Origin of the sequence: Serratia sp. PGPR-27, from assembly GCF_022678525.1 — a bacterium.
GTDB classification, from domain to species: Bacteria; Pseudomonadota; Gammaproteobacteria; order Enterobacterales; family Enterobacteriaceae; genus Serratia; species Serratia nematodiphila.
On the sequence record NZ_JALBYS010000027.1, the window covers coordinates 1 to 55656 of the forward strand.

At 59.9% G+C, this 55656-nt stretch carries 54 protein-coding genes (1 of these 54 only partly in view); 29 read left to right on the top strand and 25 right to left on the bottom strand.

Going from position 1 to position 55656, the window contains the following annotated elements:
- From MMS95_RS15550 to MMS95_RS15560, 3 genes are all read right to left on the bottom strand, one after another.
- The coding region (locus tag MMS95_RS15550) for a LacI family DNA-binding transcriptional regulator (protein ID WP_242141910.1) at positions 1–521 on the bottom strand (521 nt) is incomplete at its 3' end.
- A 276-nt stretch (positions 522–797) separates the two neighbouring features.
- On the bottom strand, positions 798–2030 hold the full coding sequence (locus MMS95_RS15555) for a cysteine desulfurase-like protein (protein ID WP_049240079.1): 1233 nt from the start codon (positions 2028–2030) through the stop codon (positions 798–800).
- On the bottom strand, positions 2027–2605 hold the full coding sequence (locus tag MMS95_RS15560; RefSeq protein WP_021505695.1) for a 2OG-Fe dioxygenase family protein: 579 nt from the start codon (positions 2603–2605) through the stop codon (positions 2027–2029). Before MMS95_RS15560 ends, MMS95_RS15555 begins: the two co-directional genes overlap by 4 nt.
- A gap of 424 nt (positions 2606–3029) precedes the next feature.
- Between MMS95_RS15560 and MMS95_RS15565 the strand changes: the two genes are divergently transcribed.
- Complete coding sequence (locus MMS95_RS15565; protein WP_021505694.1) at positions 3030–3506, top strand: hypothetical protein; 477 nt, start codon at positions 3030–3032, stop codon at positions 3504–3506.
- 3 nt (positions 3507–3509) lie between these two features.
- Complete coding sequence (locus MMS95_RS15570) at positions 3510–4118, top strand: OmpA family protein (RefSeq protein WP_033632184.1); 609 nt, start codon at positions 3510–3512, stop codon at positions 4116–4118.
- A 180-nt stretch (positions 4119–4298) separates the two neighbouring features.
- On the opposite strand, the gene MMS95_RS15575 is transcribed toward MMS95_RS15570, so the two are convergent.
- The 3 genes from MMS95_RS15575 to MMS95_RS15585 form a co-directional block, all read right to left on the bottom strand.
- Complete coding sequence (locus MMS95_RS15575; protein ID WP_085337097.1) at positions 4299–4637, bottom strand: hypothetical protein; 339 nt, start codon at positions 4635–4637, stop codon at positions 4299–4301.
- 135 nt (positions 4638–4772) lie between these two features.
- The gene (locus tag MMS95_RS15580; protein ID WP_004931723.1) at positions 4773–5342 is read right to left on the bottom strand and encodes an HdeD family acid-resistance protein; all 570 of its coding nucleotides are present in this window, start codon (positions 5340–5342) and stop codon (positions 4773–4775) included.
- Between the two features lie 127 nt (positions 5343–5469).
- Positions 5470–6336 (bottom strand): LysR substrate-binding domain-containing protein, encoded by an 867-nt coding sequence (locus tag MMS95_RS15585; RefSeq protein ID WP_242141913.1) that lies wholly within the window; start codon positions 6334–6336, stop codon positions 5470–5472.
- Positions 6337–6525: 189 nt separating this feature from the next.
- On the opposite strand from MMS95_RS15585, the gene ycaC reads away from it, so the two are divergent.
- Complete coding sequence (gene ycaC, locus MMS95_RS15590; protein WP_033632185.1) at positions 6526–7155, top strand: isochorismate family cysteine hydrolase YcaC; 630 nt, start codon at positions 6526–6528, stop codon at positions 7153–7155.
- 188 nt (positions 7156–7343) lie between these two features.
- Positions 7344–8093, top strand: coding sequence for an amidase activator ActS (actS, locus tag MMS95_RS15595; protein ID WP_242141916.1), 750 nt, complete (start codon positions 7344–7346; stop codon positions 8091–8093).
- A 34-nt stretch (positions 8094–8127) separates the two neighbouring features.
- Here actS and MMS95_RS15600 read toward each other — a convergent pair whose 3' ends face one another.
- The gene (locus MMS95_RS15600; protein ID WP_242141918.1) at positions 8128–8985 is read right to left on the bottom strand and encodes an AraC family transcriptional regulator; all 858 of its coding nucleotides are present in this window, start codon (positions 8983–8985) and stop codon (positions 8128–8130) included.
- Between the two features lie 179 nt (positions 8986–9164).
- Between MMS95_RS15600 and MMS95_RS15605 the strand changes: the two genes are divergently transcribed.
- Positions 9165–10934 (top strand): ABC transporter ATP-binding protein/permease, encoded by a 1770-nt coding sequence (locus MMS95_RS15605; protein WP_033633586.1) that lies wholly within the window; start codon positions 9165–9167, stop codon positions 10932–10934.
- Between the two features lie 15 nt (positions 10935–10949).
- Here MMS95_RS15605 and betI read toward each other — a convergent pair whose 3' ends face one another.
- A complete protein-coding gene (betI, locus tag MMS95_RS15610) occupies positions 10950–11546 on the bottom strand; it encodes a transcriptional regulator BetI (protein WP_049240074.1) in 597 nt (198 codons plus the stop codon).
- Positions 11547–11704: 158 nt separating this feature from the next.
- Here betI and MMS95_RS15615 point away from each other — a divergent pair, with 158 nt between their 5' ends.
- A complete protein-coding gene (locus MMS95_RS15615) occupies positions 11705–13249 on the top strand; it encodes a BCCT family transporter (protein WP_171404314.1) in 1545 nt (514 codons plus the stop codon).
- A gap of 6 nt (positions 13250–13255) precedes the next feature.
- On the opposite strand, the gene MMS95_RS15620 is transcribed toward MMS95_RS15615, so the two are convergent.
- Positions 13256–13687 (bottom strand): glyoxalase/bleomycin resistance/dioxygenase family protein, encoded by a 432-nt coding sequence (locus MMS95_RS15620; protein WP_015378948.1) that lies wholly within the window; start codon positions 13685–13687, stop codon positions 13256–13258.
- A 158-nt stretch (positions 13688–13845) separates the two neighbouring features.
- Positions 13846–14763, bottom strand: coding sequence for a TIGR03571 family LLM class oxidoreductase (locus MMS95_RS15625; protein ID WP_004931740.1), 918 nt, complete (start codon positions 14761–14763; stop codon positions 13846–13848).
- Positions 14764–15432: 669 nt separating this feature from the next.
- On the opposite strand from MMS95_RS15625, the gene MMS95_RS15630 reads away from it, so the two are divergent.
- Together MMS95_RS15630 and MMS95_RS15635 are read left to right on the top strand one after the other, a co-directional pair.
- Positions 15433–16698 carry an MFS transporter gene (locus MMS95_RS15630; protein ID WP_015378944.1) on the top strand — a complete coding sequence of 422 codons (1266 nt, stop codon included), beginning with the start codon at positions 15433–15435 and terminating at the stop codon, positions 16696–16698.
- A 36-nt stretch (positions 16699–16734) separates the two neighbouring features.
- Positions 16735–17544 carry a MoaF C-terminal domain-containing protein gene (locus MMS95_RS15635; protein ID WP_015378943.1) on the top strand — a complete coding sequence of 270 codons (810 nt, stop codon included), beginning with the start codon at positions 16735–16737 and terminating at the stop codon, positions 17542–17544.
- Between the two features lies 1 nt (position 17545).
- On the opposite strand, the gene lldD is transcribed toward MMS95_RS15635, so the two are convergent.
- The 3 genes from lldD to MMS95_RS15650 form a co-directional block, all read right to left on the bottom strand.
- Entirely contained in the window at positions 17546–18685 is a 1140-nt protein-coding gene (lldD, locus tag MMS95_RS15640) for an FMN-dependent L-lactate dehydrogenase LldD (RefSeq protein WP_033632193.1), read from the bottom strand.
- 42 nt (positions 18686–18727) lie between these two features.
- Positions 18728–20311, bottom strand: a complete 1584-nt coding sequence (locus MMS95_RS15645) for an L-lactate permease (protein ID WP_242141920.1) — start codon at positions 20309–20311, stop codon at positions 18728–18730.
- 323 nt (positions 20312–20634) lie between these two features.
- A complete protein-coding gene (locus MMS95_RS15650; protein ID WP_021505685.1) occupies positions 20635–21555 on the bottom strand; it encodes a LysR family transcriptional regulator in 921 nt (306 codons plus the stop codon).
- A gap of 177 nt (positions 21556–21732) precedes the next feature.
- On the opposite strand from MMS95_RS15650, the gene MMS95_RS15655 reads away from it, so the two are divergent.
- The 3 genes from MMS95_RS15655 to MMS95_RS15665 all read left to right on the top strand — a co-directional run bounded on the left by MMS95_RS15655 (position 21733) and on the right by MMS95_RS15665 (position 24078).
- The gene (locus tag MMS95_RS15655) at positions 21733–23385 is read left to right on the top strand and encodes a multidrug ABC transporter permease/ATP-binding protein (protein ID WP_099982454.1); all 1653 of its coding nucleotides are present in this window, start codon (positions 21733–21735) and stop codon (positions 23383–23385) included.
- Positions 23386–23773: 388 nt separating this feature from the next.
- Positions 23774–23887, top strand: a complete 114-nt coding sequence (locus tag MMS95_RS15660) for a YmiA family putative membrane protein (protein WP_049232362.1) — start codon at positions 23774–23776, stop codon at positions 23885–23887.
- Between the two features lie 23 nt (positions 23888–23910).
- Positions 23911–24078, top strand: a complete 168-nt coding sequence (locus tag MMS95_RS15665) for a hypothetical protein (RefSeq protein ID WP_021505683.1) — start codon at positions 23911–23913, stop codon at positions 24076–24078.
- Here MMS95_RS15665 and MMS95_RS15670 read toward each other — a convergent pair.
- Positions 24071–25282: an MFS transporter gene (locus MMS95_RS15670; RefSeq protein ID WP_099982439.1), complete on the bottom strand. Its 1212-nt coding sequence runs from the start codon at positions 25280–25282 to the stop codon at positions 24071–24073. The two genes, MMS95_RS15665 and MMS95_RS15670, sit on opposite strands and share 8 nt — an antisense overlap.
- Positions 25283–25786: 504 nt before the next feature.
- Here MMS95_RS15670 and agaR point away from each other — a divergent pair.
- Genes agaR through agaF form a run of 6 tightly spaced genes read left to right on the top strand, consistent with a single transcriptional unit; the run spans position 25787 to position 30467 of the window.
- Complete coding sequence (gene agaR / locus MMS95_RS15675; RefSeq protein ID WP_004931804.1) at positions 25787–26560, top strand: transcriptional repressor AgaR; 774 nt, start codon at positions 25787–25789, stop codon at positions 26558–26560.
- 23 nt (positions 26561–26583) lie between these two features.
- On the top strand, positions 26584–27867 hold the full coding sequence (locus MMS95_RS15680; RefSeq protein WP_075684855.1) for a D-tagatose-bisphosphate aldolase, class II, non-catalytic subunit: 1284 nt from the start codon (positions 26584–26586) through the stop codon (positions 27865–27867).
- Between the two features lies 1 nt (position 27868).
- Complete coding sequence (agaV, locus tag MMS95_RS15685; protein ID WP_015378936.1) at positions 27869–28345, top strand: PTS N-acetylgalactosamine transporter subunit IIB; 477 nt, start codon at positions 27869–27871, stop codon at positions 28343–28345.
- A 14-nt stretch (positions 28346–28359) separates the two neighbouring features.
- Complete coding sequence (gene agaW / locus MMS95_RS15690) at positions 28360–29139, top strand: PTS N-acetylgalactosamine transporter subunit IIC (RefSeq protein WP_015378935.1); 780 nt, start codon at positions 28360–28362, stop codon at positions 29137–29139.
- Positions 29129–30022, top strand: a complete 894-nt coding sequence (locus MMS95_RS15695; protein WP_033632215.1) for a PTS system mannose/fructose/sorbose family transporter subunit IID — start codon at positions 29129–29131, stop codon at positions 30020–30022. The genes agaW and MMS95_RS15695 overlap by 11 nt, the downstream gene beginning before the upstream one ends.
- Before the next feature lie 10 nt (positions 30023–30032).
- Positions 30033–30467, top strand: a complete 435-nt coding sequence (agaF, locus tag MMS95_RS15700; protein ID WP_015378933.1) for a PTS galactosamine/N-acetylgalactosamine transporter subunit IIA — start codon at positions 30033–30035, stop codon at positions 30465–30467.
- Positions 30468–30503: 36 nt separating this feature from the next.
- Here the strand turns inward: agaF and MMS95_RS15705 are convergent, their stop codons facing one another.
- Positions 30504–32231, bottom strand: coding sequence for an ABC transporter ATP-binding protein/permease (locus MMS95_RS15705; protein WP_015378932.1), 1728 nt, complete (start codon positions 32229–32231; stop codon positions 30504–30506).
- 205 nt (positions 32232–32436) lie between these two features.
- Between MMS95_RS15705 and MMS95_RS15710 the strand changes: the two genes are divergently transcribed.
- Positions 32437–33144 (top strand): hypothetical protein, encoded by a 708-nt coding sequence (locus MMS95_RS15710; protein WP_021505679.1) that lies wholly within the window; start codon positions 32437–32439, stop codon positions 33142–33144.
- Positions 33145–33172: 28 nt separating this feature from the next.
- Here the strand turns inward: MMS95_RS15710 and MMS95_RS15715 are convergent, their stop codons facing one another.
- The gene (locus MMS95_RS15715) at positions 33173–33820 is read right to left on the bottom strand and encodes a DsbA family protein (RefSeq protein WP_021505678.1); all 648 of its coding nucleotides are present in this window, start codon (positions 33818–33820) and stop codon (positions 33173–33175) included.
- Positions 33821–33888: 68 nt separating this feature from the next.
- A complete protein-coding gene (locus MMS95_RS15720) occupies positions 33889–34773 on the bottom strand; it encodes an MBL fold metallo-hydrolase (RefSeq protein WP_044030591.1) in 885 nt (294 codons plus the stop codon).
- A gap of 108 nt (positions 34774–34881) precedes the next feature.
- Between MMS95_RS15720 and MMS95_RS15725 the strand changes: the two genes are divergently transcribed.
- Positions 34882–35790 (top strand): LysR family transcriptional regulator, encoded by a 909-nt coding sequence (locus MMS95_RS15725; protein ID WP_015378928.1) that lies wholly within the window; start codon positions 34882–34884, stop codon positions 35788–35790.
- A 27-nt stretch (positions 35791–35817) separates the two neighbouring features.
- Here MMS95_RS15725 and MMS95_RS15730 read toward each other — a convergent pair whose 3' ends face one another.
- The gene (locus MMS95_RS15730) at positions 35818–36741 is read right to left on the bottom strand and encodes a LysR family transcriptional regulator (protein ID WP_076741314.1); all 924 of its coding nucleotides are present in this window, start codon (positions 36739–36741) and stop codon (positions 35818–35820) included.
- A 133-nt stretch (positions 36742–36874) separates the two neighbouring features.
- Between MMS95_RS15730 and lysA the strand changes: the two genes are divergently transcribed.
- Positions 36875–38137, top strand: coding sequence for a diaminopimelate decarboxylase (gene lysA, locus MMS95_RS15735; protein ID WP_242141922.1), 1263 nt, complete (start codon positions 36875–36877; stop codon positions 38135–38137).
- A gap of 27 nt (positions 38138–38164) precedes the next feature.
- On the opposite strand, the gene MMS95_RS15740 is transcribed toward lysA, so the two are convergent.
- The 3 genes from MMS95_RS15740 to galR all read right to left on the bottom strand — a co-directional run bounded on the left by MMS95_RS15740 (position 38165) and on the right by galR (position 39996).
- A complete protein-coding gene (locus tag MMS95_RS15740; RefSeq protein WP_004931828.1) occupies positions 38165–38467 on the bottom strand; it encodes a helix-turn-helix domain-containing protein in 303 nt (100 codons plus the stop codon).
- Positions 38468–38472: 5 nt separating this feature from the next.
- Positions 38473–38817, bottom strand: coding sequence for a type II toxin-antitoxin system RelE/ParE family toxin (locus MMS95_RS15745; protein WP_160125901.1), 345 nt, complete (start codon positions 38815–38817; stop codon positions 38473–38475).
- 159 nt (positions 38818–38976) lie between these two features.
- Complete coding sequence (gene galR, locus MMS95_RS15750; RefSeq protein ID WP_004931832.1) at positions 38977–39996, bottom strand: HTH-type transcriptional regulator GalR; 1020 nt, start codon at positions 39994–39996, stop codon at positions 38977–38979.
- Between the two features lie 221 nt (positions 39997–40217).
- On the opposite strand from galR, the gene MMS95_RS15755 reads away from it, so the two are divergent.
- The 3 genes from MMS95_RS15755 to lplT all read left to right on the top strand — a co-directional run bounded on the left by MMS95_RS15755 (position 40218) and on the right by lplT (position 46160).
- Positions 40218–42476 (top strand): molybdopterin guanine dinucleotide-containing S/N-oxide reductase, encoded by a 2259-nt coding sequence (locus MMS95_RS15755; protein WP_242141924.1) that lies wholly within the window; start codon positions 40218–40220, stop codon positions 42474–42476.
- A gap of 346 nt (positions 42477–42822) precedes the next feature.
- Positions 42823–44976, top strand: coding sequence for a bifunctional acyl-ACP--phospholipid O-acyltransferase/long-chain-fatty-acid--ACP ligase (gene aas / locus MMS95_RS15760; protein WP_103086262.1), 2154 nt, complete (start codon positions 42823–42825; stop codon positions 44974–44976).
- Positions 44976–46160 (top strand): lysophospholipid transporter LplT, encoded by a 1185-nt coding sequence (gene lplT, locus MMS95_RS15765; protein ID WP_076741317.1) that lies wholly within the window; start codon positions 44976–44978, stop codon positions 46158–46160. The genes aas and lplT overlap by 1 nt, the downstream gene beginning before the upstream one ends.
- 33 nt (positions 46161–46193) lie before the next feature.
- Here the strand turns inward: lplT and MMS95_RS15770 are convergent, their stop codons facing one another.
- From MMS95_RS15770 to mutH, 4 genes are all read right to left on the bottom strand, one after another.
- Positions 46194–47234, bottom strand: coding sequence for an NADP(H)-dependent aldo-keto reductase (locus tag MMS95_RS15770; protein WP_015378923.1), 1041 nt, complete (start codon positions 47232–47234; stop codon positions 46194–46196).
- A gap of 205 nt (positions 47235–47439) precedes the next feature.
- The gene (locus MMS95_RS15775) at positions 47440–47658 is read right to left on the bottom strand and encodes a YgdI/YgdR family lipoprotein (protein WP_004931843.1); all 219 of its coding nucleotides are present in this window, start codon (positions 47656–47658) and stop codon (positions 47440–47442) included.
- Between the two features lie 154 nt (positions 47659–47812).
- On the bottom strand, positions 47813–48529 hold the full coding sequence (locus MMS95_RS15780; protein WP_004931845.1) for a TerC family protein: 717 nt from the start codon (positions 48527–48529) through the stop codon (positions 47813–47815).
- 100 nt (positions 48530–48629) lie between these two features.
- Complete coding sequence (gene mutH / locus MMS95_RS15785) at positions 48630–49316, bottom strand: DNA mismatch repair endonuclease MutH (RefSeq protein ID WP_004931848.1); 687 nt, start codon at positions 49314–49316, stop codon at positions 48630–48632.
- Positions 49317–50012: 696 nt separating this feature from the next.
- Here mutH and rppH point away from each other — a divergent pair.
- The 6 genes from rppH to MMS95_RS15815 all read left to right on the top strand — a co-directional run.
- The gene (gene rppH, locus MMS95_RS15790; RefSeq protein ID WP_004931849.1) at positions 50013–50540 is read left to right on the top strand and encodes an RNA pyrophosphohydrolase; all 528 of its coding nucleotides are present in this window, start codon (positions 50013–50015) and stop codon (positions 50538–50540) included.
- Between the two features lie 12 nt (positions 50541–50552).
- Complete coding sequence (gene ptsP, locus MMS95_RS15795) at positions 50553–52799, top strand: phosphoenolpyruvate--protein phosphotransferase (protein ID WP_048324798.1); 2247 nt, start codon at positions 50553–50555, stop codon at positions 52797–52799.
- Positions 52800–53020: 221 nt separating this feature from the next.
- Positions 53021–53893, top strand: coding sequence for a prolipoprotein diacylglyceryl transferase (gene lgt / locus MMS95_RS15800; RefSeq protein ID WP_019455719.1), 873 nt, complete (start codon positions 53021–53023; stop codon positions 53891–53893).
- Between the two features lie 7 nt (positions 53894–53900).
- Positions 53901–54695: a thymidylate synthase gene (gene thyA, locus MMS95_RS15805; protein ID WP_060560135.1), complete on the top strand. Its 795-nt coding sequence runs from the start codon at positions 53901–53903 to the stop codon at positions 54693–54695.
- Between the two features lie 174 nt (positions 54696–54869).
- On the top strand, positions 54870–55373 hold the full coding sequence (locus MMS95_RS15810) for a prepilin peptidase-dependent protein (RefSeq protein ID WP_048324802.1): 504 nt from the start codon (positions 54870–54872) through the stop codon (positions 55371–55373).
- On the top strand, positions 55367–55656 hold the 5' portion of the coding sequence (locus MMS95_RS15815; RefSeq protein WP_242141926.1) for a prepilin peptidase-dependent protein. 289 nt of this gene lie beyond the right edge of the window; the window shows 290 of its 579 coding nt (coding positions 1–290); its start codon is at positions 55367–55369; its stop codon lies beyond the right edge, outside the window. The genes MMS95_RS15810 and MMS95_RS15815 overlap by 7 nt, the downstream gene beginning before the upstream one ends.

Here is a 55656-nt window from a genome sequence, read left to right on the forward strand (position 1 = left end):
GATCTACACACAGAGGCCATCGTCGGCAGCGTCAGATGTGTATAAGAGACAGGATCTGCATTGCCTGACAGCCCCATGATTTCAGCAACGGGTATTTTTGCCGTCTTCAGGAATTTTTCCGCCCGCAGACTATGAACTGACTCGGTCAGCAGCAGCCCTTTGATCTTAAAAGCCAGGATCGCGGCAATTTGCTCCTCTTCGCGTTTGCTGTTGTAGTCATAATTGACGACCAGCGTCTGATAACCCTGTACAGACGTCACGGATTCAATGCCGGCGAGGACATCAGCAAATATCAGATTGTTAAAAGAAGGAACCAGAACGCCGATGAGGGGAGGGCTATTGGAATAGAGGGCGGGATTGTCAGGATCGGCCTGATAGCCGACTTCCTCGATCACGGCGGCGATGCGCGCAGCGGTTTCCGGTTTAACCCTGTCCGGCGTGCGCAGATAGCGGCTGACCGTCATTTTGGTGACACCAGCCAGTACAGCAATGTCATTTAACGTAATGCGCTGCGACTTCACCATTCATACTCATCTGATCCAGACCGTGTTTGTCATTATGCCCACTGCCGAGTCAAAAGAGAATGCACGCAATGTGCTGCCTCCGCCGTATCCGGTGACAACCGCACGATGCGCCGATTCCGGTCTCCGGCATTATATGTTCGTTATCTCCGCATTTCGTAACGCGGGGAAAGAAAGGCACGCATCTGTGCGCCGTGGACGCGGTGGAAGAAAAGACGGGCAGTTTGATACTTGATTCGGCCCGCTCAATAAGATGAACGGGCCGATATGGCCGGATTAACTGAGAATATCTTCGGCGATCACGTTGAACAGCGTATCGATCTCGCCCCGAGTGTTGTAGTGCATCATGCCGATGCGCAGCACGCCGCCGTCCTGCAACCCCAGCTGTTGCACCAAGCCCAACGCATAGAAATGCCCGCTGCCGGCGCAGATGTTGTGCTGCCCCAGGCGGCGGGCGATCGCGTCAGGCGTGTGGCCGCTGAAGGTCAGGGCGAAGGTCGGCGTGCGGCGCGCGCTGTCCGCCCGGGGGTTGCCATAAAGCCGCACGCCGTCGAGTTGTTGCAGCCTCTGCAGGAAGTGGCTGCACAACGCCTCTTCATGCCGGTGGTAGGCGGCGAAGCTCTCCTGCAAACGCTGCCTCAACGGCGCACCGGGCGTGCCCCACTGCGCCAGATACTCGATAGCGGCCGCGACGCCGGCCAGCGCTTCGAAGCTTTGCGTGCCGGTCTCGAAACGGCCGGGGCCGACGTCGGTGGCCGGCTCGACCTTGTAAGGGCGCAGGCGCTGCAACCACTGCGGCGCGATGTAGGCCATGCCGACGTGCGGGCCAAAGAACTTGTAGGCGGAGCACACCAGGAAGTCACAGCCCAGTGCCTGCACGTCAATCAGGTTGTGCGGCGCATAGTGCACGGCGTCGACATACACCTGCGCGCCGACCCGATGCGCGGCTTCGACGATGGTTTTGATATCGACGATGCTGCCGGTGACGTTGGAGGCGTAGCTGACCGCCACCAGACGGGTGTTGGCGTTGATGCGCTCGCACACTTTCGCGGCATCCAATGCGCAGTCGGCGCTCTCCAGCGGTATCTGATGCACCGCGGCCCCTTTGTCGGCGGCAGCCTGCTGCCAACTGGAGACGTTGGCGTAGTGATCCAGTGCGGTGACGATGACTTCATCGCCGGCCTGCCAGTCGCGGCTGATGATGCGGCTGAGATGGAAAGTCAGCGTGGTCATGTTCATGCCGAAGACGATGTTGTCGGGCGACGGCGCATTTAACAAGGCGCGCACCGATTCCCGCGCCTGGCCCATCACCTCGCCGGTGACCCGGCTCGAGAAATAGTGGCCGCCCAGGTTGGCGTTGTACCTTCCCAGGTAGTCGGTCATTTTTTCCAGCACGCCCCGTGAAACCTGCGCACCGCCGGGGCCGTCGAAAAAGATGGCCGGTTTGCCGTCGATCTGCTGTGACAGCGCGCTGAACTGGGCGCGGGCGAGCTCGGGGGTAAAGGTCATGCTTTCTCCCCCCGAGCGGTGAGGACAAAGAGATCCAAATGACCTTCTTCTTCCGGGCTCACGGCGTTGATCGGCGTGGCGTTGTGCCACAGTTTGCTGTCCGCCAGCAGCACGGCTTCACCGTCCGCCAGCGCTTTTTTAAAGAAAGGGTCGTGGTGGCTGTCGTCATACAGCATGATTTCACCGCCGACGATGTTGTGCCGATGAATGGCGATCATTGCGATATGGTCGAAACCGTCCTGGTGAATGCCTTCCGGCGCCACCTGGGTGTCTTTCTCGATGGCGACCACGCGCATCTGGTGGATCTCTATCTCGGCGCCTTCCGGCAGTTCGTTGCTTTCTGCAAACAGGTTGCACATCTCTGCCATGCCGGCGCTCTGCAACACGGCGCTGTCGATAGGTTCGAAGCGGCGAACCACATTGCCCTGGAAGTGGTTGATCTGATCCGACTGCATGAAGGTGCGCGGCCCCACTTCGGCGACGTTGGGGTTGAGGTATTTAACGACCGAATAACGGCGCAGGCGATATTTGCCGTCGGCGTGTTGCGTGTGGGGCAAGGAGGAGAACGATGGCATCAGCTGTTGGGTGGCTTGCGGGCTTAGTACAGTCATACTTATTACGTTTTCGTGTTTCTGTAACATAATCACCTCTAATAATAATAATTTCTGATGTTGTAGGGGGGGATTCGATTGAATTGTAGACGACTCTATAACCAACGCAATTTAGCGGTAGCGAGGTGTGACGGCGGTCGTAAAGTGGGGTGAACAGCGGAGAGGATGAGCGGAAGGGAATGCTGGTATGAAGCCGGTCATTCAGCAAAATAAGCGCTAACGGGGGAGAATTCATGCGTAAGCATAACGTGACCAAGGTTACGCTTTCAGGGATAACTCTCATGAATATGAGGTGCTTTACTATAATTCCGGGACAGAGTGACCGCAGTGGCATTGCCTGGTTGTTGAAAGAACAATCTTCAATTCCCCCTGAATAAGGACTCCGATCATGCAGCATGTCAGAAAATTCGTCATTTCCTGCCTGTTTGCTTCGATAATGCTTCCCGGCATGGCGTTCGCGGAGGATCCCCCCGTGACCCCGTTGGCTACCGGGATCGTCAGCAGCGGCGTAGCCGAAGCGCAAGTGACCGAGGCCGTGCGCCACGGTGAAATCCTGACCATCAAAGTGCGTTTCAAAGGGTTGAAAGACAACCTTAATGGACAAGGCTTGTATAGCAGTCTGGATAAAAGCAGTCTTGAGAAATCCTTCTACATTCTGGTGGGTAATAAAAAATACCTGCTGCTTACCGATAGCAATAATGTCCCACTGGCCTCTCCCAACGTGTCATTCAGCTCAAGCTCAGGCATTCCCTATGTCGCCACCTGGTTTGGCAGCTTCCCCGCGCCTCCACCTGATGTGAAAGAGGTGTACCTGACGATCGCCAACGTCGAGCCGCTCGGGCCGATAGCCATTACGGATCGTTGAGCGATGAACGGCCTCAGGAAAGCCGCCTGTGTGGGTGGGATGTTAGCCTTTGGGATGGTGTCATTGGGTTCATGGGCTGACAGCGGAGAGCCGGCATCCGTGGGGAAACCGGTGATACTCGATCTCAAGGCTACCCGGCTGGATTTGGTTGGTTTGCCTTCGGGGCTGAATGCCGGCGTCCTTGACTTGCAGAGTAAGGCAGCGGATTTGGCTAAACAATCCGCCGACATTTCCGTCAGAGACAGCAAAAATGCCGTCACGTTATCGATGCGCAGCGATGTGCTGTTCGCCTTCGACAGCGATGCGATTGCTGCTAAAGCGGAGCCTGCGCTGCAACAGGTGGCGCAATTTATCGCGGCCGAACCGGTAGGGAACGTGGTGATCGAGGGGCATACCGATGCGGTGGGCAGCGATAAATATAATCAGGATCTGTCGCTGCGACGCGCACGTGCGGTGGCTGTTTGGCTGATCGCACACGGGGTAGAAAAATCTCGTCTGAGTGAACGGGGAAAAGGGGAGGCTGAACCGGTGGCTTCCAACGACACGCCGACGGGCCGGGCCAAGAATCGGCGGGTTGACTTCGTGTTGCCGAAAACCGCTGCCGCCGGTTAACCCCGCGCCGGTGGACGTTTCCTTTGCCAGAGCCGCTTTTAAACGGGCTCCTCTCGCTGACTGCTCGCGGAGTTCAGGCTGTATGGCGTGGAGCCGGTGACGCTAATGATTGATGAACATGATCAAAAGCCCGTATCTCGCTTTCGGCTTTCGCTTTAGCGGCGCCGACAAAATGCGGGATCAGAACGTCTCGAAATACAGCTCACGCAACAGCCAGGATATTTCGTTATTGGTGCGGTTTAGGACGTCTATTCTGTGAACCCCTATCGCTTCTGCGCGCAGATCGAGCAGCAAGTTGCGAATCTGCCGGAATAACGGGGTTTGCGGGTTGGGTTTGGCCAACTGCTGGCCGCACAGTTTGATACCGGCGTCGCAACCGGTGGCGATGTCCGCCAGGCAGCACGGGCAGGTGGTATTTTGGCGCGCCATATTGCGGCATTGTTGCCCGATTACCTGATTGAAATGGCGTAATTGCAGGCAGACTTCCCGCGAGTTCAACGGGTTGGAATGGGTTGTCATCGGTTTCAGCTCCCTTGTCTGCGCCTATATTGGCACTTACCGATGAAGATAACCACGGACAAGCCGAGGGGGTATCGCCTTGTTTTGTCTGGAAGCAACAAAAGCGATGAGGCCCGCGATGGCGGGCCGGTAGCATCAGGCGCGTTTAAACAGATTCGCCGCCTGGAACAGCGCAAAGGAGCTGACCAGCATCTCGATGCCGACGATCGCCGTCACCAGCGTGACCGACGCCGCCGGGCCTGAGCCGATCAGCATCCAGGCGATGATCAAATCGAGTACGCCAATGACGAACTGCAGCCAGTTGCCCGGCAATCCGCGGCGCATATAGCCGGCCGCCAGGCGCGCGATACCGCCGAGCGCGAACAGCACGGCAAGGTACACCGCCAGCGCCAGAATGCCCGCCAGCGGGCTGGTGATGAACACATAACCGATAATCAGGTAGGCCACGCCCAGCAGAATGCCGCCGATCATCGGCCAGGTATTCTGCGCCCGGTTGGCGATCATGGCGATAATCAGCCCGGCGCCGCTCAACAGCAGCAGGACGCCGACCACGATGCTCAGCGCCGCGCCGGAGGCGAAAGGGTTGACCAGGCACAGTATGCCGCCCGCCAGCAGCAGGAAGGCGATGATCAGCAGGGTGGTGCGTTGCTTTTTGAGCAGTTCTTCGCTCAGGAGGGGCAGATTATTGCGATCAAGGTTTAGCATGTTACAGCTCCATTCTCTTTGTTGCGATCCTCGGGGGCACTCTATTTTTCCGAGCGCTCTATTATAGTAGTCACTTTTTAATCGCTGCGGTAAATCCGGCGTGGCGTTTATGCTTGGAAGCGGCGTGTTATTCGGCCAGTTCATCAACGATGAAATCAATCAGCGCCCTTACCGAAGGAGGGAGTCCTTGTCTGGAAGGGTAAAACGCGACAATCTTGTGTTGTTCCAATGTCCAGTCGTCGAGCAGCGTTTTCAGGCTGCCGTCGAGCAGTTCCTGGCGGGCTAATTTCAGCGGCAGGCAGCCAACACCGACGCCTTTTACGATCGATTCCTTGATCAGGCGAATGTCATCGCACACCATGCGCGACTCGTTGTTTATTTTGACTTCGCGATCGGCTTGTTGAAACGTCCAGGCGGCCTGAAGATGGGTCGATAACCACCCGACCGTTGGCAAACTGGAGAGATCTTCGGGCGTATTTATACTTTGGTACTGAATAGCTGCAGAGGGGGCGACCATAAATGCGGTGGGCACAGCGCAAATTCGACGCATCACCAAATTGCTGTTTTTTGGCTCATCGGCGATGAGTTTTAATGAGAGGTCATACCCTTCAGAAATAATATCCACGTTGCGATTAAATATTTTCACATGCAAATTGACCTTGGGATATTGCAGCATGAATCTCGCCAGCACTTCCGTTAGGCCAAGATCCAGGAGAATGTTTGAGCAGGTCAGTTTTATTTTCCCAGTGGGTTTTTCGCTTTTGTTAATAATAAGGTATTCGGCTTTCTCTGCGGTGCTAATCATCTGCAGGCAGTACTGAAAATATTCTTTTCCTATATCGGTGACCATGAGGTTTCGCGTTGAGCGCTGAATAAGTCTGACATTAAGCCTTTTTTCCAAATTGGATATTCGCCTTGATAGCGTCGATTTGGGTATACCAAACTTCTTACTGGCGGAAAGAAATCCACCGCATTCAACTACTCTGGCAAACATAACCATCTCATTGAAATCTATCATATAAAATTAACCTTCCCAGTGGTGAAACACTCATTCCCAATAATCGTGCTATTTACCCGGCTGGTTCATTGCTAGCCTGATGTCGGAGCGTTTGAAAGTATGCTACATGCTTGGAATGCATGGGGCGATCGGAATTTGATGATTTTGATGATAAAGGAGAAGGGAATGACTTTTAAATATAATCGATTAGATAAGACACAGGCCGCCGTTTTATTAGTCGATCATCAGACCGGGCTACTGTCCCTGGTTAGAGATCAGGATCCGGATAAATTCAAAAATAATGTTTTGGCGCTGGCCGATCTGGCTAAATACTTCAATTTACCGACAATACTGACCACGAGTTTTGAAAACGGACCGAACGGCCCTTTGGTGCCAGAGCTAAAGCAAACTTTCCCTGACGCCCCCTATATTGCTCGTCCCGGCAATATCAATGCCTGGGATAATGAAGATTTCGTCAAGGCGGTAAAGGCCACGGGCAAGAAACAACTGATCATCGCCGGCGTGGTGACCGAGGTTTGCGTGGCGTTTCCTGCGCTCTCTGCGCTGGAAGAGGGGTATGAGGTTTTCGTCATCACAGACGCATCCGGCACGTTCAATTCGATTACGCGCGATGCGGCTTGGGATCGCATGTCCCAGGCCGGCGCGCAACTGATGAGTTGGTTTGGCGCGGCGTGCGAATTGCACCGCGATTGGCGAAATGATATCGAAGGGTTGGGGAACCTGTTCTCTCAACATATTCCTGACTATCGCAATCTGATGACCAGCTTCAGTTTGCTGACCTCAGGTAAACAGTAATCCCGGCATCGCTGCATGATTTGGCGCCTTATGGCGCCATTTTTCCTCCCGCCGATCGTGCCGCAGCGGCCTCCGCGCCAGCTGTTTTCCGATATTTGCCTCTTCCCCGCTTTTTGACTGACCCGGCGCAAATGTTACACTGTGCGGCTGAGGCGTATCAGAACCGAAAAGACGATTGGGGACAGGATTTGAGCACAGGAAGCAAGCTGGCGAGGTGGCGCCGCATCGCGGTGTGTCTGACATTGGGGCTGCTGTTGGCCGGATGTTCGGGTAAAAACACCTACAACCGCGACTACGACAAACTGCCGAAGGGCAGCTACACCGGCAAGTCCTACACCGTCAAACGGGGCGATACGCTGTATTACATCGCCTGGATCACCGACAGCGAAGTCAGCGATCTGGCCAGAATCAACAAGATACGCCCGCCCTATAATCTGGAAGTGGGGCAAAAGCTGCGGCTGAGCGGCAGCGCGCCGACCAAAACCGCCGCCACGCGCCGTAAAACATCTTCCTCCGCGATCGCCAAGCAAACGCCGCCGCCGGGCGCCGCACGTTGCTGGCGCTGGCCGACCAGCGGCCGGATCGTGCAGGCGTACTCCAATGTCGATGGCGGCAACAAGGGCATCGACATCGCCGGTAAACGCGGCCAGCCGATCTATGCTTCCGCCAAGGGCAAAGTGGTGTACGTCGGCAACCAGCTGCGCGGCTACGGTAACCTGATCATGATTAAGCACGGCGAAGACTTCATTACCGCCTATGCGCACAACGACACCACGTTGGTGCGCAACGGCCAGGATGTGAAAGCGGGGCAGAAGATCGGCACCATGGGCAGCACCGGCACCGATTCGGTGTTCCTGCATTTCCAGATCCGCTACCGCGCCACCGCGCTCGATCCGCAGCGCTATCTGCCGCCGCAGGGATCGTCGCCGTCCTGTTAACGTCAATCCGGCTCCTTGCGGGGCCGGATGTCAGCTATTTCAGCGGCAGATAAAGATCGGTCACCAGTTCATATTCCGCTACCTCGTGCACGAAGTTGTGGTAGTGGAAATAGAGCGGGAAATCGCGCAGCTCCTCGCCGCTGGCCGGCAACCACGCGCTGTAAAGATAGCGGGCGCTTTCCGGGAGCCCATCCAGCGATCCGAGATGGCGCAGCACCGCGCAGCGCCCGGCCGGCAGCGTGCTGTTCACCACGCCGAAGGCGTTGTCCTCCGGGATCGGCGCAGTGACCTCGCCGCAGATGTAGAAGCGGAAGTCCTGCGCTTCGGTGGTGGCCGGATCGTGCGGCGCGATACCGTAAGTGCGGCTGCTTCTGACCGGCGACAGGCCGCTGGTTTTGCGCCACTCGATAAAGCGTGCGGCGGTTTCGTTGACCAGCGCGGATGGGCCGCGATGTTCGATCATCGCCACCGGCGTGGCCGGGAAGTCGAGAATGTCTACCTTCATGGGTTGTTTCCTTTTGTGTTTCGGCTCGGGAAAGCGCTGTTGCCAATCGATCCAGGCCGGCCGTTTGCGAAACTGGCTTGGCGTTTGGCTGAACGCCTGTTTGAAGGCGCGGCTGAAGGACTCCGGGTTTTGAAAACCGGCGTCCAGCGCGATGTCAATCACCGGCTCCAGCGGGTTATACGCCAGGCGGTACGAGGCGCGTTTGAGCCTCATCCACTGGATATAACGCCACACCGAGATGCCACAATACGCACTAAACTGGCGTTGAAAGTGAAAGCGCGAAAAGTGGGCCACTTCGCTCAGTTTTTCGACGGTGAGCGCCTCGTCCAGGTGGCGGTCGATATAGTCAAAGACCAGCGCAAAACGCTTTGCATACGTCTGGGTCATGTGATTGTCTCCTCCATGCCTGAACTTTGCCCGAGCCGCCGCCACTTCTCCTGACGGATGATGCTGAGTTATCGCTGCAGGAAAACGGAATGGTGCGGCGTTCGCCGCCGGCCAGGCCAAACTCATAACCCCGCGCGGCTGTGCGCCGCGATCCCGACCGAGAAGATGAATATTACATGATGGATCGTTCCCGTTTGCTGAAATTCCTGCTGCCCTATCTGTGGCCGAAAGATAACCCGCGGCTGCGTTGGTATCTGGTGGTGGCCTTCGTGTTCATGGTGGCGGCCAAGGTCAGCACCACGCTGGTGCCGCTGGCTTATAAAGCGATGGTCGATGCGCTGAGCGGCGAGACGGCGAAAATGCTGGCGGTGCCGCTGGGGCTGATCGTCGCCTACGGCGTGGCGCGGGTGGGCGGCGCGCTGTTTGAGGAACTGCGCAACGTGATGTTTATCCACGTCAGCCAGAACGCCACGCGCCTGTTGGGCGTGCGGGTGTTCCGCCAGCTGCATGCGCTGAGCCTGCGTTTCCATCTGGAGCGCCAGACCGGCGGATTGTCGTTGTCCATCGAGCGCGGCACTCAGGCGGTGTCCACGGTGCTGTCGCGGCTGCTGTTCTCCATCGTGCCGATCCTGTTCGAGCTCTCGCTGGTCACGGCGATCATGTGGCATATGCTGAACGGCTGGTTCGCGCTGGCGATCCTGACGACGGTCGGTTGCTACATCCTGTTCACCGTGCTGGCGGTCAGCTGGCGCACCCGCTTTCGCCGCGAGCTCAACAAGGCCAACGCCGACGCCAACAGCAAATCCATCGACAGCCTGCTGAACTATGAGACCGTGAAGTACTTCGGCAATGAAGAGTTCGAGGCCGAGCGTTTCGACCTGTCGCGCCGGTTGTACGAATACGCCGCCATCAAGAACCAATTCAGTTTTACGGCGATCAACCTGGGGCAAACCGCCATTATCTCGATCGGACTGATCGTGATGATGACCATGGCGGCGCGGGGCATTACGCAGGGGACGATGACGGTCGGCGACTTCGTGCTGGTCAACGCCTATCTGCTGCAGCTGTATCAGCCGCTGAACTTCTTCGGCTTTATTTATTCCGAGGTGCGCCAGGCGCTGATCGACATGGAGAACATGTTCGATCTGCTGCAGGAACCGCGTGAGATCGTCGATAGCCCGGATGCGCAGCCGCTGCGCCTCGATCGCGGCGAAGTGAGGTTCGACGCGGTCAGCTTCGGTTACGACACGCGCCGGCCGATCCTCAAGCAGGTGAGCTTTACCATTCCGGCGGGCCACACGGTGGCGGTGGTCGGCGCCTCCGGCGCGGGCAAGTCCACGCTGTCGCGCCTGCTGTTTCGCTTTTACGACGTGCAGGGGGGCGCCATTACCCTCGACGGCCAGGACATTCGCCAACTGACCCAGGCCAGCCTGCGGCAGGCGATCGGCATCGTGCCGCAGGATACGGTGCTGTTCAACGATACGTTGCGTTATAACATCGGTTACGGCAAAACCGGCTCCAGCGATGAAGAAATCGAGCGGGCGGCGCGGCTGGCGCATATCCATGATTTTATCGTCGGTCTGCCCGACGGTTACGACACCCGGGTGGGCGAGCGCGGGCTGAAGCTGTCGGGCGGGGAAAAGCAGCGGGTGGCGATTGCGCGCACCATTCTGAAAAATCCGGCCATCCTGGTGTTTGACGAGGCGACCAGCGCGTTGGATACCCAGACCGAGCGCGAAATCCAGGGGCACCTGCGCGAGGTGAGCCGCAACCACACCACGCTGGTGATCGCTCATCGGCTCTCCACCGTGGTGGACGCCGATGAAATTATCGTGCTGGAGGCGGGGGAGATCGTCGAGCGCGGGGGGCACGAGGCGTTGCTGGCCGCGAACGGCCGCTACGCCGCCATGTGGCAAACCCAGTACAGTGAAGAGCAGGAACCGCACTGACGGAACCGTTCACGTTCACCCCTGCGGCTGAGCGGCGTTGAGCCGCTGAGCCACGTAGTCGCAGGCGATGCGGCAGTCCCGCTTTAGGTCGGTCTCGTCGCCGGCCAGGCTGCCGCGCAGCCAAAGCCCATCGATCATCGCCGCCAGCCCGCGCGCCGCGTCGCGCGCCTGCTGCAGCGGCAGCTCGCGGCGGAACTGGCTGCAAATATTGGAATAGAGCCGCCGATCGTTGGCGCGCTGCAGGCGGCGCAGCACCGGCTGATGCATGCTGGCGGCCCAGAAGTCGAGCCAGGCGCGCATGGAAATGGCGTTGGTTTGGCTGGGGTGGAAGTTGCCCTGAATGATGGCGCACAGCTGCGATTGGCTGTCGCTCGCCGCTTGCGCGCGGCACTCGGCCACCGCGTCACGCAGATCGCGCAGGATCTTGCGCATGGTGGCGCTCAGCAACCCCTCTTTATCGCCAAAATAGTGGCTGACGATGCCGGTCGACAGCCCGGCTTCTTTCGCGACCTGAGACAGGGTGACGCCGGCCAGCCCGACGACGTTTATGGTCTCGAAGGCGGCGTTAATCAACTGCTCCTTACGCTGCTCCGGAATGTCTCTTCGGTACATATTTTCCTCAACTGATAGGCCAATCACACTTTGGATTTGATTGATTGAACGGTCAATCAATACTCTATATGCTGCTAAAATGTCAAATAAATGACGATAAAATGTTAATTAAAAGTTGCATTTAAATCGTCTGTCTTTCGCATCATGGAAGCCTGCCAATGACAACAAAAACTCCTCCATCGCTTGACGAAGAACCTGTCAGATTGAATGTCCCGGTATTTTTCGGCTCGGCGGCGGTGATCCTGCTGCTGGGATCGCTGGTCGTGCTGTTTCCCGCAGCCAGCAAACAGTGGTTGAACGTCGCGCAAAGTTGGGTCGCCGACGTGTTCGGTTGGTACTACATGCTGTTGATGGTCGCCTGCATGGTGTTCGTCTTCTGGCTGGCGCTGTCGCGCTTCGGCCATATTCGCCTCAGCCAGGATGACGAACCGCCGCAGTTCAGCTATCCCTCGTGGGTGGCGATGCTGTTCTCATCGGGCATCGGCATTGCGCTGGTGTACTACGGCGCCTATGAACCGTTGGATCATTTTTTGTCGCCACCGGAAGGCAGCGGCGGCACCGTGCAGGCGGCGCGGCAGGCGATGGCGCTGACCTTTTTGCACTGGGGGCTGCACGGCTGGGCGCTGTATGCGCTGATCGCCACCGCGCTGGCCTATTTCGCCTATTGCCGCGGCCTGCCGTTGGCGCTGCGCTCTGCGTTATACCCGATCTTCGGCGAGCGCACCCACGGCGGCGCCGGCCATCTGGTGGACAGCTTCGGCATTCTGGTGACGGTGATTTCGATGGTAACCAACCTGGGGATCGGCGCGCTGCTGGTGAACTCGGGGCTGTTTTATCTGTTCGATATTCCGCAAAGCACCGGCGTGCTGCTGGCGCTGATCGTGGTGATGATGGTGGTGGCCACGCTGGCGGCGGTCACCGGCGTCGAGAAGGGCATTGCGATGCTGTCGAACATCAACGTCGGCTTCCTGTGCCTGTTGCTGCTGTTCGTGTTTCTGGCCGGCCCGACGCTGAATCTGCTCAACGGCATGTTGCAGAACCTCGGCGATTATCTCACTTCGCTGGTCAGCCGCAGCTTCGATATGTATCTGTACGGCAAGGCGCGCCAGTGGCAGGGCGCCTGGACGTTGTTCTATTGGGCCTGGTGGGTGGCGTGGGCGCCGTTTGTCGGGCTGTTCATCGCGCGCATTTCCAAAGGGCGCACCATTCGTGAATTGATCTTTGGCGTGTTGTTGATCCCGCTGGGCTTCACGCTGGCGTGGCTGTCGATCTTCGGCAATACCGCCATCAGCCTGGTGTTGGAAGGCGGGCAGGCGATCCTCGGGCAGGTGGCGCAAAGCGATCCGCCGATGGCGGTGTTCAAGCTGTTCGAATACCTGCCCTATACCCAGCTGACCGCCGGTTTTGTGGTGGTGATCAGTTTCGTGCTGTTCCTGACGCCGGTCGATTCCGGTACGCTGATGATAGCGAACCTCTCCTGCCAGGGCGGTTCCGCCCACGATGACGCGCCGGCCTGGCTGCGGGTATTTTGGGCGGCGGTCACCACGTTGATCTGCGCCGGGTTGCTGTACGCCGGCAGTTTCAGCGCGATGCAGACCGCGGTGGTGCTGTGCGGTCTGCCGTTCTCGGCGGTGATCGTGTTGTACATGATCAGCCTGCGCAAGGATCTGCGCGGTTACGCCATGACGCCGGCGCTCCCTTGAGGCGGCTTATTCGTCCGCGCGCGGCCGGTGATGCACGTATTCGATAATCGTGCCGTCCGGCAGGCGCGCATTGAAACAGGCGCCGGTGGGCACGTCCACCGGGCCAAAGAAGATATCGGCCCCGGCGGCCAGCAGCCGCTGGTGGTAAGGATAAATGTCATCGACCAGCAACGTGCCGACGGTGCTGCGGAAAGGACGCAGGCTTTCTTCCGAGCCTTCCAGGATCAGAAACGGCCCCACCGCCGCCAGCACCAGCCGATGTTCGGGAAAGTCGAAACGCATATCCGCTTCCACGCCGTGCAGCCGCTCGTAAAACGCAATGGCGCGGTCAATCTCGCCTTCGTCGACGTAGACCCGGATCAGCACGCGCGGCTCGCGCAGCGATGAAGAGTCGGCGGTTTTGCGCCAAAAGCCCGCTTCTGTCAGTTTTGCCGTCATTGCTCATTCCTCATGGTGGCTCGTTTCCCCGTCATCATGCCGCCGTTTGGCCGCAGGGATTAGACTGAGTTGTTATGAACTAGCAGCGGCGGAAATAAAAAAGCCCCGGTAACGGGGCAAAGACCCGCTCAGGTCGGAATAGCGGGCTAAAGCGGGCTTCAGGCGCGATGGAATTCCGGCAACACCAGTTGACCGATCTCCTGCATCGTCTCTTCCAGCGGCCGCTGGTTGCGGCGGAAATGCAGGCCGATGTGGTTGACCCCGGCGTCACGCATGGCGCTCAGTTCCTGAATCAATCCATTGCGGCCGCTCTTGATGCCGAAGCGATGGCGCTGAATCGGCGCGTCGGCGTTATCGGTGAGGTCGAGATGAATAAAGCTGACGTAGGGCTTGTCACCGGCTACGTTACGCCAGAGTTTGACTCGCGAAACGTGGTCCGCAGGCGTGCCGGGATATGACAGCCAGCCATCCATATTTTTGCCCACCCACTCGGGCGTTTGTTGCGCCAGCCCGGCGACCAGCAGCGGCGGCGGCGGCGTGGCCGGCAGCAGGCGCAATCCGGGCTGTAGCGCGCTGTCGGCTTCACCTTTGAGAATGCCGACGCTGGTGCGGAAGTTTTCACCGCGCGCGGCGTAATCGGCGCCGAACAGCGGGTACTCCACGGGGCGATCGCCGCTGGCGACGCCGAGCAGCAGACGATCGCCGCTCAGCGTTTGCAGCGTGGAAGCCGCTTTGCGCACCAGCCAAGGCTGGCGCAGCGGCAGCACCACGGCCGCGGTGCCCAGCAGAATATTGCGCGTCAGGCTGGACAGGTAGCCGAGGTAGGTAAAGGTCTCAAACACCTGCGCGGCGTCGCCGAAGTCAGGATCGTACAGCGGCACGTCGCGAACCCAGGCGGCGCGAAAGCCGAGCTCATCGGCCAGCTTGATGCGCGCAGCGTGTTCACTCATATCCGGCACGCCGAACGGCCGCCCGTCCTGCTGGCGTTTCAGCTGCCCGCTGGTGGACCAATCATTGTCCAACGGCAGCTCAATGCCGATGGAAAGCGGCTCCCGGGTTAGTCTTTCGATGCTCATGTGTCACTCCGTCTCAGGCCTTGCGGCGCGGTGTCGAACGATGGCACGAAGTGTTGCATGACGATTAATTGAGATAAACAGCCCTAATCGCAATAGATAATTGCTGTTGCGAGCATAATTACCTTACAGGATACGGCATGATTGCCGTGATTTACGTCACGCTCTGCGCTTTTGCTATTGTCCAGATGAAATTATGTAACTCTGCCAATAGCCTTTCCCTCATAAGAGTTAGTTTGTTGTGCGGCAATAAAATAAAACTAAATGATTCAATAGATAAAAATAAAACTGAATATTCCCCAGCGTTCATTCAATACGGGTAAAAAATTAATAAGCCTGAAGAGTGATCGTTGAGATTATTCGCAAATGGCGTGAAAATAGGCGTTTTTAACCGAAGAAAAATACCCGTTATTATTTTATTGGCTGTAAAAACAGAAGGGTAAAATATCTTTTTGTGATAATGCGATTTTAAAATAGTACCGAACAAAAACTTCATTCGTCTCTAAGAAAGCGCCGGTTGACAGACCGCCGGCTTGCGATAATTTTATGTCATTAACATGTTAATGAGTTGTTGTCGTGACGGAGGGCCAATTTTTCTCTTGGCCGAGCGCTTAACACACTTATGCCATGGCGGGTCGCCATTCATAAGTTAACTTATGGACAAATGACGCTATGAATACATCGCCAGAGCCTCGCAGCGCATTAAGTGAAGAGAACCGGTTGCTGATTATTTTATTTTTCGTTTTCGGCTGCGTGTTTGTCGACCGTCTGACCATCTCGTTTCTGTTTCCGATGATTGCCGCCGACCTCAAGCTCAGCAACGTGCATCTCGGCACCCTGTCGGCGGTGCTGGCGTTAACCTGGGCGCTGTCTGGCGCCGGGCTGGGGGCGATAGCCGATCGTTTTAATATCCGTAAACCGATGCTGATCCTGTCGATCCTGGTGTTTTCGCTGTTCTCCGCGCTGTCGGGGTTGGTCAGCGGCTTTGCCATGCTATTGATCTTCCGGGCGTTGATGGGGATCGCCGAAGGGCCGGTATTGCCGATCGCACAGTCGTTGATGGTGGAAAAATCGCAGCCGCAGCGCCGCGGTTTCAACATGGGATTGATCCAGGGCGCGGCGCCGGGATTGTTGGGCGGTATTATCGCGCCGCCGCTGATCATCTATCTGGCGCAGAAGTGGGGCTGGAGCATGGCGTTTCACCTGACCGCCGTGCCGGGCATCATTCTGGCGTGGCTGATCTATCGCTATGTGAACGGCAAGAAGGATCCCGCTTTCAGCGCAGTGCCGGCGGCCGACAAGACGGCGAACAAAGGTGCTTACGGCGAGCTGTTCAAAATCAAGAACGTGGCGCTGTGCATTCTGATCTCCTGTGTGTTCGTCACCTGGTTCATGATCATCATTACCTTCACCCCCAACTTTTTGGTGACCGACCGCGGCTTCGGCGAAGGCACGATGGGCGGCATCATGAGCGCCATCGGCGCCGCCTGGGTGTTCTGGGGCGTGGCGGTGCCGGCGATTTCCGATCGCTTCGGCCGCAAGCCGACGCTGATCTTCTTTTCGCTGCTGGCGGTGTGCTGCCCGCTGTTTCTGAGCTACGTCGATAACCCGTGGCTGCTGGGCGTGCTGGTGTTCCTGTCTTATACCGGCCTTGGCTGTTTCACGCTGTTTATGGCCACCATCCCGTCTGAAACGGTGTCGCCGGCGCGCATCGCTACCGCGTTGGGGCTGGTGATGGGAATTGGCGAGGTGATTGGCGGCTGCCTGGCGCCGTTTATCGCCGGGCTGATCGCCGATCGCTACGGGCTGGTCAGCGTGATGTGGCTGGCGGCCGCCGGCGCCGTGTGCGCCGGCGTACTGAGTTGTTTTCTCGATGAAACCGCCCCTGCCGTGGTTAACCGCCGAGCGGTGAAACCGGCGGGCATCGCCGACGTCTGAGGCGGTTTTCATCCCATTCAATCAAGGAGAGCGAAGATGTCAGCAGAACCATCCGTACTGAATCAAAATGCCGAGCCGGACTGGAAGAATTACGACGATTTCGCGCGCGGCATCGACACCAACCGGCTGCCGGGCACCCAGGACTGGCGCGGCAAAACGCTGCAGATCGCCTTTGAAGACGGCGGGGAAATCACGCTGCGTTTCAGCGCCGATCGGCAGCGGGTGCTGTGGGCCTGGGGAGGGGAGAGCGGTGAGGACGCTTACGAAGAGGTGCAAACCTCCGCCGCGCGCTATTTCTTCAACATTCCGTTGCAGTCGCCGGGCAACGAATGCCTGACGCTGGTGCTCAACCGCGACAGCGGCCGGGCGCTGCTGGTGCGCAGCACGCTGTTGCCCGAACAAACGGTGGAAAAGGGATCCCGCCTCAAGCAAAGCTTCCACGTTGGGCTGATTGCCGGCGTTACGCCGGGCGGCATCGCGCCGCATCTGACCCGCGAGCTGATCGGTTACCGCACGCTGAACGTTTACAGCCCCAACCATTACTACGAGCACTTCTACGTCAACACCGAGCGTTATGCCTGGCAAAACCTGCGCGGCGAGCAGTTCGGGCACGGCGACATGGATTACGCCACTTACTACAAGTTTGAGGACGAGATGTTCCTGTTCACCTTCCGGGAAAAGATTATCCCGGTGTGCTCGGTGTTCTTCTTCGACTTTATCTCCGGGCGCTGCACCGGCACCTTCCTCGGGTTGGACGCCGCCGGCCGGGTTCTGGTGTCACCGGCTGGGGCGTTCATCAGCAAGATGAGCTACAACGCCTACCCGGAGGGCGTGCAGCCGCTGTGAGTCAGGCGTTTCTGACCAGCGATCCGGCGTTGATCTCCGCAATGGTTTTCGCGCCGGTGAGTGTCATGGCGACGCGCATCTCTTTGTCGATCAGATCCAGCAAGTTAGCCACCCCGGCTTCGCCGGCCGCCGCCAGTGCATAGACGAAGGCGCGCCCCAGCAGCACGCTGTCGGCGCCCAGCGCGATCATGCGCACCACGTCCAGGCCGCTGCGGATGCCGGAGTCGGCCAGCAGAGTGATGTCGCCTTTCACCGCGTCGGCGATCGCCGGCATGGCGCGCGCGGTCGACAGCACGCCGTCCAGCTGGCGGCCGCCGTGGTTGGAGACGATGATGCCGTCGGCGCCGAAGCGCACCGCGTCTTTGGCGTCTTCCGGATCAAGAATGCCTTTGATGATCATCGGGCCGTCCCAGAATTCGCGGATCCACTCCAGATCTTTCCAGGAAATAGACGGATCGAAGTTGGCGCCCAGCCAGCCGATGTAGTCTTCCAGGCTGGTCGGTTTGCCGCGGTAGGCTGAGACGTTGCCCAGATCGTGCGGCTTGCCGAACAGGCCGACATCCCAGGCCCACTGCGGATGGGTAAACGCCTGCAGCACGCGGCGCAGGGCGGCGTTAGGGCCACTCATCCCCGAATGGGCGTCGCGATAACGGGCGCCCGGCACCGGCATGTCGACGGTGAACACCAGCGTTTTCACGCCGGCGGCCTTGGCGCGCTCCAGCGCGTTGCGCATAAAGCCGCGATCTTTCAGCACGTAGAGCTGGAACCACATCGGCCGATCGATCGCCGGCGCCACCTCTTCGATCGGGCAGACAGACACGGTGGACAGCGTGAACGGAATACCTTTTTTGGCCGCGGCGCGCGCGGCCTGCACTTCGCCGCGGCGGGCGTACATGCCGGTCAGCCCCACCGGCCCCAGCGCCACCGGCATCGCCAGCTGCTCACCGAACAGCGTGGTCTCCAGGCTGAGTTCGGACATATTGCGCAGCACGCGCTGGCGCAAGGCGATATCGGCCAGGTCTGCGGTATTGCGCTTCAGCGTATGCTCCGCGTAGGCCCCGCCGTCGATATAGTGAAACAGAAACGGCGGCAGTTTGGCCTGGGCGGCGGCCCGGTAGTCGGTTGACGCGGAGATGATCATAGTGTTTACCTTCTTGTCTTGCTTGCGATAACGAGTTGTCGGTCAGAGCGTGAGGATCGCCGCCATACCGGCCGCAATCCCGCCGTACGCCAGCATCGGCAGTACGGTCTTTCTGATGATTTTGCCTTCGGCGTTGCCGATCCCGAGGATCGAACAGACCGCGATAATGTTGTTCAGGCACACCATGTTGCCCATGGCGCCGCCGACGGACTGCAAGGCCAGCGTCAGGTTGACGTCAAGACCGCTGCTCTGGGCGATCGACTGCTGAATGCCGCCGAACGTCAGGTTCGAAACGGTATTGGAGCCGGAGAAGAACGAGCCCAGCGCGCCGAGGAACGACGAGAACAGCAGCCAGCTGCCGCCGGTCAGCGCCGCCAGCGCTTTACCGATCAGGATCACCGGCGCGTTGTCGCCGCCCTGCATCATCAGGTTGACCATCACCAGCGCGCCGAACAGCGCAATAAAGGGCCGCGCGATGCGCCCGCCGGTTTCGCTGAACATTTGCCGCACCTGGCCGCCATTCAGCCGGAACAACGGAATGCACAGCAGCACCACCAACAGGAACGGGATCAGCGCCGGGACATACAGCGTTTTGTAGCCGGCGGCGGCGGAGGTGCCCAGCACCTGCTGCAGTTCGACGATCAGCGCCCGGCTGATGCGCAGCTCTCCGAGCCAGCCGAGGTTTTCCCGCCACAGCAGCGCGGTGTTGTTGAGCAGCGCCTTGAGGCCCAGCTGGTGGACGCGCGTCACTATCAGAATAGCAATCAGCAGCAGGGTCGGGGTCATGGCCTTGACCACCTGCATGAACGGCACCGCCTGCCCGGCGCTCTGCGGTTTGTCGCCGCGGGCGAGGCCGATGCCGCCGCGCGCCAGCAGCACCGAGAGCGCCAGGCCGATTGCACCGCCGACCAGCGCCGGGAACTCATAGTTCACCTGGGCCAGCAACAGATAGGGCACAGTGCAGCTCAGCACGCTGAGCAGGATAAACGGCAGGTTGCGGCGGATATCCCGCCAGGAAACGATAAAGCGCAGCGCCAGCAGAGGAATGACGAAGCCGGCGACGAAGTGGATCAGCGCGGTTTGCCGACCGATCTCCAGCAGGCTTGCGTCCGACAGGCCGAGATTGGCAAAGCCGAACCAGGTAGGGGTGCCCACGGCGCCGAAGGAGACCGGTACCGAGTTCATCACCAGCGTCAGCAGGGCGACGCGCAGCGGGTTGAAGCCCAGCCCGACCAGAATCGGCGCGGCGATGGCGGCCGGGGTGCCGAAGCCGCTGGCGCCCTCGATCATAAAGGCGAACGCCCAGCCGATAATCATCAGTTGGGCCACGGGATTGGGGCTGATGGTTTCCAGCCAGCGGCGCACCACGTTTTCCGCGCCGCTTACCTGCATCAGTTTGTTGAGCAGGATGGCGCCGGCAATGATGGTGATCGGCGTCAGCGTCGACACCAGCGCGGTGATGATATTGGCATGCAGCAGCCGCAGCGAGGCATCGAACCACAGGAGCTGTACGGCATACACCACGGCGGCCGTCAGCGGCAGGGCGAGGTAAGAGGGCACGCCATTCCTTTTGGTCATCATCCAAATCAGCAGGACGATGGGCGCAATACTGAAAAGCAGGGGCATAAGATCCTCAGGGTTATTATTTTTATGGGCAGAGATATGTAGCTGAAAGGTTAATTACCGCAACATTTTCATTCTAATCACAACGTTGGCGACGATGCCATGCGGTAATTTTTTAACATCGGCGAACGGCGCCGGCGGTGGGAAACTGGCTGGCAGGAGGCGTTAAATTAACTGCTTTAAAATCAGTTTGATAGGAAGTAATTTTGTGTGATGAATGCGTGAGCTCACATTAATTAAGCGGTAATGTTCAATAGTTCATGTCCAAAAATGCGGTAATCCCCGCGTCTTTTTACGGCCGCAGGGAAATAATCAGAGCAGGGAACTCAAAAATAATGGCTGATATTTTGGTAGGAACCGATGATATGTTCGATCAGCAGACGGGTTTTTAACGGCAGATTGCGGGTGTAAGGATAAACGGCGTAAATGCCCAGCACTTTGCCGCAGTGGCCGGCCAGGATCTCCATCAGTTTACCGTCCTGCAAATCTTCATACACCATGCAGCGCGGCACCATGGCGATGCCGTGGCCGCCGATCACCGCTTTGCGGATCGCCCGCGCATTATTGGCCGACAGGTTGCCGTTAACCTGCAGCTCGTAGATGTCGTTGCGCCCCGGCCGCTTCATCAGCCAGTTGGCGGTGCCGCTCTCCTGGTAGGTGTAGGTCAGGCAGTTGTGGCTCAGCAGATCGTCGGCGCTGCGCGGTTCCGGGTGGCTTTCCAGGTAGCCCGGCGAGCAGACGATCACCCAGCGGGAATCGAAGATCGGCCGGGCAATCAGGCTGGAATCCGGCATGGTGCCGGTCCGGATCGCCAGATCGATGCCTTCTTCCACCAGATCGACGAAGCGGTTTTCCAGCCGCATTTCGACCTTCAGGCTGGGATGCAGGGCGCAAAATTCCGCCACGCTTTCGCTCAGCAACAGCTCGCCCGAAATGGTCGGCACCGACATACGGATGGTGCCGGTCAACTCTTCGCTCTTTTCGCTGACGGCGTACAGCGCCTCCTGCACTTTGGCGCCGATCTCTTTGGCCTGCTGGTAGAGCGCCTGGCCGCTTTCGGTCAGCGTCAGGCTGCGGGTGGTGCGGTACAGCAGGCGGGCACCCAGCGATTTTTCCAGCCGCCCGATGCGTTTGCTGACCACCGAGCTGGTGATGCCGGCGCTCTCCGCGGCCTTGCTGAACGAGCCGCAGTCGACAATCAGGGCAAACAGAATCAGGTCGTTGGCGTATTCGTGAGTGGCGAGCATAATCGGCTGTTCCCTTCAGCGGCAAGTGGCGCCAGTGTAAGTCTCTCGTTTCAATAAGCAATCATCAAAATGCCCTTGGCGTCGAATTCAGAGGCTGCGCGAGCAATGAGAATTCGTCTTGATCTCATTCTCACGCCGCTTACAATGCCTGCCAGATCGCGACTTCAGAGGTTTTTCATGGAACTGCTACGGGTGGTTTATCACCAGTATCGTTGGCCATTTCTGGCGGTTATGGCATTGACCATGACCAGCGCTGGCTTGGGCATCGGTATCATTGCGTTTATCAATCAATACCTGATGGACGCCGGCGGCGATGCATTGGCTGTGCTGCCGATGTTTCTCGCTCTGCTGGCATTGCTGATGGCGGTCACGCTGGGATCGCAATTGGCGCTGACGACATTGGGCCATTACTTCGTCTACCGCCTGCGCGGGCAGTTAGTGAAGCGCATCCTGGATACCGATATTGAACGCCTTGAACAGTTAGGCAGCGCCTCATTGTTGGCCAGTCTCTCCAGCGATGTCCGCAATATCACCGTCGCCTTCGTGCGCTTGCCCGAACTGGTGCAAGGGGTGATTTTAACTCTGGGGTCGGCGGCCTATCTGGGGTGGCTATCACCGAAAATGCTGGCGGTGACGGCGGTGTGGGTCGCCGTCACCGTGGTGGGCAGCGGTTGCCTGGTCTCGCGGGTTTATCGCCATATGGCCAGTTTGCGCGAGTCGGAAGAGCGCCTCTATCATCATTACGAATCGGTGATTGACGGTCGCAAGGAACTGACGTTAAACCGCAAGCGAGCGCAGGCGCTGTACGAACAGACCTATCAACCCGATGCGCAAGCTTACCGCCACCATATCATTCGCGCCGATACCTTCCATTTGAGTGCGCTCAACTGGTCAAATATCATGATGTTGGGGGCGATCGGACTGGTGTTCTTTATGGCTAACAGCCTGGGATGGGCGAACTCGGCGGTGGCCGCCACGTATTCTCTGACGCTGCTGTTCTTGCGCACGCCATTACTGCAGGCGGTCGGGGCGTTTCCGACGCTGGTCAGCGCCGAAGTCGCTTTCAACAAGCTGAAGACGCTGCGCCTGGCCGAGTACCAACCGGCGTTCCCTGCCGCCGCCGGCCGTTCCTGGCAGACGCTGGAGCTGCGCGACGTGGTTTTTCACTATGCCGATACGGAGCAACAGCCCGGTTTTGCCGTCGGGCCGCTTAATCTGACGCTGCGGCGTGGCGAGCTGATCTTTTTGATCGGCGGCAACGGCAGCGGCAAGTCAACGCTGGCGATGCTGTTGACCGGGTTGTACCGGCCGGTGAGCGGGCACATCGTTCTGGATGGCGTCGCGCAGACCGCGGCGGATATGCCGGACTATCGTCGGCTGTTTTCGGCGATTTTCACTGATTTTCATCAGTTCGATCGTTTGCAAGGGCCGGAAGGCGGCGAACCCGATGCGGAACTGGTCGCCGGCTGGATCGAGCGGTTGAATATGAAAAGCAAGCTGCAGTTCGACGGCGCCAGGGTGACTAACCCGCAACTGTCGCAGGGGCAGCGCAAGCGTCTGGCTTTGCTGCTGGCCGTGGCGGAACAGCGCGATATCTTGCTGTTGGATGAATGGGCCGCGGATCAGGATCCGCAATTCCGGCGCATTTTCTATCGCGAGCTGTTGCCAGAACTGCGCGCGCTGGGCAAAACGGTGTTTGCCATCAGCCATGACGATCACTATTTCGAACATGCCGATCGGCTGCTTGAGATGCGCTCGGGTCATTTACGTGAGCTGACCGGCAGCGAGCGTGAACACGCCAGCCGGGATTCCGTCAGCAGAATCGGTTAACTCACGCCGGCCCGAGCGAGACCAACGCGGGCCGGTGCTTCTCACCGTATGATCCCAGTGCGTCGCTTCATTTTATCCCCCGCCTTCAGCGCTGTCTGTTGCCGATTTGGCTTATGACCAGTCAAATAATTGATGGTTGAATTATTTACCAGTGGTTTGATTTTGACCTTTCAAGGTATGGCACACTGCACGTTCGTTCGCCTATCAATTCAAGTTATCGCCTGCCGATAACAGTGATATCCACGGTGCCGTTCTTACTGAGGCGGTGATGCAGGTCTATGGCTAGCAGCTGTTTTTTAAATTTCCATAGGAAAAAACGACTTTATCGATCGTTAAAACAGATCAATAATTGCTGTTTGAGTGGTTTAATCTATTGGTTGGGGGCGCTGTGGTGAGCAAGGATGGATCGGATATCAAACGTAGAGCATGGCTGTGTGTGTTTATCGGTAGCGGGCTGTTCTGGCTGTTAACCGCCGCCGTGATTTACTGGTTACTGAGTTAGCAGGTTAAGCAGGAAGGCGATTCGTGAACAAAAAGCAGGCTAAAAACCGTGAGGGCGCTGAGCGTCGCGCACAGTCCAAAATTCCGCCGTCATGGGTGCTGAGCGATGAGCAGCGCGCCTTTATTGATGATTTATGGCAGGACACCGACTCTGAGCCCGTGCGGCCCCCATTGCGCCGCAGTGTTAGCTGATCACGCGGCTGCGGCCGGCCAGCGCGCCGAACAGCATTTGCAAGACGGTCAGGCCCAGCAGGGCGATCAACGGCAAGCGCCAGCCTTCCGTCAGATCGTGCAGCAGGCCGAATAGGGTGGGCCCCAGCGCCGCCAACAGATAACCGACGGATTGCGCCATACCCGACAACAGCGTCGCCTGATGATGATGCTGACTGCGCAATCCAAAGAACGACAGCGCCAGCACCAGCGAACTCCCCGCCCCCAACCCGGCAAACGTCAGCCACACCAGTGAACTGGCGGGTTGCACCAATAATCCCCCGACGCCGATGAAGATCAGCAGAGAGCTGCCCAACGCGATCGCCCGCTGATCGCGCGCCCGCGGCAAAATCACCACCATGACAAAGTTGGCGACGATCGCCACCACCTGGTAAACGAACAGTTCGAAACCCGCCTGCTGAGCGGAGGTGCCGTGGCTGGCGGCAAAAGCGCTGAACCAGCCGATGATGGTGTAGAAGGCGATCGATTGCAGCCCCATGAACATCGCCACTTGCCAACCCAGCGCGCTGCCCCAGGGAGAGCGATAGCGTTGCGGCTCCGTCGGCTGCGGCTCTTTAGTGGCGGGTGTGGCGGAGCGCCGCAGCTGCGGCAACCACACCAGCAGCGCCAACAGCGCAGGCAAGCCCCAGCATAACAAGGAGAACCGCCAGCCAAGGTCGGCCAGCGAAGCCAGTGGCACGGCCAAACCTGAAGCGATGGCGGCAACCAGCGACATCACCGCCGCATAGGCGGCGATCATCGCGGCGGCGCGATGTGGGAAATCTCTTTTCACCAGCGTCGGCAGCACCACGTTGGCGAAGGCGATGGCGGCGCCGATCAGGATGCTGCCCGGCCATAGCATGGCGTCTTGCGGCAGGGAGCGCAGGGCGATGCCGCAGATCAGCAGCGCGAGGGCGAGGCCCAGGGTGCGCTCGATACCGATGCGTTTCGCCAGCGTCGGGGTCAATGGCGAGAGGATGGCGAACAGGATCAGCGGCAGCGAATTGATCAGGCCGGCGGCGGTGGCGGACAACGCCAGCTGTTGCTGGATCTGCTCCAGCAGCGGGCCGACGCTGGTCAGGGCGGCGCGCAAATTGGCCGCGATCAGCATAATGCCGACGATCAGCAGAATAGGGCGGTGTAACCGGCGACGCGGGGTCGCGGTGGATGAAGCGGGTTGCGGCATGGGTTCCTCGCACCAGGGCATGCAGTCAATCAGCGCTGCATGGCGTGATGCGTTGATTGACGTTAACGCTTACGTACCGACAAGGGGCCGATATCTGATCGCAAGTGTAGGGAAGATGGCTCGTACTGACAAGGGGATGGCCCGGCGGGATGGTGGCGGTTAATCCCCGCCGGCCGCAGGATAATTATCATTATGTGATCCTGGTCACTGAGTGAACTAAAAGTCATGGCGCGGGGCGCACCATGCGCCGCTTTCGCTTTCCGTGCAGCCCACGCCTCAGCGCTCCGGGGGTTATCGCCCGTCATGGCATTTCACTTTGCCCCCCTTCCGCTTTTAGGTTTTTCGATCCGTTTCGATTCGAAAGGTTTTTTGGCGGTTTTTTTGCTAAAACGGGGCTGTAAGCCCGATCACAATTTCATTGCTTTCGCTTTGCTGTAATGCCAGCGCAGTAGAGCGAAAGCCATCTTCTCCCCGGCGATGCCGGAAACCTGAGGACCGCAGCTCATGCCAGTGAATACCGCAAAGCGACGTGAACACATTATCGATCTGTTATGCGAGCACGGCAGCGTGCGCGTGGAGCAGCTCAGCAAACAGTTTGCGGTATCCACGGTGACGATCCGCAACGATCTGCGCTTTCTGGAACGAAAAGGGTGTGCGCTGCGCGCTTACGGCGGCGCGATGCTCAATCAGCAATTCGCTTTCGATCGGCCGCTGCGGGACAAAGGGCGGTTGAATCGCGACGTCAAAACGCTGATCGCCAACGCGGCGGCCGGCTATGTGCGCGACGGCGATGCGCTGATCCTCGATTCCGGTTCAACCACCGCGCAGATCGTGCCGTTCCTGAAGGGGCGGCGCGATCTGGTGGTGATGACCAATGCGCTGAACATTGCCTACGAGCTTTCGGGAAACGACGGGGTGGAAGTCATGGTGCTGGGGGGCAGCGTGCGCCGCAACTCTTACTCGCTCTACGGTCCGGCTGCCGAGCAGCAATTGCGTCAGTACCGCTTCGACAAACTGTTTTTGGGCGTCGACGGGTTCGATCTGAGCGCCGGCATCACCACGCCTCACCCCGGTGAAGCGCACCTCAATCGCGTGATGTGCGAGGTGGCGCGCGAGATTATCGCGGTGGCGGATGCCAGCAAATTCGGTCGCAAAAGCTTTTGCATGATTCGCGAAGCCGGACAAATCCATCGGCTGATCACCGACAGCCGTCTTCCGGACGATTACGAGCGGGCGTTAACCGAGCTGGGCGTTGAGGTCATCATCGCCGATCGGTAGCACGGCGCCTGCATGGGGGCTTCATGCAGCAGTTGTTACAGCTTGTCGAGCAGCACAAGGCCGGTATGCCGGTCGGGATCTTTTCCGTCTGTTCCGCCCATCCCTGGGTTCTGAAGGCCGCGCTGCGGCAGGCCAAAGCGCGTGGCACGCCGGTGTTGGTGGAGGCGACGTCCAATCAGGTCAATCAGTTCGGCGGCTATACCGGCCAAACGGCGGCCCAGTTTCGCGATGCGCTGTGGCGTCTGGCGGATGAAGTGGGCCTGGCGCGCGAGCGCGTGTGGCTGGGCGGCGATCATCTGGGGCCCAACGCTTGGCAAGATCGCCCGGCTCAGGAAGCGATGGCGCTGGCGGAAACCTTGATAGACGATTACGTTCGCGCCGGATTTCGCAAAATTCACCTCGATTGTTCCATGTCGTGCGCCGATGATCCCTCGCCTCTGGGGGATGCCACGGTTGCCGAGCGGGCGGCGCGTTTGTGCGCGGTAGCGGAACGCGCCTGGGCGCAGAGCGGCGGCGAAGCGCCGGTCTATGTGATCGGCACCGAAGTGCCGGTGCCGGGCGGCGCGCAGGAGGCGCTGGCGGGTCTACAGGTCACCACGCCGCAGGCGGTGGCGCAAACGCTGGAAACACATCGTATCGCCTGGCAAAAGGCTGAGCTGAACGATGCCTGGCAGCGAACTATTGCGCTGGTGGTGCAGCCGGGCGTTGAGTTCGATCACCACAGCGTTGAGCACTACCAGCCGCAGCGCGCCGACGCACTGAGCCATTTCATCGAACGGCAGCCGGGCATGATCTATGAAGCGCACTCCACGGACTACCAACCGCCGCAGGCCTATCGCCAGCTGGTGCGCGATCATTTCGCCATCCTGAAGGTGGGGCCGGCGCTGACCTTTGCGCTGCGCGAAGCGCTGTTCGCCCTCGATCGCATCGAACGCGAATGGCTGGGGGAACGCCAGTCGGCGCAGCTGTGCGCCACGCTGGAGCAGGTGATGCGCGAGCAGCCGCAGCAGTGGAGCCGCTATTACCACGGCACGCCGCACCAACAGTACCTCGATCGCCACTACAGCCTGAGCGATCGGGTGCGTTACTACTGGCCGCAGCCGCAGGTGCAGCAGGCGGTCGACGGTTTGCTGGACAACCTGCGCCGCAGCCCGGCGCCGCTGGCGCTGCTCAGCCAGTACCTGCCGGATCAGGCGCGGGCGCTGAACGCCGGCGAATTGAGCGCCGATCCGCAGGAGTGGGTGCTGCATAAAGTGACGCAGGTGCTCGACGATTACCACGCCGCCTGTTACCCGGAGGGCCGCTGATATGCCGAACATTTTAATGACCCGCATCGACAATCGCCTGGTGCACGGCCAGGTAGGCGTGACCTGGACCAATACCCTCGGCGCCAACCTGGTGGTGGTGGCCAACGACGAGGCCGCCGCCGATCCGGTGCAGCAGAACCTGATGGACATGGTGGTGGCGGAAGGGGTGCAGACCCGTTATTTCACGCTGCAGAAAACCATTGACGTGATCCACAAGGCGGCGGATCGGCAGAAGATCTTTCTGGTGTGCAAAACGCCGCAGGATGTGTTGACGCTGGTGCGCGGCGGGGTGCCGATCCGTTTCGTCAACGTCGGCAATATGCACTTCGCCGAGGGGAAGCGGCAGGTGCACAAAACGGTGTCGCTGGACGACGGCGACGTGGCCGCGTTCCGCGCGCTGGCGGAGCTGGGCGTGGAGTGCGAAGTGCGCCGGGTGCCGGATGAAGCGGGCGAGTCGATCGGCAAACTGCTCTTTTGAGCCAGGGGGAAAGCATGTTGACGGATGCGTTATTGATTGCGCTGTTGGCTGGGCTGGCGGGGGTTGACCTGTTCGACGGTCTGACCCACTTCCACCGGCCGGTAGTGATGGGGCCGCTGGTGGGGCTGATTTTGGGCGATGTCTATACCGGGTTGCTGGTGGGCGGCACGCTGGAGCTGGTGTGGATGGGGATGGTGCCGCTGGCGGGCGCCCAACCGCCGAACGTGGTGATCGGCGGGGTGATCGGCACCGCATTCGCCATTCTGACCAAGGCCGATCCTAAAGTGGCGATCGGCGTGGCGGTGCCGTTCTCGATTGCGGTGCAGGGCTGCATCACGCTGCTGTTTACGCTGTTTTCACCGATGATGCACCGCTGCGATCGCATGGTGAAAGCGCTGAACTGGCGCGGCATCGAACGGGTGAATTACCTGGGCATCAGCATTCTGTTCATCTTCTATTTCGTGGTGGCGTTCCTGCCGATTTACTTCGGCGCCGATGCGGCCAGCGCCATGGTGCAGAAGGCGCCGGGCTGGCTGCTGGACGGGCTGGCGGTGGCGGGCGGCATGATGCCGGCGATCGGTTTCTCGCTGCTGATGAAAGTGATGATGAAAAAAACCTACGTGGCCTATTTTATCCTCGGTTTCATCTCGGTCACGTTTCTCAAGCTGCCGATCCTGGCGGTGGCGCTGGGGGCTCTGGCGATCGCTCTGATCGACTTCTTCAACACGCAACGCGGCGCGGCAGAGGCAACCACCCGGCCCGCTCCGCAGGAGGACGCCGAAGATGGCATTTAACGATTCCGACGATCTGCTGGCGCAAAAAGCCGAGCAGCGCATGGCGCAGGCGCTGGCCACCAGCCAGGTGGAACAGGACGATTATCTGGACAGCCAGCCCGCCGAAGCGCTGACGCGCGGCGACATCAACCGCATGGCCTGGCGTTCGCTGCTGTTGCAGGCGTCGTTCAACTACGAGCGCATGCAGGCGGGCGGCTGGCTGTATCAGTTGATCCCCGCGCTGCGCAAGATCCACCGCAACCCGCAGGATCTGGCCAACTCGATGAAGATGCACATGGAATTTATCAACGTGCACCCGTTCGACGTCACCTTCCTGTCCGGCCTGGTGCTGGCGATGGAGCAGAACAAGGAGAAAATCTCCACCATTCGCGCGGTGAAAGTGGCGCTGATGGGGCCGCTCGGCGGCATCGGCGACGCGCTGTTTTGGCTGACGCTGCTGCCGATCTGCGCCGGCATAGGCGCTTCGCTGGCATTGGAGGGCAGCCTGTTCGGGCCGATCGTTTTCCTGCTGCTGTTCAACCTGTTCCACTTCGGCCTGCGTTTTGGGCTGGCGCACTACGGCTATCAGGCCGGCACCAGCGCGCTGGCGCTGCTGAAGACCCACACCCGGCGCATTTCTCACGCCGCATCGATCGTCGGCATGACGGTGATCGGCGCGCTGGTGGCCTCGTATGTGCACCTGTCCACGCCGCTGGTGATGCATGCCGGCAAGGCCAGCGTGGCGCTGCAGACCGACGTGCTGGACAAGCTGATGCCCAACTTGTTGCCGCTGTGTTTCACGCTGCTCATTTTCTTCCTGATGAAGCGCGGATTCTCGCCGGTGAAGCTGATTGGCGTCACCGTAGTCATCGGCGTGGCGGGCAAATTTATCGGTATTTTGTGAGGAGCGGGCTATGCCAGGCATTGTGATTACCGGCCACGGCGGCTTTGCCACCGGGCTGTTGCAGGCGGTGGAACAGGTGGTGGGGCCGCAGCGGCACTGTGCGGCGGTTGATTTCCCCGAACAGATGAGCACCGCGCAGCTCAACGACGCCTTACGCTCGGCGCTGGCCGCGGTGGCGCAGCCGGACGGCGTGGTGTTCCTCACCGACATGCTCGGCGGTTCGCCGTTTCGTAGCGCCTGTGAACTGGCGGATGCGCGGGGCGATTGCGAAGTGCTGACCGGTGTCAACATGCAGTTGGCGGCGGAAATGATGCTGGAACGTGACGGACTGAGCCTGGATGAATTTCGCGAGGTGGCGCTGGCGAGCGGTAAACGCGGGCTGACCAGCCTGTGGCATGAACGCCGCCGGGTGAAGTGCGAAGACGCGCAGGCCGATGGCATCTGAACGAAAACCGGGCGCGCTTGCGCCCGGCTTCGTGAGTTATGCCGGCAACGGGCTCAGCGCCAGGCGCGCCGGTTGGTCTTCGCCGCGGCTGAAGCGCCAGCAGGTCTGGTGGTACTTAGCCACGCTGTTGCGGTGCGCTACGCTGATCAGCGTCATGTCCGGCAGTTCATCCACCAGCAGGCAGTACATCAGTTGCTCGGTTTCGTCGTCCAGCGCGCTGGTGGCTTCGTCGAGGAACAGGAGGTTCGGGCGAATCAACAGGGCGCGGGCGAACGCCAGCCGCTGTTGCTCACCCGGCGACAGGCGATGGCTCCAGTTGGCGGAGGTATCCAGCCAGCGCTGCAGGTGTTTCAGACGGCAGTTTTCCAGCACCCGCATCAACTGTTCGTCGCTGTATTCTGACGCCAGGCTCGGGTAGCTCAGCGCCTCGCGCAGCGTGCCGATCGGAATGTAGCTGCGCTGGGGCAGGAACAGCGTGTTGGCGTTGGCCGCCACCCCGATGGCGCCCGCGCCATAAGGCCAGATACCGGCGATGGCCCGCAGCAGCGTCGACTTGCCGCAGCCGGAAGGGCCGACGATCAGCAGGCGATCGCCGCGTTGCAGCGTCATCTCGGCGCCGGCCAGCAGCGGCTGGCCGTCGGGCAAGTTCAGGCTGAGGTTATCCAGCGTCAACGGATGGGCGCTCTCTTCCCGCAACTGAATGCCGCGCGGCTGATGGTGAACCTGATCGACGGCGGCGTTGAAGCCGGCCAAACGGTTAACGCAGGCTTTCCAGGTCGCCAAGTCGTTAAACGCGTCGATAAACCACGACAGCGCACCCTGCACCTGGCCGAAGGCCGAGGCGATCTGCATCAGGCCGCCCATCTGAATGGCGCCGGAGAAGTAGCGCGGCGCCGCCACCAGCAGGGGAAACACGATGGCGAACTGGCCGTAGAAGTTGGTGGCGATGTTCAGCCGCCGGGTGATGCGCATGATCGCCCACCAGTTGCTGCGAATGGTGTCGAAACGGTCACCCAACTGTTGCGCCTCGCGCGGTTCGCCGTGGTATAGCGCAATGGCGTCGTTGTTTTCGCGGATGCGGATCAGGCCGAAACGGAAGTTCGCCTCATACCGCTCCTGGTTAAAGCCCAGCATGACCAGCGGTTTGCCGACCCACCAGATCAGCAGCGATCCCAGCACCGCATACAGCAGCGCGAACCACACCATATAGCCGGGTAAGGTGATGGCGTGTTGACCGAGCGCGAAGGTCATCGGCCCGCTGACGTGCCATAAAATGTCGATGAAGGAAAACAGCGTCACCAGGCTGGAGAGCAGCCCGAGCGACAGTGACAGGGTATATTGGGTCAGTACGTTGAGATCTTCAGCGATACGCTGATCGGGGTTATCGACGATCTGCTGCTGCTCGGTGTGGTAATACGCCTGGTGCGCCAGCCATTTTCCCATGAACTTTTCCGTCATCCAGCGCCGCCAGCGCATCTGCAGCCCCTGAGTCAGGTAGATCTTGTAGACCGCCAGCACGATGAAGATCAGCGCCAGATAGGTGAAGCGCCACAGCTGCGCCTTGAACACCGGGTAGTTTTTGTTCTGCAACGCATCGTAGAACACCTGGTTCCACTGGTTGATCTGCACGCTGATATAGACCAGACCGAGCGACAGGATGACGATGGCGATCAGCATCGCCCAGGCGCGCCATCGCTCCTCAGACACCCAAAAGGGTTTGATCAGCTGCCACACGGCGTGTTTCTGCAAGGGGGTTGCGTTCATAACGGCTCGATAATTGCGGTATTTTGTTCAGCATGGGCTGCGGGCCGGTAACAAACAAACCGCGACTGTAAGCAGTTTTGACTCCGCTAACCGTTTGAAATAAGGCGGCTGAATCGCCAGCGGCACGCTGGCGGGCGCAATTGCGGCATACACTCCGGCGCCGGGCGGTTATACTGGCGCCGAATTTTTGCAGAAAGGATAAACGATGAAGGCTTGGTTTCCCCTGTTGCTGACCTGCGGCGTCTTCGCCAGCGCCCGGGCCTGGGCGCACATTGACGAGCCGGACATCGCCGCCGATTGCCAAAAGGTGGCGAGCTACGCCGAACTGGGAAAAAAGGCCTATCAGCGGCAAGATTACGCCAAAGCCGCCGACATCTTTCGCGATCAGGCGGCCTGGAGCGAGTTTTGCGGCCTGAGCGAGCAGGCTGTCGCCACGGCTTACAACAACGTGGCGCTGTCGCTGATGCACGCCGGCGAATTGCTCAAGGCGCAGGCCTATCTGGCGCTGGCGCCGCACGATGACAAATCGCAGCACAACCTGAGCCTGTTGCGCCAACGGCTGGCGCAGCGGCCGCAGCCGCAGGGGCCGGGCGGCGTGTACTGGCAATACGCCGGGCGAGGCGTGTGGAGCGAAGTGGCGGTGAAGCCGCAGGGCGAGCGCTGGTTGATCGATTTCTCCGGCTACGCCATGCCGCAGATGGGGCTGTATTACGGGCCGAACATGGGGGACTTCTCCGCCGAGCTGCCGATCGAACACGGCAAGGCTGTCTACCACCAGCATGAAGCGGAAAGCGCGCAGGTCTGCGACGTGACGATGGAGTTTGGCGAGCAAGCGTTGGAAATGCACACGCGGGGCGATTGCGGGTTCGGTCACAACGTGCGGGCGGAAGGGCGGTTCGTGCGGGTAGAATGACCCGCCCCGACGATCGGGGCGAGCAGGGTTATGCCAGCGCGGCGGCGCCCAGCAGGTTCTTCCAGGCTTCCACATTACCCAGATAGTTGCCGGCTGGCAGCAGATGCAGGCGGCCATCACTATCCTGCAGCGCAAAGGTCGGGAAGCCCTGGCCTTGCACTTTGGCCAGCAACGCCCGGCTTTCCGCGATGTGTTGCGCGGTCGGTGCGCCGCTGTTGAAGCGCATTTCGGCGATAAACGCCGCCGAAGGCAACCCCAGCTCTTTCGCCAACGCCTCCAGCACCGGCGTGTCGGCGATGCGCCGGCCTTCCTGATAGTGCGCCTGCTGAATGCGGTGCAACATATCCAGCCCGCGTCCAGACAGCTTTTCCGCCGCCAGGATAGCGGTGATCGGCGGTTCGGAATCCATCACCGCCGTGGTGTCGCGCAGCAGGCCGTTGAAATAGGCTTCGCCGAACGGCTGGCCCGTCATTTCGGCGATACGTTTGTCGTGTGGAATGACGTAGTTGCGCCATTCATCGGTGATTTGGCGGCGGTTGTTACCGGTCATCATGCCGCCAGCGTGCGGCACAACCTTCAACCCGGGGAGACTTTGAGCCGCTTTCACCAGCGGCGCGGCGCCGTAGCACCAGCCGCACAGCGGATCGAAAATGTAATGCAGAGTGGTTTCGGTCATTTTTACTCCTCGCCTGGCGCGCGGCAAGCCGCCGCGGCGCCAGGGCTGGTTCAATCACTTACGGGCGCTTATTGCGGCCACTTCATCTCGCCTTTCAGCACTTTCGCGCTCAGTTCCAGGCTCGATTCGTCTTTCAGCGTCGGGTAGTGTTTTTTCATCGCTTCAATCAGCGCGGCGGAATCCTTGGCCTTCGGCAGTTCGGCTTCCAGCGTGGTCAGGTATTTCTGGGTAAAGTGCACCGATGCCAGCGTCTGTGCGGCGCCCGGCAGGAAGTGGCCCGGCACGACGACCTGCGGCTTCAGCGCTTCGATGTTTTTCAGCGTCTGCTGCCAGTGTTGGCGCGATTCCACGGTCTGGTTATCGGCGATCCACGGATGGATATTGTCACCGGCGACCGCGACGCCGCCCACGACCGCTTTCAGCGCCGGGATCCAGACGAAGGTGCGATCGGGGGTCGGGCCGTTCAGGCCTTTCACTTCCACTTTCTGGCCGTCGATGGTGAAGCTGTCGCCCTGCAGCGGCTGCGGCACGATCACGGTTTTCGGCGCGTTGTCTTTCAGGATCGGGCCCCAATAGGCGACTTTGCCGTCTTTGGTGGCGTTGATGTCCTTGATGGTGCCTGGCGAAGCGATGATTTTCGCCTCCGGGAAAGCGGCCTTAATCACGTCCAGACCGAAGTAGAAATCCGGGTCTGAGTGGCTGATATAAACGGTGGTCAGCTTCTTGCCGGTCGCCTTGATCTTTTTCACCAGCTCTTCGGCATCGTTGCGCTGGAACTGTGCGTCGATCAGCGCCACTTCGTGTTGGCCGCTGATGATTTCGGAAGACACCGGGAACACGCTTTTCTCGCCCGGGTTATACACTTCCATGGTCAGGGTATCGGCAGCGGTGGCGTAGGTGCTCAGGGTGGCGACGCCGGTGAAGGCCAGAGTTAACAGTGATTTCTTAAACATGGGCAGAGGTCCTTAGGTATCGGTTAATGTTGTAATGATGTTAGGTTGCATAAAGCGATAGAAAAACCGGATAATAAGCAATTATTCGTTGCATAAATCGGACTAATCATGGATCGCATTACCGCCGCTGAGGTTTTTGTCACCATCGTCGATCGCGGCAGCATGATCGCCGCTGCGGAAACGCTGGAGATGTCGCGCGCGATGGTCACTCGCTACCTGGCGCAGATGGAGCAATGGGCCGGAGCGCGTTTACTGCACCGCACTACCCGTAAGCTTAGTCTGACCGACGCCGGTGAGCGTACTCTGGAACGTTGCCGACAAATGCTGGCGCTGGCGGGGGAGATCGACCTGGTGGAGGAAGGGCAGAGCGACGAACTGCGCGGCCTGCTGCGCATTACCTGTTCGCAGTCGCTCGGGCAAACGGCGCTGGTGGGGGCGGTCGCTCAGTATCTGAAGCGTCACCCGCAGGTGGCGGTCGATCTGCAGATGAACAACCGGGCGGTGAACCTGGTGGAAGAGCGCATCGATCTGGCGCTGCGCATCACCAACGAGCTGGATCCCAACCTGATCGCCCGTCCGCTGTCCACCTGCGCATCGGTGGTGTGCGCCGCGCCGGCGTATCTGGCGGCACACGGCACCCCGCGCCAACCGCAGGATCTGGCGTTGCACAACTGCCTGACCTACTCCTATTTCGGCAAAAGCCTGTGGCACTTCGATGCTCAGGGGGTGAAATCGGCGGTGGCGGTCAGCGGCAACCTGAGCGCCAACGAGTCGGTGGTGTTGATGGCCGGCACGGTGCAGGGCGCGGGCATTTCCATGCAGCCCTATTATTCGGCGGCCCCGCTGCTGGCCAGCGGCGAACTGGTCGAATTGTTGCCGGATTACCGGCCGCAGTCGATGGGCATCTACGGCATCTACACCTCGCGTCGCCAGATGCCCGCCACCTTGCGCACCATGCTGGACTTTCTGGTGGAGTGGTTCGCCACCGATCCGCAGTGGCAGGCGACGCTGCGCTAAGGTCTCGGCAATATTCCCTGGCCGCTTTCAGCGCCTGACAGCGGCGGCCAGCCGGGCGGAGAAGCGTGCCGCCTGCTGATGCAGATGGTCGACAAAGGCCGTGACCAGCGCCGATGAAGGGCGGTGCAGCGGCCGGATTAGGCTGACGGTGAACGGCACGTCGATGCTGAACGGCCGCACGTGCACGCCGCTGCCGGCATAGTCGAGCGCCGTCAGCGGGTTAACGATCGACACCCCCACGCCGGCTCTCACCATGGCGCACACCGACGCCGCACTGTGCGTTTCCATCACCATGCGGCGCTCGACGCCCTGTTCGCCGAACAGCGCATCCAGCAAGTGACGATAGCTGTCGGTGCTCGACAGGCTGATAAAGTTCTGCCCGGCGAAGTCCTGCGGCGTCAGCTGGTCTTTTACCAGCAGCGGGTGGCCCGTCGGCAGCACGCACACTTCGTTCAACGTCATCAGCGTCACCCGTTCGGTGCCCGCCGGCGTGAGGGTGTTTTCCGTCAGCCCGAGATCGTGGCGCTGGGCAGACAGCCACTCTTCCAGCAGCGGCGACTCTTGCGGGATCACGCTGAAGCTGACTTCCGGATAACGTTCGATAAAGGGCTGGCACACCGCCGGCAGCAGCGATTGGGAGAATACCGGCAGGCACACGATCGACAGCTGCGCCTGCTGAAACTGGCGGATGCCGGCGGCGGCGTTGACGATGCGATCGAGGCCGTAATAGGAGCGCTGTACCTCTTCGAACAGCCGTAACCCTTGCACGGTGGGGGACAAACGCCCGCGCACCCGGTCGAACAGCTGCAGCCGAATCAGCTTTTCAAAGCGCGCCAGCTCGCGGCTGACGGTCGGTTGCGAGGTTTGCAGCAGGGCTGCCGCCTCGGTCAGGTTGCCGGTGGTCATCACCGCCCGAAAGATTTCGATCTGCCGCAAAGAGATACTGTGCATGGCGAGGCCGCTCGACTGTAGAGAAAGCCATATCATAAATGAATAGACTACGGCTAAATAGATATTTTCCACTCGATTCAGCGTGCGGCACTATGGCCTTATCTGCCGTCATTTTCGAATTGGGAATATCGCCATGCCACGCCCGTTGCACGACACCTCCACCGCGTTGAACGCCGCTAACCTGCTGGCCTTGCCGCAGCGTTTCGGTTGCCCGGTCTGGGCCTATGATGCCGACATCATCAGCCAGCGCATCGCTCAGCTGCGCCACTTCGACACCATTCGTTTCGCGCAGAAGGCCTGTTCGAACATTCATATTTTGCGCTTGATGCGCGAGCAGGGCGTGAAGGTGGATTCGGTGTCGCTGGGCGAGATCGAACGGGCGCTGCAGGCCGGTTTTCAACCGGGCGGCGAACCGAGCGAGATCGTGTTTACCGCGGACGTGTTGGATCACGCCACGCTGGCGCGCGTCAGCGAATTGAAGATCCCGGTTAACGCCGGTTCCATCGACATGCTGGATCAGCTCGGCCAGGTTTCCGCCGGGCATCCGGTGTGGCTGCGCATTAATCCGGGGTTTGGCCATGGCCACAGCCAGAAAACCAACACCGGCGGCGAGAACAGCAAGCACGGCATCTGGTATGCCGACCTGCCGCAGGCGGTGGAGAAAATTCGCCGCTACGGCCTGAAACTGATCGGCGTGCATATGCACATCGGTTCCGGGGTCGATTACCAGCATCTGGAGCGGGTCTGCGATGCGATGGTGCAGCAGGTGATCGATCTCGGTCATGACATCAGCGCCATTTCCGCCGGCGGCGGCCTGTCTATCCCGTATCAGTACGGCGAAGAGGCGATCGATACCGAACACTATTTCGGTTTGTGGAACCAGGCGCGTGAACGCATCGCCGCGCATCTGGGGCATCCGGTGCAGCTGGAGATTGAACCGGGGCGTTTCCTGATGGCGGAAGCGGGCGTCTTGGTGGCCGAAGTGCGGGCGGTAAAAGACATGGGCAGCCGCCACTTCGTGCTGGTGGACGCCGGTTTTAACGATCTGATGCGCCCGGCGATGTACGGCAGTTACCACCATATTTCGCTGTTGCCGGCCGATGGGCGCGATACCTCGGGGCAAGCGCTGCGCGACACGGTGATCGCCGGGCCGCTGTGCGAATCCGGCGACGTGTTTACCCAGCAGGCGGGCGGCGGCGTGGAAACTCGCGAGCTGCCGCCGGTGCAGATCGGCGATTATCTGGTGTTCCACGATACCGGCGCCTACGGCGCATCGATGTCCTCCAACTACAACAGCCGTCCGCTGTTGCCTGAAGTGCTGTTCGAAAACGGCGAGCCGCGTTTGATCCGCCGCCGCCAGACCATCGAAGAACTGATCGCGCTGGAACTTATCTGATCAGCGGGCGGGCGCCCGGCGCCCGCTTCACAGCGTCATGCGGCGGTGCTGGCCATTGGGCAATTGCACATCCAGCGACAGCGTGCCGCCCATCGCCTCGATATAGCGTTTGAGCGACGACAGTTTGATTTCGCTGCCGCGCTTTTCCAAATTGGCGACGGAGGGTTGGCTGATGCCGAGCCGCTTCGCCAATTCAACCTGAGAAACCGCCAACTCTTCCCTCAGCATCGCCAGCCGCAGCTCGAAAATCTCCTGGTCCGCTTTTTGTCTGGCGGCGGCAACGACGGCGGGATCGAGTTTATCGATCAGTTGGGATAAAGGTTTGGCCATCTGCACTACCTCCGGGTTGCCAGATAATGTGAAAACTCCATGGCGGCGATGGGCAACATGCGCTGGTAAAAGCGTTTGTCGCCGGTTTTATCGCCGCCGCACAGCAATACCGCTTGCCGCTGTGGATCAAAGGCGAAAAACACCCTGAAAGGGCGCCTGCGATGTTGAATGCGCAGCTCCTTCAACTGCCGGACCGCGTCGGAAAAATGCAGCGTATCGGCATGCGGCCGCGCCAATTGCGGACCGAACGTCTGCAATTTGTAGATCGCCGCCAGGATGCTTGTTTGCTGGGCGTTGTTCAGCGCTAAAAACCAGTCGTCAAACCGTTCGACGGTCACCACTTGCCACATGACGCGCTCCAAATATAGCGTTTATGCTATATAGTGTAAAGGTTATTGTGCCAACAATATGTACGAACGCTGGGAGCGGAAAAAATCCAAAAGCGGGAAATGCGGCGGGCTGCGCAATCTGAGCGCATGGGTGACGGCTCACCCATGCGGCGGTGGGAATTACGGCTGTTCGTGTGCGTTGTTGAGGGTGGCGACCGAGTGGCGGCGCACCAGCGTTGGGCTGAACATGTTGGTGATTTCCGGCAGCGGTTGCCGGTTGGCCAGTGCCAGCGCCAGCTCCGCCGCCTGGGTCGCCATCGCCACGATCGGGTAGCGAATGGTGGTCAGGCGCGGCCGAAGATAGCGCGAAATCAGCACGTCGTCGAAACCGATCAGCGAAATTTCCCCCGGTACGTCGACGCTGTTATCGCTCAGCACCGACAGCGCGCCGGCGGCCATCGGATCGTTGTAACAGGTAATGGCGGAGAACGAACGGCCGCGGCCGAGCAATTCGGTCATCGCCTGTTCGCCGCCGATTTCGTCCGGTTCACCATAGGCGATCAGCTTTTCATCCACCGCGATACCGTGTTCCCGCAGCGCGTCGAGATAGCCCTGCAGCCGGTCGGTGGCGTCGGAAATCTGGTGGGTGGAGCAGATGATGGCGATGCGCTGATGCCCTTGCTGGATCAGATGACGGGTTGCCAGCCAGGCGCCGTAGCGATCGTCGAGCGCCACGCAGCGCGTTTCGAAGCCCGGCAGCGTGCGATTGATCAGCACCATGCCCGGGATCTGTTGCATCCAGCCGCAAAGTTCCTGATCGCTCAGCCTTTTGGCGTGCACAACCAGCGCTTCGCAGCGGTGCCGCACCAGCTGTTCAATCGCCTGACGCTCTTTTTCGGCGTCGTGGTAACCGTTGCCAATCAGCAGAAAATTGTGGGTGGCGTAGGCCACCTGCTCGACCGCTTTGACCATCGCGCCGAAGAAGGGATCGGAAACGTCGGAGACGATCAGCCCCAGCGTCTCGGTGGATTGCTGCGCCAGCGCCCGAGCGTTGGCGTTAGGGTGATACTGCAGCTGTTCCATCGCGGCCTGCACTGCGGTGCGCGACCCTTCGCTGGCCTTGGGGGAATTGTTTATCACGCGGGATACCGTGGCCACGGAAACCCCCGCCAGCCTGGCAACATCCTTTATCGTAGCCATATCAGTCAACACATCCTGGGTAATCGCTTACATCCCCCAGTTTTGCGGAAAAAAACCGGGGCTGCAAGCGGTCTCGTGCGCAACTTGTGGCGGCGGTTGCAGAATCTCTTCGAGTCTGTACGCATAACCAACTGCTACCGAACGATAGCGCAATTTGTACGTTGGCACCGGCGGTGGGCTTGAGGTAACGTCTGTGCATTCCGATTTGCGCCGAGAACGCCATGTCCATTAAACGCTATCCGCAGCTCGCCCATTGGGGCGCTTATACCGCCGTGGTTGAAGACGGCCGGCTTATCCGTTGTGAACCCTTCGTCGACGATCCCGACCCTTCGCCGCTGCTCGATTCCATCGCGCCGATGGTTTACTCCGACAAACGCATTCGCAAGCCGGCGGTGCGCCGCTCGTGGCTGCAAAAGCGCGAGGGCAGCGACCGTACGCTGCGCGGCAGGGAAGATTTCGTCGAGGTGGACTGGGAATTGGCGCTCGATTTGGTGGCGCAGGAGAATCGCCGGGTGCGCGAGCGCTACGGCGCCTCCGGGTTGTTTACCGGCTCTTATGGCTGGTCGTCGGCCGGGCGGTTGCACCATGCCCGCTCGCTGGTGCGGCGATTCTATTTCAGCGGCGGCGGTGGGGTCGATCAGCAGGGCAACTACAGCTGGGGCGCAGCGCAGTTCTTTCTGCCGTATGTGATCGGCACTTTCTCGCCGTTGACCGGGCGCGTCACCAGTTGGCCGAGCGTGGTGGAGCATTGCGAGCTGTTTGTGGCGTTTGGTGGGTTGGCGCTGAAAAACGCTCAGGTCTCTTCCGGCGGCGCGGCGGAACATGCGCTCAAGCCCTGGCTGCAAAAGCTGGCGCGCAAGGGTACGCCGGTGGTCAACATCAGCCCGATGCGCGATGATTGCCCCGAGTTCGTCAATGCGGAATGGATCCCGATCCGGCCGAATACCGACGTGGCGCTGATGCTGGCGCTGGCTTACGAAATCCAGCGGCTGGGCGCGCAGGATGAAGCCTTCCTGCACAGCCACTGCGTGGGTTATCAACAGTTGGCGGATTACCTGAACGGCGTGAGCGACGGCGTGGCGAAAACGCCGGCCTGGGCCAGCGCCATCACCGGCATTCCGACGGCGCGCATAGCGCTGCTGGCGCGGCAGCTGATCGGCGTGCGCAGTTTTATCACCTGTTCCTACTCTGTGCAGCGCGCGCATCGTGGCGAGCAACCGTACTGGATGATGATCGCGCTGTCGTCGATGCTGGGTCAGGTGGGGCTGCCGGGCGGCGGTTTTTCGTTCGGCCACGGCTCAATGAACGGCGTCGGCAACCCGCGCGTGGATACCCCCGCGCCGACCATGCCGGTAGGGGATAACCCGGCCGGGCTGGCGATCCCGGTGGCGCGCATCTGCGACATGCTGCTGCACCCCGGCGAAGCCTATCAATTTTGCGGCGAGACGCGGCATTATCCGGATATCCATCTGGTGCACTGGGCCGGCGGCAACCCGTTCCATCACCATCAGCAGTTGAACCGACTGGTGGAAGGTTGGCAGAAGCCGGATACGGTGATCGTCCAAGATATCTGGTGGACGGCGGCAGCCAAAATGGCGGATATCGTGTTGCCGGTCACCAGTTCGCTGGAACGCAACGACATCGGCGGCTCGTCGCGCGATCGCTACGTGTTGGCGATGCATCAGGCCATTTCGCCGCAGCATCAGGCGCGCAACGATTTCGATATCTTCGCCGATCTGGCGGAGCGTCTCGGTTATCGCGAGCGCTTTACCGAAAACCGCGATGAGCGCGCCTGGATCGAAGCTATCTATCGGCAATGCGGCGCGGCGCAGCAGCGCGCCGGCGTCGCCTGGCCCGAGTTTGAGGCGTTCTGGCAACGGGGCTATGTCGAGCTGCCCGCGCCGGCCAAAGAGTTTGTATTTTTTGACGCGTTTCGCGCCGATCCCCAGGTTAACCCGCTGCAAACGCCCAGCGGCAAGATCGAATTGTTCAGTGAGCGGATCGCCGGCTATCGCTACGAAGATTTCGCTCCGCATCCGCAGTGGCGGCCGCCGGTGGAGTGGCTGGGTGCGCCGCAGACCAAAAACTGGCCGCTGCACCTGATCTCCATTCAGCCGAGCGATCGCCTGCATAGCCAGATGGATCCGGCGCCGCTGGCGCAGGGCAACAAGACCGCCGGGCGCGAAACCCTGTATATGCATCCGGACGATGCGGAGCCGCGCGGCGTGGCGGACGGCGCCGAAGTGCTGGTCAGCAATGCGCGCGGCAGCTGTCTGGCGGGGGTATCGCTCACCGATGGCGTGACGCGCGGCGTGGTGTTGATGGCGACCGGTGCCTGGTTCGAGCCGGGTTTCGACGCGCAGCGCCGGCCGGTCGAGCAGGCGGGCAACCCGAACGTGCTGACGCTGGATATCGGCACCTCGCCGCTGACGCAGGGGCCGAACGCCATGAGCTGCCTGGTCGAGGTCAGCGCGCGATGAGTGAAGATTTCACGTCTGGGTCACTGGCTCGGTCGTTGTTATATTTATTTTTTCGTCGCTGCGGGAAGGTTTAAGTTTCATTGAGTTATTACAGCAGATCGCGGGAAATTTACAGCTGGTTGCATTTGGAGCAGAACTCTTGCGATTCGGCGGTAGTTTCCTGCATGCCATCTCTCTAGAGTAGGTGATCCCAGAGGTATTGATTGGTGAGAAATCAGCATACTCTGTATGTTGAAGCCATTTTCAATTGCACCAACCTACGCGGATGCGTAGGTTTTTTTTTGCCTGCCATATAGTATTCTTTTCCCTACAACGATTTACGCCTCCATGGCCAAGGGAGAAGGGCATGATCTTTTCACTGCTGCGCGCGCTGTTTCGCCTGTTGTTTCGGGTACGGGTCGAAGGGGACGTCCAGCACTTCGAACGGCAAAAACTGCTGATTACGCCGAACCACGTCTCTTTCCTCGACGGCGTACTGCTGGCGCTGTTCCTGCCGATAAAACCGGTGTTTGCGGTCTATGCCAGCATCGGCGAGAGCTGGTTTATGCGCTGGCTGCGGCCTTACATCGATTTCGTCTCGCTCGATCCCACCAAGCCGATGGCCATCAAGCAACTGGTGCGCATGGTCGAACAGGGGCGGCCGATCGTGGTGTTCCCTGAAGGGCGCATCACCGTAACCGGCGCGCTGATGAAAATCTACGACGGCGCGGCGTTTATCGCCGCCAAATCGGGCGCCACCGTGGTGCCGGTGCGGATCGACGGCCCCGAATTCAGCCCGTTCGGCCGCATGGCCGGGGTGTTCAAGATCCGCTGGTTTCCGCAAATCAGCATCCGCATCTTGCCGCCGACCACGCTGCCGATGCCGGAGGCTCCGCGTGCGCGCGAGCGGCGGGCGCTGGCGGGCGATCGGCTGATGCAGATCATGATGCGGGCGCGCATGGAGACGCGCGAACCGCAGACGCTGTTCCATGCCTTGCTGGCGGCGCAGCAGCGCTATGGGCACCGCAAGCCCTGTATCGAAGACATCGCTTTCAAAGAGGACAGCTACCAAACGCTGATCAAGAAATCGCTGGGCGTCAGCCGCATTCTGCAGCGCTTTACCGCCGAAGGGGAGCACGTCGGGCTGCTGTTGCCCAACGCCACCATCACCGCGGCGGCGATCTTCGGCGCTTCGCTGCGCAACCGCATTCCGGCGATGCTCAACTACACCGCCGGTGCCAACGGCCTGAACAGCGCGATGACCGCCGCCGGCATCAAGACCATCGTCACCTCGCGCCAGTTCCTGGAGAAGGGCAAGCTGACCCATCTGCCGGAGCAGGTGACGCAGGCCAACTGGGTGTATCTGGAGGATCTGAAAGACACCGTTACGCTGGCGGACAAGCTGTGGATCCTGCGGCACTTGCTGCAACCGCAGCGCGCGATGTTGCCGCAACGCCCGGAGGACGCGGCGCTGATCTTGTTCACTTCCGGTTCCGAAGGCCACCCCAAGGGCGTGGTGCATTCGCATGCCAGCCTGCTGGCCAACGTAGAACAAATCCGCACCATTGCCGATTTCACGCCGCGCGACCGCTTCATGTCGTCACTGCCGCTGTTCCACTCGTTCGGCCTGACGGTGGGGCTGCTGACGCCGCTTCTCACCGGCAGCCGCATTTTCCTCTACCCCAGCCCGCTGCACTATCGCGTGGTGCCGGAGTTGGTGTATGACCGTAACTGCACGGTGCTGTTCGGCACGGCGACCTTCCTCAACAACTATGCGCGCTTCGCGCATCCGTATGATTTCGCCCGCTTGCGCTATGTGGTGGCCGGCGCGGAGAAACTGGCGGACAGCACCAAACAGATCTATCAGGATAAATACGGCATCCGCATTCTGGAAGGCTATGGCGTGACCGAGTGCGCGCCGGTGGTGTCGATCAACGTGCCGCTGGCGACCAAGGTGGGCACCGTTGGCCGTATCATGCCGCAGATGGAGGCGCGTTTGATCGCGGTGCCGGGCATCGATAACGGCGGCCGCCTGCAGTTGAAGGGGCCGAATATCATGAAAGGCTACCTGCGGGTTGAACGTCCCGGTGAGCTGGAACCACCGGCGGCGGAAGATGCGAACGGTGTGCTGCAGCCGGGTTGGTATGATACCGGCGATATCGTCAGCCTGGATGAGCAGGGTTACTGCACCATTCGCGGACGCGTGAAGCGCTTCGCCAAGCTGGCGGGCGAGATGGTGTCGCTGGAGAGCGTCGAACTGCTGGCGCAACGGCTGTCGCCGGAAAAACTGCATGCCGCCACGGTCAAAAGCGACAGCAGCAAAGGCGAGGCGCTGGTGCTGTTCACCACCGATCCCGCCATTACCCGCGAGGCATTGCTGCGGGTGGCGCGCGAGCTGGGCAGCCCGGAGCTGGCGGTGCCGCGCGATATTCGCCTGTTGAAAACGCTGCCGGTGCTCGGCAGCGGCAAACCTGATTTCGTCACCTTGCGTCATATGGCCGAACAGCCGGAGAGTGCCTGATGAATCCTTCGACCGAATCCCCTTTGTTGTCACGCGGCATGATCGCGGTGATCAGCGCGCAGTTCCTCTCGGCGTTCGGCGACAATGCGTTGCTGTTCGCCACGCTGGCGCTGATCAAGCAGCAGCTGTATCCGGACTGGAGCCAGCCGATCCTGCAGATGGCCTTCGTCGCCACCTACATCATCCTGGCACCGTTTGTCGGCCAGGTGGCCGACAGCTTCGCCAAAGGGCGGGTGATGATGTTCGCCAACGCGCTGAAGCTGGCGGGGGCATTGGTGATCTGTTTTGGGGGGAACCCGTTTCTGGGTTACAGCCTGGTCGGCGTGGGGGCCGCCGCGTATTCTCCGGCCAAATACGGCATTCTGGGCGAGATCACCAGCGGCGAGAAGCTGGTCAAGGCTAACGGCCTGATGGAGGCCTCGACCATCGCCGCCATTCTGACCGGTTCGGTGGCCGGCGGTATTCTGGCGGACTGGCACGTGGTCGCGGCGCTGGCGGCCTGCGCGTTGGTTTACGCGGGGGCGGTGGTCGCCAACCTGTATATTCCACGTCTGGCGGCGGCACGCCCAGGGGCTTCATGGCGGCCGCGGGCCATGACGAACAGTTTCTTTACCGCCTGCGTCACATTATGGCGCGATGGGCAGACGCGTTTCTCATTGATTGGCACCAGCCTGTTTTGGGGGGCCGGCGTGACGCTGCGTTTTCTGTTGGTGCTGTGGGTGCCGGTGGCGCTTGGCATCGCCGATAACGCCACGCCGACGCTGCTGAACGCCATGGTGGCCGTCGGCATCGTGGTGGGCGCCGGCGCCGCCGCGCGCTTCGTCACGCTGAAGACGGTGAAACGCTGCATGCCGGCCGGGATCCTGATCGGCATCGCGGTCGCGGTGTTTGCGCTGCAAACGACCATGCTCAATGCCTACGTCTTGCTGGCGCTCATCGGCATGCTGGGGGGCTTCTTCGTCGTGCCGCTCAATGCGTTGCTGCAGGAGCGGGGCAAACATTCGGTCGGCGCCGGCAATGCGATCGCAGTGCAAAACCTGGGTGAAAACGCCGCCATGTTGCTGATGCTGGGCCTGTATTCTTTGGTCGTGAAGCTGGGCGTGCCGGTGGTGGGCGTCGGCGTAGGGTTTGGCGTGGTGTTTGCGCTGGCGATTAGCGCATTGTGGTGGTCTCAGCGGCGGTGAAACGGGGCGCAGCCAGGCTGCGCCCTCAGGCTATCAAGGCGCCGGAATGGTAAACCGGGTGTGGATTTCTTCGAGCGCCTGCAGCACGTCCTCATCCAGAATCACGTCGAGGCTGTCGAGGTTGATTTTCAACTGATCCACCGAGGTGGCGCCCAGCAGAGTGCTGGCGACGAACGGCTGCTGACGCACGAAGGCCAAGGCCATCTGCGAAGGATCCAGCCCGTGTTTTTTGGCCAGCGCCACGTATTCGGCGATCGCCAACTGGGTTTGCTGCCCTGAATAACGGTTGAAACGGGTGAACAGCGTATTGCGCGCGCCGGCCGGTTTTGCGCCGTTGAGGTATTTACCGCTCAGGGTGCCGAACGCCAGGCTGGAATAGGCCAGCAGTTCCACCCCTTCGTGCTGGCTGATCTCGGCCAGGCCAATCTCAAAGCTGCGGTTCAGCAGGCTGTACGGGTTTTGAATCGACACGATGCGCGGCAGCTCATGTTTCTCCGCCAGCTGCAGGTAGCGCATCACGCCCCAGGGCGTTTCATTGGAAACCCCGATATAGCGGATCTTGCCGGCGCGCACCTGCTCGGTCAGCGCTTCCAGCGTTTCCAACAGCGTGACCGTAGCTTTGTCCTCGGTGTATTGATAGTTGAGTTTGCCAAAGCAGTTGGTAGCACGCTGCGGCCAGTGCAATTGATAAAGATCGAGATAATCGGTGTTCAGCCGCTTGAGGCTGGCGTCGAGCGCGGCGCGGATGTTTTTGCGATCCAGCGCCTGCTGCGGACGGATGCTGCTGTCGGTGCCGCGTACCGGGCCCGAAACTTTGCTGGCCAGGACGATTTTTTCGCGATTGCCGCGCGCCTTGATCCAACTGCCGATATAGCTCTCGGTCAGGCCCTGGGTTTCCGGGCGAGGCGGCACCGGGTACAGTTCGGCGGTGTCTATCAGGTTCACGCCTGCGGCCAATGCATAGTCCAGTTGCGCATGGGCGTCGGCTTCGCTGTTCTGTTCGCCAAAGGTCATGGTGCCCAGTCCCAGCACGCTCACTTCTAAAGAACTGTGGGGAATACGGTGGTATTGCATTAACGGCCTTCCTTTCTTGTTAGCGCTGACGGGCCGCGCGGCCCGGTGAAACAGGAGCCCAATTCAGAAGACGGCGCAAAGTCCGTCGGGCGGCGATGTCGCCTTTCCTGACTATAACCAAGCGGTGAAGATGGGGGAAGCGGATTCAGTGCGGAGACGAATGAGGGCTACCGCGCTTGAACGGGCGATAGCCGGCGAGCGGTGATTAGCGTTCGATAACCTGGGAAACCTGATCGCCGTTGATCTGGCGGTGGTTGCCTTTCTCGTCTTTATAACTGATGAGTCCGGTGTCTTCGTCGATCTCTGGTTTGCCTTGCGTCAGGATCATGTTGCCGTCTTTGGTCGCCATGACGTAGTCGCTGGAACATCCCGCCAAACCGGCCGCCATCACCAGCGCAGACACTGCCATTACCCACTTTTTCATCCTGCGGATCCTCGATTATGCAAAAACAATATTCTTTCAAGATTAGCAAACTCTTGGCCGGGGACGTCTCAGATAAGTCTTTATCTGATAAGAAAAACTGAAATGAGGGGGCAACGAAACGGCGGAAGCCGCCGATGGCGGCCTCCGCGCAGGGTTATTCCGGCGAACGGTTTTTCTTGCTGCGCATCAGATTGAGCGCTTCTACCGACATGGAGAAGAACATGGCGAAGTAGATGTAGCCTTTCGGCACGTGCACCTGGAAGCTTTCCAGCATCAGCGTGAAGCCCACCAGGATCAGGAACGCCAGCGCCAGCATTTTCACCGACGGATGGCGATTGACGAATTCGCCGATCGGCCGGGCGGCGAACATCATCACGCCGACGGCAATCACCACCGCCGCCATCATGATGAACAGGTGATCGGAAAGGCCCACGGCGGTAATCACCGAATCCAGACTGAAGATGATATCCAACAGCATGATCTGTACGATCGCGCCGAAGAAGCTGTGCACCTTGGTGTGGTGCTCTTCTTCCGACCCTTCGATGGTTTCGTGGATCTCTTTGCTGGCTTTCCAGATCAGGAACAGTCCCCCCAGCAGCAGGATCAGATCGCGGGCGGAAATGGCGTGATCCAGCACGGTGAACAGCGGGTGCGTCAAGCGGATCACCCAGGCGATGGAGGCCAGCAGCGCCAGGCGCATCAGCATGGCAGCGGCCAAGCCCATTCGGCGAGCTTTGTTCTGTTGCGCTTTGGGCAGCTTCGCCACCACCAGCGACAGAAAAATGATGTTATCAATACCCAGTACGATCTCAAGAATGGTTAGCGTACCTAACGCTAACCAGGCATTGGGATCCATAATCCATTCGAACATTGCCCGACACACCTTAGTACTTAATAAATGCAAAGCGTGAATTATACGCGTTTATCGTGGCGCTGACAGGGCTAGCTAAACCAGAGTTAAACGAAATCGCTTAGATTGAGAAATGTCTTGCCAGCAGCGCGCCGGTAAAACCCTTTTTCAGATAGAAACCGCGCGGCAGCGTCATGATAGGTTGCCCCTGTTCGCCGATGGCTTCGGTGAGCGCCTTGTTGTTGGCCGCTTTGGGACGCAGTTGCAGCACTTCGCCGTGGCGTGCGGTGATGCGTTCTACGTGACCGAGCACAATCAGATCCATCAGCTCTTCCCAATCGCGGCGCAGCATCTCTTCTTCAGCAAGGCTCGGGCTCCACAGCAGCGGCGAACCGACGCGGCGCTGCGCCAGAGGGATTTGCCGTTCGCCCTCTACCGGTATCCACAACACGCGCGCCAGCTTGTGGCGAACGTGGCTGCTGGCCCAGGTGACGCCGCTGTTGCCGGTGAGCGGGGCGACGCAGACGAAAGTGGTCTCCAGTGGTTTGCCGGCGGCGTCGACAGGAATGGTTTTCAGCTCAATGCCCAGCTCAGGAAAATCCTGTTCCGGTTTACTGCCGGCCATGGCGCCGAGGTACAGCTCCAGCAGCATGCCCACCCAGCCTTTATCGCGTTTCAGATCCTTGGGGATCGGCAACTGCGCGCGGGCGGCCAGTTCGCCAAAACTGAAGCCGGCCAGCGCCTGAGCGCGCTCGAACAGCTGCCGTTCATTTTCCGGCGGGGGCGGCAGAGGGGATAAAAACGCCATAAATCAAGCCTGTTGAATTTGGTTGAAAAACGTACTGCATAGGTACACGGGAAACGCTAACCCCAGTCGCCTGGGGAAAAGAATAATAGTAGCATGATTTTACATGACTTTTTTTCTTTCCTTGCGCGGGCGACAATGCACTTGCGGGGCTTGTTCACCTGAAGCCACCGACAATAAACAGGATCTTACACCTATTTATCCACAGATTTATGGGATAACCCAAATTTTTACCGATCACTGGTTCAATTTACAGCCTTGACTCAGGCGGATTTTTACGAATTTGTCCGTTTTGTGCGTAACTTGCCCGGATAATCTGTGGATAAAAACGGCGTTGGTGGATCTTTCGCCAGGGTAAGATCCTTACCGTGCATAGATCACATTTTTGCCCTGTAAATCACTGTGGGATATTGGTTAACTGTATGTTTTTAAGTTTAATATTTGTTTTTAGGTATGAGGGGGGATTTTAGGGGACGAGAGTTTTACCGGCTTATCCCTCGAGTTCTGCACACACCTATCCACAGAAAAAGTGAATAAAACCGGTCTGAAAGGCTAGGGTATGTTTATAACTTTGCCTATATCTGTGAGTTATCCCAATGTTATCCGGCCCGCAGCGCCGTAAAGCAGTGGTTTACCGCCTGTAGCTTGTGTGAAACAATCAGGACATCTATGCGAATTTAAGCTTATCGAGGTAGTCCGGTGATCGATGATGATGGCTACCGCCCGAATGTTGGTATCGTAATCTGTAATCGTCAGGGGCAGGTCCTATGGGCCCGCCGTTACGGTCAGCACTCCTGGCAGTTTCCCCAAGGTGGGATTAACCCTGGCGAAACTGCGGAGCAGGCGATGTACCGTGAGCTGTTCGAAGAAGTGGGGCTGAGTAAAAAGGATGTGCGCATCCTGGCTTCGACCCGCAACTGGTTGCGCTATAAATTGCCGAAACGTTTGGTGCGTTGGGACACAAAGCCGGTTTGTATCGGCCAAAAGCAAAAATGGTTTTTGTTGCAGCTACTGTGCAATGACGCTGATATCAATATGCAGCGCAGCAGCACGCCGGAGTTCGACGGTTGGCGCTGGGTGAGCTTCTGGTATCCGGTGCGCCAGGTGGTGTCGTTCAAACGCGACGTCTACCGCCGGGTGATGAAAGAATTCGCCGTGACCGTGATGCCGATGCAAGAGCAGGCGGCGCCGCGGCAGGCCCCCGCTTATCGCCGAAAGAGAGGTTAAGTTAAGCCGACTATGCTCACGCGCTTGCGAGAAATTGTAGAGAAGGTGGCCGCGGCGGCCAGTCTGACGGATGCGCTGGATCTGCTGGTCAATGAAACCTGTCTGGCGATGGACACCGAAGTGTGTTCCATCTACCTGGCGGACAACGATCGCCGCTGTTACTACCTGATGGCCACGCGCGGGCTGAAAAAGCCGCGTGGGCGCACTATCGCATTGGCGTTTGACGAGGGCGTCGTCGGGTTGGTCGGCCGCCGAGCCGAGCCTATCAACCTGGCCGATGCCCAAAGCCACCCCAGTTTTAAATACGTTCCGCAGGTGAAAGAGGATCGTTTCCGATCCTTCCTCGGGGTGCCGATCATTCATCGGCGCCAACTGCTGGGGGTGCTGGTGGTGCAGCAGCGCGAGCTGCGCCAGTTCGATGAAAGCGAAGAGTCTTTCATGGTCACCCTGGCCACGCAGATGGCCGGGATCCTGTCACAGTCGCAGCTCAACGCCATTTTCGGTCAGTATCGCCAAACGCGCGTGCGCGCGCTGGCGGCCTCGCCCGGCGTGGCGGTGGCGGAAGGGTGGCAGGACAGCAGCCAGCCTTCGCTCGATCAGGTTTACCGCGCGTCGACGCTGGACACCGCCAGCGAGCGCGAGCGCCTGACGCTGGCGCTGGAAGAGGCCGGCGCGGAGTTTCGCCGTTTCAGCAAGCGTTTTGCCGCCAGCTCGCAAAAAGAGAGCGCGGCGATCTTCGATCTTTATTCTCACCTGTTAAACGACGCTCGCCTCAAGCGCGAACTGTTCGCCGAAATCGACAACGGTTCGGTGGCGGAGTGGGCGGTGAAGCAGGTGATAGAAGCCTTTGCCGAACAGTTCGCCAAACTGCAGGACACCTATATGCGCGAGCGCGGCAGCGACCTGCGCGCGCTGGGCCAACGCCTGCTGTTCCACCTCGACGACACCACCCAGGGCGCCACCCAGTGGCCGGCGCGTTTTGTGCTGGTGGCAGATGAGCTGACCGCGACATTGCTGGCCGAAGTGCCGCAGGATCGCCTGGTCGGCGTGGTGGTGCGCGACGGCGCCGCCAACTCGCATGCGGCGATTTTGGTGCGTGCGATGGGCGTGCCGACGGTGATGGGCGCCGACATCCAGCCTTCTCTGCTCAGCCAGCGGTTGCTGATCGTCGACGGTTATCGCGGTGAACTGCTGGTCGATCCTGAGCCGGTGTTGGTGCAGGAATATCAACGGCTGATCAGCGAAGAGCTGGAGCTGAGCAAGCTGGCGGAAGACGACGTCGAGCAGCCGGCGCAGTTGAAAAGCGGCGAGCGTATCCAGGTGATGCTGAACGCCGGCCTCAGCCCGGAACATGAACAGCTGTTGGGCGGCCGAGTGGATGGCGTGGGGTTGTACCGCACCGAAATCCCGTTCATGTTGCAAAGCGGTTTCCCGTCCGAAGAAGAACAGGTCGCGCAGTATCAAGGCATGCTGCAGCTTTATCCGAGCAAGCCGGTGACGCTGCGCACCCTGGATATCGGTGCCGACAAGCAACTGCCCTATATGCCGATCAGCGAAGAAAACCCTTGCCTGGGGTGGCGCGGCATCCGCATCACTCTGGATCAGCCGGAGATCTTTTTGATTCAGGTGCGCGCCATGCTGCGCGCCAATGCCGGCACCGGCAACCTGGGCATTTTGCTGCCGATGGTCACCAGCCTGGAAGAGGTCGATGAGGCCAAGCGCTTGATTGACCGCGCCGGGCGCGAGGTGGAAGAGGTGCTTGGCTACGCGATCCCGAAACCGAAAATCGGCGTGATGCTAGAAGTGCCGTCGATGATTTTCCTGATCCCGCATTTGGCCGGGCGCGTCGATTTCATCTCGGTAGGCACCAACGACTTGACCCAGTACCTGCTGGCGGTGGATCGCAACAACACGCGGGTAGCCTCGCTGTACGACAGCCTGCATCCCGCGATGCTGCAGGTGCTGAACTTGATCGCCGAACAGGGAAAATCGGCCGGGCTGCAGCTTAGCCTGTGCGGTGAACTGGCCGGCGATCCGATGGGCGCGCTGTTGCTGGTGGGCATGGGCTATCGCAATCTGAGCATGAATGGCCGCAGCGTGGCGCGCATCAAATACCTGCTGCGGCATATCGACCTTGCCGACGCTGAAATGCTGGCTCACCGGGTGTTGAACACCCAGATGACCACGGAAGTGCGCCATTTGGTGGCGGCGTTTATGGAGCGGCGCGGCATGGGCGGGTTGATTCGCGGCGGCAGATAATCGCTGCGCGATGTGATTTTTTTACAGAACTTTTCCCGCGCTGCCAGCCCGGACCGCGCTAAGCCTATGTTATGATGCGCAACCTCAGCGCGGCGCTGTTCGTCGTCTTGCAAACCGCAGCGGCCAACGCTGCCGTTTGAAAGGCGTGTGACAACCTGCGCCGACGTTTGGCACCTGCCGCCCCCGCATGGGGAAAAATAACAGACATGTTGTGGTGATAGATGAGCAATAGCTATCTGGCGTTTCCTAAATTTGATCCGGTCATTTTCTCCATTGGCCCCGTTTCTCTGCATTGGTACGGCCTGATGTACCTGGTCGGCTTCGTTTTTGCCATGTGGCTGGCGGTGCGTCGCGCCAACAAGCCGGGCAGCGGCTGGACCAAAGACGAAGTGGAAAACCTGCTCTACGCCGGCTTCCTGGGCGTATTCGTCGGCGGCCGCGTAGGCTATGTGCTGTTCTACAACCTGCCGCTGTTCCTGGATAACCCGCTCTATCTGTTCAAGGTCTGGGATGGCGGCATGTCATTCCACGGCGGTTTGATGGGGGTGATTCTGGTGATGTTCTGGTTCGCTCGCCGCACCAAGCGCACCTTCTTCCAGGTTTCCGATTTTATCGCGCCATTGATCCCATTCGGCCTGGGCGCCGGCCGCCTCGGCAACTTTATCAACGGCGAGCTATGGGGCCGCGTGACCACCGACACCCCTTGGGCGATGTTGTTCCCAAGTTCGCGCAGCGAAGACGTGGCTCTCGCCGCCGCCGATCCCTCTCTGTTGCCGCTGCTGAATCAGTACGGCGTACTGCCGCGCCACCCGTCGCAGCTGTATGAACTGCTGCTGGAAGGCGTGGTGCTGTTTATCATTCTGAACCTGTTTATTCGCAAGCCGCGGCCGATGGGCGCCGTATCAGGCCTGTTCCTGATCGGGTATGGCGCATTCCGCATCATCGTTGAAGCGTTCCGCCAACCGGATGCTCAGCTCGGCCTGTTCGACGGCGTGATCAGCATGGGGCAGATCCTGTCCATCCCAATGGTGGTGGCCGGTGTTATTATGATGATTTGGGCGTACCGTCGTCGCCCGCAGCAACAAGTGTCGTGAGGGACAAATGAAACAGTATCTGGATTTGATGAACAAGGTGCTCGCCGAGGGCACCCCTAAAGCCGACCGTACCGGCACTGGCACATTGTCGATTTTCGGCCACCAGATGCGTTTCAACTTGCAGGAAGGTTTCCCGTTGGTGACCACCAAGAAATGTCATCTGCGTTCGATCATTCATGAGCTGTTATGGTTCCTGAACGGCGATACCAACATCGCCTACCTGCGTGACAACAAGGTCACCATTTGGGACGAGTGGGCCGATGAAAACGGCGATCTCGGCCCGGTGTACGGCAAACAGTGGCGCGCCTGGGGCGCGGCGGACGGCCGTCAGATCGATCAGCTGAGCAACGTGCTCCAGCAGCTGAAGCAAGATCCGGATTCGCGTCGCATCATTGTTTCCGCCTGGAACGTCGGCGAGTTGGATCAGATGGCGTTGGCGCCGTGCCACGCGTTCTTCCAGTTCTACGTGGCGGATGGCAAGCTCTCTTGCCAGCTGTACCAGCGTTCCTGCGACGTCTTCCTCGGCCTGCCGTTCAACATCGCCAGCTACGCGCTGTTGGTGCACATGATGGCGCAGCAGAGCGATCTGGAAGTGGGCGATTTCGTCTGGACCGGCGGCGATACCCACCTGTACAGCAACCACATGGAACAGACTCAGTTGCAACTGACGCGTGAACCCCGTCCGTTGCCGAAACTGGTGATCAAACGCAAACCGGCTTCACTGTTCGATTACCGTTTCGAAGACTTCGAGATCGAAGGTTACGATCCGCATCCGGCCATCAAGGCGCCGGTCGCGATCTGACCTTAACCGCATCACACCAGGGGCGCAGCGATTGCGCCCCTTTTTTTATCCGCATTGCGTACCGCGCCGCATTTTTTTGTCGCGGTCTGCCGTCGTAGAGAAAACATTGCGCAGCTTGCCGCAGCGCTTGCGCATGTGGCTTTACCGCGTTGTTACGGCCCTTACACTGGCGGCATGAACGACAATACTCTCTCGAACATCGATGATCGCCAACGGGGCATGACGCTAATTGAGCTATTGGCGGCGATCCTGATCGCCGGCATGCTCACCGGCTGGGGCGTCGGGCAATGGCGCTATCATCAGCAAGCGCTGCGGTTGGAACACACGGCCCAACAGCTGCTGGCGTTTTTGCTGCGACTGCAGGCGGACGCCAACTGGCGTAACCGCACGACGCTGCTGTGGTTCAAAAATGGCACGCCCTGGTGCCTGGGCGGCGGTGTGCCGCCGCCGGATTGCGCTTCCGCCGAGGGTCCCGTTTTCTCACCGTCTTACCGCGACGTCGTTTTGAGCGGCTACTCCGGCAAAGAGATTGGGTTTTATGGTTTGCGCAATACTGCGCAGGCGGGGCACATCCTTCTCAGCAACGACGCAGGCGGCCTGCGGCTGGTGCTGTCCGCCCGAGGGCGGCTGCGTTTGTGCAGCGAAGGGCTCCGGATAAGGGGGATCGCGCCATGCTGACTGTCGAACGCGGTTTTACCTTGCCGGAGGTGATGTTGGCGCTGGTGTTCGGCAGCGTGATCGTGCTCGGCGCCGCGAAAACCTACCCGCTGTTGCGTCAGCAAAACGTGGCCGTCGGCCAGCATTTTCGGCTGGAGTCAACGCTGCGACAGCTGGCGTTCGGCATCGAGAAAGACCTACGCCGTGCCGGTTTCTGTGCCGGGCAGTGCGCCGGCCGCCCACTGCTGATCGGCCAGGCATCGGGAGAAGCGGCGGGCAGCTGCGTTATCGTCGCTTACGACAT

Bases quoted from the DNA above. Each gene is read 5' to 3' on its own strand.
- MMS95_RS15635 (WP_015378943.1), top strand. From the start codon at position 16,735: ATGTCAGCAGAACCATCCGTACTGAATCAAAATGCCGAGCCGGACTGG.
- MMS95_RS15570 (WP_033632184.1), top strand. From the start codon at position 3,510: ATGAACGGCCTCAGGAAAGCCGCCTGTGTGGGTGGGATGTTAGCCTTT.
- MMS95_RS15605 (WP_033633586.1), top strand. From the start codon at position 9,165: ATGGATCGTTCCCGTTTGCTGAAATTCCTGCTGCCCTATCTGTGGCCG.
- MMS95_RS15745 (WP_160125901.1), bottom strand. From the start codon at position 38,817: ATGTGGCAAGTGGTGACCGTCGAACGGTTTGACGACTGGTTTTTAGCG.
- MMS95_RS15565 (WP_021505694.1), top strand. From the start codon at position 3,030: ATGCAGCATGTCAGAAAATTCGTCATTTCCTGCCTGTTTGCTTCGATA.
- MMS95_RS15720 (WP_044030591.1), bottom strand. From the start codon at position 34,773: ATGTTTAAGAAATCACTGTTAACTCTGGCCTTCACCGGCGTCGCCACC.
- lgt (WP_019455719.1), top strand. From the start codon at position 53,021: ATGAGCAATAGCTATCTGGCGTTTCCTAAATTTGATCCGGTCATTTTC.
- thyA (WP_060560135.1), top strand. From the start codon at position 53,901: ATGAAACAGTATCTGGATTTGATGAACAAGGTGCTCGCCGAGGGCACC.
- MMS95_RS15755 (WP_242141924.1), top strand. From the start codon at position 40,218: ATGTCCATTAAACGCTATCCGCAGCTCGCCCATTGGGGCGCTTATACC.
- MMS95_RS15710 (WP_021505679.1), top strand. From the start codon at position 32,437: ATGAAGGCTTGGTTTCCCCTGTTGCTGACCTGCGGCGTCTTCGCCAGC.
- MMS95_RS15780 (WP_004931845.1), bottom strand. From the start codon at position 48,529: ATGTTCGAATGGATTATGGATCCCAATGCCTGGTTAGCGTTAGGTACG.
- MMS95_RS15810 (WP_048324802.1), top strand. From the start codon at position 54,870: ATGAACGACAATACTCTCTCGAACATCGATGATCGCCAACGGGGCATG.
- MMS95_RS15580 (WP_004931723.1), bottom strand. From the start codon at position 5,342: ATGCTAAACCTTGATCGCAATAATCTGCCCCTCCTGAGCGAAGAACTG.
- MMS95_RS15740 (WP_004931828.1), bottom strand. From the start codon at position 38,467: ATGGCCAAACCTTTATCCCAACTGATCGATAAACTCGATCCCGCCGTC.
- galR (WP_004931832.1), bottom strand. From the start codon at position 39,996: ATGGCTACGATAAAGGATGTTGCCAGGCTGGCGGGGGTTTCCGTGGCC.
- MMS95_RS15630 (WP_015378944.1), top strand. From the start codon at position 15,433: ATGAATACATCGCCAGAGCCTCGCAGCGCATTAAGTGAAGAGAACCGG.
- MMS95_RS15705 (WP_015378932.1), bottom strand. From the start codon at position 32,231: ATGAACGCAACCCCCTTGCAGAAACACGCCGTGTGGCAGCTGATCAAA.
- MMS95_RS15670 (WP_099982439.1), bottom strand. From the start codon at position 25,282: ATGCCGCAACCCGCTTCATCCACCGCGACCCCGCGTCGCCGGTTACAC.
- MMS95_RS15655 (WP_099982454.1), top strand. From the start codon at position 21,733: ATGGAACTGCTACGGGTGGTTTATCACCAGTATCGTTGGCCATTTCTG.
- MMS95_RS15625 (WP_004931740.1), bottom strand. From the start codon at position 14,763: ATGAGCATCGAAAGACTAACCCGGGAGCCGCTTTCCATCGGCATTGAG.
- agaV (WP_015378936.1), top strand. From the start codon at position 27,869: ATGCCGAACATTTTAATGACCCGCATCGACAATCGCCTGGTGCACGGC.
- MMS95_RS15645 (WP_242141920.1), bottom strand. From the start codon at position 20,311: ATGCCCCTGCTTTTCAGTATTGCGCCCATCGTCCTGCTGATTTGGATG.
- MMS95_RS15620 (WP_015378948.1), bottom strand. From the start codon at position 13,687: ATGACGGCAAAACTGACAGAAGCGGGCTTTTGGCGCAAAACCGCCGAC.
- MMS95_RS15560 (WP_021505695.1), bottom strand. From the start codon at position 2,605: ATGCCATCGTTCTCCTCCTTGCCCCACACGCAACACGCCGACGGCAAA.
- MMS95_RS15770 (WP_015378923.1), bottom strand. From the start codon at position 47,234: ATGCAATACCACCGTATTCCCCACAGTTCTTTAGAAGTGAGCGTGCTG.
- MMS95_RS15650 (WP_021505685.1), bottom strand. From the start codon at position 21,555: ATGCTCGCCACTCACGAATACGCCAACGACCTGATTCTGTTTGCCCTG.
- MMS95_RS15680 (WP_075684855.1), top strand. From the start codon at position 26,584: ATGCAGCAGTTGTTACAGCTTGTCGAGCAGCACAAGGCCGGTATGCCG.
- MMS95_RS15575 (WP_085337097.1), bottom strand. From the start codon at position 4,637: ATGACAACCCATTCCAACCCGTTGAACTCGCGGGAAGTCTGCCTGCAA.
- MMS95_RS15730 (WP_076741314.1), bottom strand. From the start codon at position 36,741: ATGCACAGTATCTCTTTGCGGCAGATCGAAATCTTTCGGGCGGTGATG.
- betI (WP_049240074.1), bottom strand. From the start codon at position 11,546: ATGTACCGAAGAGACATTCCGGAGCAGCGTAAGGAGCAGTTGATTAAC.
- lplT (WP_076741317.1), top strand. From the start codon at position 44,976: ATGAATCCTTCGACCGAATCCCCTTTGTTGTCACGCGGCATGATCGCG.
- agaF (WP_015378933.1), top strand. From the start codon at position 30,033: ATGCCAGGCATTGTGATTACCGGCCACGGCGGCTTTGCCACCGGGCTG.
- agaR (WP_004931804.1), top strand. From the start codon at position 25,787: ATGCCAGTGAATACCGCAAAGCGACGTGAACACATTATCGATCTGTTA.
- aas (WP_103086262.1), top strand. From the start codon at position 42,823: ATGATCTTTTCACTGCTGCGCGCGCTGTTTCGCCTGTTGTTTCGGGTA.
- MMS95_RS15600 (WP_242141918.1), bottom strand. From the start codon at position 8,985: ATGACCCAGACGTATGCAAAGCGTTTTGCGCTGGTCTTTGACTATATC.
- lldD (WP_033632193.1), bottom strand. From the start codon at position 18,685: ATGATCATCTCCGCGTCAACCGACTACCGGGCCGCCGCCCAGGCCAAA.
- MMS95_RS15725 (WP_015378928.1), top strand. From the start codon at position 34,882: ATGGATCGCATTACCGCCGCTGAGGTTTTTGTCACCATCGTCGATCGC.
- MMS95_RS15695 (WP_033632215.1), top strand. From the start codon at position 29,129: ATGGCATTTAACGATTCCGACGATCTGCTGGCGCAAAAAGCCGAGCAG.
- agaW (WP_015378935.1), top strand. From the start codon at position 28,360: ATGTTGACGGATGCGTTATTGATTGCGCTGTTGGCTGGGCTGGCGGGG.
- ptsP (WP_048324798.1), top strand. From the start codon at position 50,553: ATGCTCACGCGCTTGCGAGAAATTGTAGAGAAGGTGGCCGCGGCGGCC.
- MMS95_RS15585 (WP_242141913.1), bottom strand. From the start codon at position 6,336: ATGTTTGCCAGAGTAGTTGAATGCGGTGGATTTCTTTCCGCCAGTAAG.
- MMS95_RS15775 (WP_004931843.1), bottom strand. From the start codon at position 47,658: ATGAAAAAGTGGGTAATGGCAGTGTCTGCGCTGGTGATGGCGGCCGGT.
- MMS95_RS15715 (WP_021505678.1), bottom strand. From the start codon at position 33,820: ATGACCGAAACCACTCTGCATTACATTTTCGATCCGCTGTGCGGCTGG.
- MMS95_RS15615 (WP_171404314.1), top strand. From the start codon at position 11,705: ATGACAACAAAAACTCCTCCATCGCTTGACGAAGAACCTGTCAGATTG.
- lysA (WP_242141922.1), top strand. From the start codon at position 36,875: ATGCCACGCCCGTTGCACGACACCTCCACCGCGTTGAACGCCGCTAAC.
- MMS95_RS15555 (WP_049240079.1), bottom strand. From the start codon at position 2,030: ATGACCTTTACCCCCGAGCTCGCCCGCGCCCAGTTCAGCGCGCTGTCA.
- ycaC (WP_033632185.1), top strand. From the start codon at position 6,526: ATGACTTTTAAATATAATCGATTAGATAAGACACAGGCCGCCGTTTTA.
- mutH (WP_004931848.1), bottom strand. From the start codon at position 49,316: ATGGCGTTTTTATCCCCTCTGCCGCCCCCGCCGGAAAATGAACGGCAG.